Below are 50,587 nucleotides of genomic sequence, written 5' to 3' on the forward strand. Positions count from 1 at the left end.
CCTACACGGGATCGCTGGTGTTCACCGATTTCTTGTTCACTGAAAATCCCCTGTAGGAGCTGGCTTGCCAGCGAAAGCGGCCCCTGTCAGCCACCACCTCTATTGAATGTGCCGCCGTCTTCGCCAGCAAGCCGGCTCCTACACGGGATCCCTGTCGTCTACCAATCTGGTGTTCGCTGAAGACCCCCTGTAGGAGCGAGCTTGCTCGCGAAAGCGGCGTATCAGTCAGCATCGATGTTGAAGGATCCATTGCCTTCGCGGGCAACCCGCTCCTATGGGTCGCCCACTTTCATGACTGCCATTGAACCTGTGGCCAGTTTATTTGCTCAGTGCGCCCAACACCGTATGCGCCACTTTCACCCGCTCAGCATTCGGGTAGTTCTTGTTGGCGAGGATCACGATGCCGATATCTTTCGAGGGCACATACGCGACATAGGCGCCGAAGCCACCCGTCGAGCCGGTTTTATTGACCAACACAGCGTCCGATTGTGGTTGCGGCGGATTCAGCCACTGGACTTTGTGAGCTTCCATCGCCATCTGCGTCGAGTTACCGGCGAGCAACTGATCAAGCGTGACCGGGTAGTGGTAGAGCTCCCAGCCCAATCCCTGGGTCATGCCACCGACCTTGTAATAACCCGTGTGCGTGGTGGCGATTGCCCGCTGCAGCGGCGCTTCAAGCCCTGCCGGTTTCATGTTCACCTGAACATAACGAAGCAGATCCGCCGCGCTGGTTTTCACCCCATACGCCTCCGAATCCAGCGCCCCCGGCCCGACCCGCACCGGCTTGTCTTCCTTGTTGTACCCCTGGGCATAAAGCCCCATCTGATCCTGCGGCACCTTGAGGAAGGTGTGCTTCAACCCGAGTGTCGGCAGCAGGGTCTTTTCCATCACCTCATCGAACGGCGCGCCCATGCTCTTGGCCGCCAGATAGCCAAACAGCCCCAGGCTCGGGTTCGAATACTGCCGGTGGCTGCCAGCGGCGTAGGTCGGTTGCCACTGCTTGAAATAGCCGAGCATCTTGTCCGGCGCGTCGGCCTCCTCAGGAAATTGCAGCGGCAGGCCGCCAGCGCTGTAGGTGCCCAGTTGCAATACGCTGATGTTGTCGAACGCACTGCCGCGCAGCTCTGGCAGGACGTTGCTGGCCTTGTCTGACAGGGAAAGTTTGCCCGTCGCCTGGGCGTAGGCGGCGAGGGTGGCCGTGAAGGTCTTGCTCACCGAACCGATCTCGAACAGGGTGTCTTCGGTGACCGCCGTGCCGTTTTCCTTCGAGGCCACGCCGTAGTTGAAGTAATGCGCCTCGCCGTTGACGGTGATCGCGACCGCGACACCGGCGATCTGCTGTTGCTGCATCACCGGTTTGATGGCGGCGTTGACGATGGATTCGATACGCTCGTCCGCTACGCAGTGACCGGCACCGAGGAAAAGTACGAAAGCGCTGTAGGACGCGAATTTGTTGAGGTTGTATCTAGGCATGACTGGGCCACTTTCCATGAGTTTCAATGATATTAACCGCTACATACCGAGCGGATTTTGAATCCGGGCCACCGACGTCCGATGATCGCGATCAAGCGATCGACCTCTCGCGCCGAGAGGCTATCGGTGGGTTCATCGAACGCGGGCTCGCGTTGAATGAAAATGCCAAGCATCAGGTCACCCGAACATTCTGCGCATGACCCGCCACCCCATGGCAACCACAGGCAAGGCGATGACCTTGCAGGACCACAGGGATGCCATTCATGCGCCTGCGCGGATGCCCCTCGACGAAAGCGAACTCGCCCAAGTGCAATGGGCAGGTGGCCTTGTCACCCAATACCGCAGGGGTTTTTCCGTTTATACGGTGCGTACCCGACAGTTGGCAGGACACGACCGTGCCACCGCTGCTGGTGGAGTCGCCCAGGCAGATGGGATGGGTCATGGTTATTGCCCCGGCATGCGAAATCGGAAGGGATCGACGCCATGGGTCTGCTGGTTTTTCGCTTTGCGGGCTTCGTCAGGCGGACGGACCATTTGCACCGTGCTGCTGCCATCCTTGCCGGAGTAGACCACTGCGCTGACTCCACCCTCCTGGTAGCTGGCAATCGTGGCGAGGTTGATTTCGACCAGGGCGCCACTGACGCCGGTATTGCCCAGGCGCCGCCCGATGTCGTAGCCCTCGTCGACATTGCCCAACTCGATGCCGATGCCGTCAACGTTGAGGCCGTGCAGCGCATGGGTCAGGGCGATTTCGCCGTTGACGTTGTCAGTGCTGTCGTAGAACACGCGCACTGGTTTGTCGCCATCGGGCAGGGTTTCCAAGGCTTGTCGCCAGCCTGCTTGAAGGGCCTTGGCCTGTAGCGCGGGCTTGAGCAATTTTCCGTTTTCGTCCTGCATCGGGACTTTGATCGGGCGGTGCAGGTAACCCAGGATTGGAGCCCTGTCGAACTCCTGTACTTGATGACTGGCCCAACGTACCGGGAGCCATGGGGACGGTTCGAAGTGACCGGGGCCTCGGTTGCTCAGGGTTTGCCAGAGGGTGGGGAGTTGGGATTGCCAGTAGGTAGAGGACATCGTTGATGGCGGATGTATGTACCCGGTTTTTCCTTTGGCGCGTTCAATTGCTTTATACCAATCGTGGAATGCACGGTCGCGATCCCAATAAAACGCCCACAACTTGCCCATGTCAGTATTTTTGTTCTGGTTGTCCTCCGTGCCCTGCGTTGCATAGGGGCGGAGGTAACGGTCTACACGATCCGAACGCGTGACCAGCAGACCTGCCATGCTTTCGAACACCGTCGGAACGACGCGGGTATTTTGAAGACCCGGCGTGCCGCGCTTTCTATAAACGTCGCGAGACACATCACCATCCTTGCTTGCTATCAACGCCTGTGGCACCTGCGGGTTCTCGTCAAAAAAATCGAAAAGGCGTTCAATCATGGCTTGTGCGTGAGTGGTGTTTTCGTCGTCCTGCCATAGAAACTGAGTAACACCCAAGGTCGCAGCATTTCGACCCGAATTGATCAAACCAGCGGCTTTGTAGCCTTTTTCATAAATATCCGGCGGCCCCAACGCGAACACGGGAATCGGCCAGTAGGCCACCGAGTCGCTGGCCGAATGTGTGAAAGCAACTCGAACATTAATATCGTAGGTAATGTCTCGCGAGGAGACTGAGGCGTCGTAATCCTTGGGATCTTGCGAATAGATCGAGGTGAAATTGCTATTCGTCTTTTTGATTTCTCGCCATATTGAAGATTGATGCCAATCATCCACTGCGAGCCCTACTCCCCGTATTTCCAGCGAGTAAGTGCGCTCACGCGTGGCAGTTTGCTCGGTTGCATCAGCGATGACTTTTGTTCGGTAGGCTGAGAGTTGTTCCTTTTCATATACTACCTGCTTGGCAAACCAATGCCCGCTATAGGCCAACGCCAACGCCCCCAAGATACTCGCGATTCCCCAACGCATAACAATCCCCATCTCCTTTGGTTTCAAATCTGCAACTGGTGTTATGTAAATAACGATCAGTAAAACTCCCAACCAAATGGCTAGCACTAGCATGGCCATCCATAGATAGAGCTTCAACTTCGGTCGCTGGGATTTGTGGTGCTGGCGATCCCTCACTGGGCCATTCCTTTTTTCGAGGGGGCTTCTATCAGCATTGGTGGCGTTAGCGAGACTAATTCAGCCGACGGAAACGTGCCTTGGTCGTAATACACATAACTAGCTTCGACCAACGCCTGAGCCTCTGAACTAAGACGTGACCATCCCTGGAGTTCTATCATTTTTAAAAAACGCTTCTCATCCGTCTTCCAATCCGCAATCGCCACCAACACCTCACGCATCACCGGATCATCCAGACACTTCGCCTGCCCAATCGCAATATCCATCGCTGTCACCCAGCGATGGTTTTCCGGACTGCGCAATACCGCCGAGTGATAGCTGTTTTCACTCAACTCTTTTGGGTCGATGTCCATGCGGGCCCGGATTTCGTTCGGCGTTTCCTCACGTTCGTAGCGGTAGTGATCTTTGGTCTGGAGCAACGCAAAACCGGACACCGCTGTGCGGCGGAAAGCGTGGGTCTGGTCGTCCGGCTCTTTGCCCTGGTTCCAGCGGGCGCGTACGACTTCCACATCGATTCGATCGGTGATGTTCTGCACAAAAATCCATTTGAAGGTCGCGCTGGGGTTGCCCAAAGCAGCGTTTTTCGAGACCGCGTCCGAGCGGTCCTTTCCCGATTCGTGAGTTGAGCCGGTTACGGCTTCGCCGCCGAACATCTGTGGCGCATGAGGCGGGTGCAGTTGCTCGGCATTGATGTTGCGCTCCTGGCCTTTCTGGATCGGTGCTCGCGAGGCCACCGCTGCGGCTGACCAACCACCAGGGTAACGCGGCTCGCCCTTGGCTCGGATAAGATCCTGTTGTGGAACTTTGCCAACGAGCACGGGTTTGCCTTCGCGCAGACGCTTGGTCCACAAGCGCTGGTAGAAACGCAAGGATTGCAAAGCGTTCATGGCTGGCTGCCCATCAGGGAGTACGTCCGGTACGCCATAAGTACCAATGCCATGCACGTCATCCAGCGCCACCGTGGTGTCGTCCGGGCTGAAGTACAGATAAACCTTGCCGCGATTGTCGCGCTCGGGAAACACCACGGTTTTCCCGTCTGTACCCAAACGTTGCCCCTGTTCAGGTGACCATCGCGGACCGGTCGACCGCCATACCCCGGTACGCCACAACGCGCGGCGCTCAAGGGGGGTTGCGCATGGGGCGATTGGGTGATCCGTTGCACAAGGTTTATCAGCACTTGCAGCGTCTTTGAATTTTTCGGCGTCGTACCTGGCAACACTGAATAAGGCGAGTCCACCATGATTGCGCAGTCGGCGCAGCGTTCGCCCCGATCCACCAGCATCGCTTGAGCAAGCAAAGTGATCAGCGTGCCCTGGCTGTGCCCCATGATGGTGATGGTTTCATCGGGTGAGACGCGGCGAGTCTCGCTGACCAGCATCGCCAGCCGGGTCGCCGCCAGCACAAAGTAACGCCTGTTTGGCGCCTTACCCATGAACAGAGAATTATGCATCGTGGGTTGGGCCAAATGGCGCACCCATTTAGCAAAGCCCTCTTCGTACATCTCCAGCAGGTTGTTGGTGGCGTTGGCAAAAAAACCGCCACCTTTGGCGAAGTGACGATCAAGGCGATTGCCAAATCTGTCTTGAAATTGATCACGCAGCCTGGCCGGATCGCCATTTTCATCGCGCTTTATTTCGCCGGGTTCGGCTCTGTAACCCCAGTAAAAAGGGATGAACAGACTGCGGACGTCAGAGGCATTTGAATCGCGTTGATAAAGGTAGGTGTCGGGATCGTCGAGTATTTGCCTTTCCTTGTCTCTCCAGGCTTCTTTAGGTGTGCCCAAAGCCTTGTCGTACTGGACTCCATACCGCCCAGCCCGAAGATCCGGCCGATCCAACCGCTCGTTCACCCCCTGACACAACCCCGTCTCCACCGACTCATACGATCCCCCCGGATCATTGACCCCGTGCAGGAAAATCACCACCCCAGGCAAGTCCCCAGGGACCTCCATCTTGCGCTCGGTGGTGCAGTTCGCAATCAAGCGGGTGGTGCTCTGCGCCACTGTGTGAAAGCTCGACTCGCTCATTGACGCTCTCCCGTCGGGCCGGTTTTTCGCTGGGCCTTCACCCGGGCCTGATGCATCACCTCGCGCTCCACTCTCTGCGTCAAACCGCTTGCATCCGTTGAACCTTGCACCACGCTGCCATCGCCCAGCTCGATCTGGTACGCGTGGTCCGCTGCCACTCGGGGGCTTTCATCCGCGTGGCCCGGATAGTGAAAGGCCAGGCGTTGCGCCGCTGGATCACGGCTGAAGGACGGGATGGAAACGCTGTCGGTTTTCGGTCCGACCCAGTCATGGTCGCTGGCGTGCACCGTGACCTTGTCCTGGGTGCCAATCTCGATGCCGCCACCAATCTTGATGTAGCTGCCGTCGTCCGCCACCAAGCGAATGATGGGCGCAGTCACGACCACTTCACCTTCGGTGACCGACAGGTGCAGGTTCTTTTGCGCATTGAGCGCAATGTCATCTTCCTGGGCTTGCACGAGCACCTTGCCGCGATTGGCGATGGCGCTGATGCCTGCATCTTGCGCAAAGGCCGAAATCCCTTGGCCCGCGTTCAATCGCATGGCCGCACCGCTGGTCAATTGCAGGTGGTCCTGAGCCGTTGTGTCGTGGTTCTCACCGGCGTAGTGCACTTGTGAGCGCGGTGTGGCGCTGGCGATGCCCGCCTCGGCCGCCACGGCGAGCAGTGGGTCGCCCGAACTGTTGCTCTCCGGTGCAGGCCATTGAGTCAACGACTGGCGCAGCAGGTCGATGCCTTGGCTATCGACCTGTTGGCTGCCACGGGCGGCGGCGGTCTGGCCGAGCGACTGGAACAGTTCGCCACACTCGCTCAGCAGCTTGAGCAATTCTTCGCGGTCCAACTGCGAACCCTGCGCGCCGTGACGGGCATAGGTGGTCAATAACACGCCTTGGGCCGCTCGCAGAGCGATGGCCGCGTCGGTGCGCAGTTCGGCGCCATTGCCACGGGGCTGGGCTTGGCCGTCAGTTCTGGGCGTGGTGAGTTTGCCGAGGTTCAGCGCGGTGGCGTGATGGGTCGTGCCCATGCGGGCGCGCAACGCACCGGGTGTATCGTCGAATAGCAGTTCGTTGAAGCCGTTGCCTTTGTGTTCCCTGGTCTGGATGCCCGAGAGCGTTCGATTACCCGGTAAACCCGTGGCGTTACTGAAGCGCGGCGGTAAATGGTCAGCGTTGTAGAGTACCGAAGTGACAAGGGGGCGGTCGATGTCGCCGCCGAGGAAAGTCACCAGGACCTCCTGGCCGATGCGCGGCAAAAACTGATGACCAAAACCGGCGCCCGCACTGGGCATGGCGACCCTGAGCCAAGTGGTGCCGGGTGCAGGATCCTGTCCGCGCTGCCAATGAAAGCGTACTTGTACCCGCGCCAGCGCATCGGTGAAGACTTCCTCTCCTTCAGGACCCACCACGATGGCGGTGAGCGGCCCCGAAATCGTCGGGCGAGGCGTGATGATTGCGGGGCGATACGGGATTTTATGGCGCACACACACGAAGCTGTTGTCGTAGCCTGCCGGCTGATCCGATAGATAGTTGTTACTGCCACGGTGTTCGACGCTCAGCAACAGGAAGTGGCGATCCGCAATGGGGTCACGGTCGTGATCGAAGTGCTGGGTCAACTCGAAGGTGTAACCGGGCAGCATGGCGCGACAGTTGCTGCTGCCCTGAAACGTCTTGCCCTGTACTTCCATGGCTTCCAGTCGATGACGCACCAGCGTCTCGCCATTCGCGGGCATCGCGTGGCTGTAATGGCCGGGAAAGTCGTAGATTTCGTAAGACGGGACCTCACCCTGGACGTTGAGGCTGAGCATGCTGACCGGCAGTGGATTTCGCGGTTGCCTGTAGTCGAATGTCTGAATGGCCATACGACCGGACTGCAAAACCCGGTTGCTGCTCCATTGAGTGATGGAATCGGCTGTCTCGGTGACCGAAGCACTGTGGTAGCGGATCTGCGGTTGCTGCGGTAGCGGCTCAAGGTTGCGGGAATGGTCGGTGATGATCAGTTGATGTCCTTCCTTCGAGTGATCGAAGTAGAAGAACAGTCCTTCGCCTTCCAGCAGGCGCAAGACGAAATCCAGATCGTTCTCGCGGTACTGCGTGATGTAGCTGTGGGACTTGAGCGGCTGGTCCAGCCGGAATTCGAAACTGGGCAGCGCCTCATAGTGGGCAAACACCGTGCGAACGATGTCTTCGATCGTTTGCTCTTGAAATATCCGCGAGTCAGAACGGCGCGACAGCATCCACAGCCAGGGACTCAACGTTGCCGAGTAGCGCGCCAGCCCACCGTCACTGCCTTGCAGGCTGAAACGGTTGATATAACCATGAATAAAACGGGCCCCACCGGTTGCCAGTTCAATCTCCAGCAACGCGGGTTGCCCTATCAGGGACTTGAGTTCCAGTCGCGCATCCTGACTGATCAGCGACAACTCGAAACTGAACAGCGTCGACAATCCTTCAGTACCGCAAAATCGCTCCAGCAGCAGCGCCTGCTGACCGATGGCCGGGGTGGTCAGCTTGATCAAGCGTCTATTCTGTGGCGCAAATAGTGGTGTCAGTTCCATTAACAAGTGTCCTACGGCATAAGCAACCGGTGTTCGACCCATGAGCGGTGCACCTCAGTGCTCATGGCGAAATACAAACACGGGAATTAAGACGCTTATGAAATAGCTTGTATGTAGGACGCTTCCTTTTTTAACAAACTGAGCAGCAATGCTGCCACGCGCAGTTGCACACACGGATATGCAGCGAACTCAGCCTTATGTGTGACGCCAATCAACTGTGGGAGCGAGGTGGTTGCGAAGTGTCTAGCGCACCAGGCTCGGCCGCTTGTTATCGAACGTCCAGCCCGGAATCAAGAACTGCATCGCCACGCTGTCATCCCGCGCGCCCAGCCCCATGCCTTTATAGAGCTCATGGGCCTTGGCCAGTTGATCCAGGTCCAGCTCGACCCCCAGGCCCGGTTTCTTCGGCACCTGCACGCAACCCCCAACGATTTGCAACGGGGCCTTGGTCAGGCGCTGGCCGTCCTGCCAGATCCAGTGGGTGTCGATGGCGGTGATCTCACCCGGTGCGGCGGCCGCAACATGGGTGAACATCGCCAGGGAAATATCGAAGTGGTTGTTGGAATGCGAGCCCCAGGTCAGGCCCCATTCATGGCACATCTGCGCCACGCGGACCGAGCCCTGCATCGTCCAGAAGTGCGGGTCGGCCAAGGGGATGTCCACCGATTGCAGCTGGATCGCGTGGCCCATTTCCCGCCAATCGGTGGCGATCATGTTGGTGGCGGTTTTCAGGCCCGTGGCGCGGCGGAACTCGGCCATGACTTCACGGCCCGAATACCCGTTTTCTGCCCCGCAAGGGTCTTCGGCATACGCAAGGACGCGATGCTGGTCGCGGCACAAGCGGACCGCTTCTTTCAGCGACCAGGCGCCATTCGGATCGAGGGTGATGCGCGCATCGGGAAAGCGTTCGGCCAGGGCGGTCACCGCTTCGATTTCGTCATCGCCACTGAGCACGCCGCCCTTGAGCTTGAAGTCCTTGAAGCCGTAGCGAGCGTGGGCAGCCTCGGCCAGGCGCACCACTGCATCGGCGGTCATCGCGGGTTCGTGGCGCAGGCGAAACCAGTCGTTGTCGGCATCCGGTTCGCTGCGGTAGGCGAGGTCGGTCTGGCCGCGATCGCCAACATAAAACAGATAACCGAGCATCTTCACTTCGTCGCGTTGCTGGCCTTCGCCGAGCAGGGCCGCGACCGGCACGTCCAAGTGCTGCCCCAACAGATCCAGGAGCGCCGCTTCCAGGCCGGTGACCGCGTGAATGGTGATGCGCAGGTCGAACGTCTGCAGGCCACGGCCGCCGGCATCACGGTCGGCGAAGGCCTGGCGCACTTGATTGAGGATCTTCTGATAGGTCCCGATCGGGCTGCCGACCACCAGGCTGCGCGCGTCTTCGAGGGTCTGGCGAATGCGCTCGCCCCCTGGCACTTCACCGACGCCGGTGTGGCCGGCGTTGTCCTTGAGGATGACGATGTTGCGGGTGAAAAATGGCCCGTGGGCGCCGCTCAGGTTGAGCAACATGCCATCGTGCCCGGCCACCGGAACAACCTGCATGCTGGTGATGATCGGGGCTTTTGCGGTGTCTTGTGCGTTCATTGTCTTGTCCTTAAAGCATGCTGACAGGAGCGTTCAGGCGTGGTCGGGCGCGGATTCGCCCAGTACGACGGCGGGTGCGGATTTGGCTGTGCTACGCGCGGCGAAAACGATGATCGCGGCGATGATCGATGTGGCGGCCAGGCCATACAGCCCGCCCTGGATCGACCCGGTGTGTTCTTCCAGCAGGCCGAACGTGGTCGGCGCGACGAAGCCACCGAGGTTGCCCACCGAGTTGATCAGCGCGATGACACCCGCGGCGATGCGTGCATCCAGGTAAGCCTGGGGGATCGGCCAGAACAGCGACGAGGCCGATTTGAAACCCAGCGCCGCAAAGCAGATCGCAACGAAGGCGAAGATCGGCCCGCCGGTGGTGGACATGAACATCCCGGCCGCCGCGATCAGCAGGGCGGCAGCCACCCAGGCTTGCTGATGTTTCCATCTGGCCGACAGCGAAGCGAAGGCGTACATGCCGACGATCGACAGCAACCAGGGGATCGAGTTGAACAGCCCGACCTGAATGTCGCTGAGGTCGCCCATTTTCTTGATGATGCTCGGCAGCCAGAAGGTCGCGGCGTAGATGGTCAGTTGGATGAAGAAATAGATCAGGCAGAACAGGATGATCTGGCGATCCTTGAGCAGCTTGCCCAGTGACGGCTTGATCGGCGTCGCCGCTTCGCGGGCCAGTTGTTCGTCATCGATGGCCTTGACCAGCGCGTCTTGCTCGGGGCGAGTCAGCCATTTGGCGTCGTGGGGCCTGGAGTCGAGCCAGAACCACACGAACACGCACAGGCAGACCGAGAACATGCCTTCAATGAAGTACATCCATTGCCAGCCGTGCAGGCCCAAACCGTTGATCTGCAGGAGCAACCCGGACAGCGGGCCGGAGATCAGCGAAGCGATCGCCGAACCGCTGAGGAAGATCGCAATGGCCTTGCCGCGCTCGACACCCGGCAACCAGCGAGTGAAGTAGTAGATCACCCCGGGAAAGAACCCGGCTTCCGCCACGCCCAACAGGAATCGCAGGATATAGAAGTGGGTTTCGTTCTGGATGAAGGCCATGCAGGCCGCCACGATGCCCCAGGTCAGCATGATTCGGGTCAGCCAGATTCGTGCGCCGACTTTCTGCAGGAGGATGTTGGAGGGCACTTCGAACAGCGCGTAACCGATGAAGAACAGCCCGGCACCGAGGCCATAGGCGGCAGCGCCGATGCCCAGGTCATGTTCCATGTGGGTGCGGACGAAGCCGATGTTCACACGGTCGATGTAGTTGACGATGAACATGATCACGAACAGCGGCAGGACGTGCCGTTTCACTTTTGAGATGGCGGACTTCAGGACCGGATCGGCGCCGTCGTGCATCCCGGATATGGATGTACTCACTTGTTTTTCTCCCACTGATTATTTTTATGCGGGGTGTGACTGGGTGTCGCTGTGTTGATAGACATCATACAACTACATTTTTTTGTCCTGCAAGCGTAAAAACCGATTAAGCGCAGGTTTTTCTAGGATATTCAAAATTAGTGTTGTCCATGGCAAGGGCTGGAATCCTTGGTGTTCAGGCTTTTGTTGAGTGTTGTCATACAAGTTAAGCGCTTTTTCTGAGGCTTCCACTCGATCTGGGTGCTACGATCCCGTGAGCCCCGCTTTTGGATGATTGCCATGCACCAAGACCTCGACGCGCCTGCCCGCAAGCGCACCCATAACCTGGCCCATGACCTGGTCGCCAAGCTGACCCAAAGCATCCTCCTCGGTCAGGTGCTGCCGGGGGACAAGCTGCCGTCGGAGAACACCATCGTTCAGGAGCACGGGGTCAGTCGCACGGTGGTGCGCGAGGCACTGTCGAAGTTGCAGGCGTCCGGGCTGGTGGAAACCCGCCACGGCATCGGCACCTTCGTGCTCGAGCGGGCCCCGGAGCAGGGGCTGCGCCTGAATGTCGACACCGCGCTGGGGGTGCGCAGCATTCTGGAATTGCGCCTGGGCCTGGAAACCCAGGCGGCGGCGCTGGCCGCTGTCCGTCGCACGGATCGGCAAGTGGCGCAGATGCGTGAAGCGCTGGACGATTATCAAGGCCTGCTCGCCAACAACGACAGCTGCGTCGAAGCCGACAAGCGCTTTCATCTGCTGATCGCCGAAGCCACCGGCAATCTGTGCTTCAGCGAAATCATGCAGCACCTGGGCCGCTCAATGATTCCCCGGACCCGGGTCAACGCCGCCGAACGCGGTGCAGCGGACCTGAGCAAGCTCGGGCAGCTCGCCAACCTCGAGCACGAGGCGATACTCAATGCCATCAAGCGCCAGGACCCGGATGCGGCGCGGGCGGCCATGTGGCTGCACCTGACCAACAGTCGCGACCGGTTTCTGGCGGATCGCGGGTAACCGCTGGTCTACTCGATAGCACCTCCTCCCTGGCCTTGCTTCCAAACAGTACGGCCCAGATTTGCTGGACCTCACCTGTGAGGTGCGTCATGGCTAACGAATCAACGTTCCAGGGTGGAACACCCACTACCGACCCGACCCGACCCATGCCCGGCACCGATGAGCCAAGCATGGATCAGGATGCGCCACCCGGCATGGACCCGGCCCGGGACCCGGCCGGCGCAGAGGCTGATCGACCAGAAGACTGGATGGACCCGACGGCGGATGAGGACGTGCCTCCGGCAGATGAGCCAACACCGCTGTCCGATGACAGGCGGTAACCGGAACCCGGCCAGTGTGCCGGGTTTTTTGAGAGTGGCAGGGCGGGTTCACCGAGTCATCGTTCTTCGCGGGCAAGCCACGCACCCACAGGTTCCGGGTTGATCCAAATGGTGTGCTTGACACAAACCCTGTGGAAGCTGGCTTGCCTGCGAAGGCGTCAGGCGTATCAGCGCCAATAAACGATCAGACACTGGCCCCTTGAATCACTACCACCCGCCGCTCCAGATTCAACGCCAGCACACTGATCAGCACAATCGCCGAACCCACGAACACCATCAATGTGGGCTGCTCCGCCAACGCAAAAGACGCAATGCCCATGGCAGTGGGTGGAATCAGGTACAGCGTCATCGTCGCCCGGCTCAGGTCTACATGCGCCAGCACATAGGCCCAGGCCAGATAGGCGAGGGCGCTGGGAAAAACACCAAGCGCAATCACCGCCAGTTGCACCTGCAGCGGAGCACTGACGACCTCGGCGGCCAACCCCGGCAAATAAACCAACAACAGCAACGTCCCGAACCAAACCGTGTAACACACCAGCGTCAAGCCGTCATAGCGCCGGGCATGCTGCTTCTGCAACGCAAAGTAAAAGCTCCAGGACAGCGCCGCCAGCAGAATCAGCAAGCCGCCGCCATTGATGCTGCCCAGTCCGTGATCGCCAGCCACCACAATCACCACGCCGAGCAAACCCAGGATCACACAGCCCCAGCGCCAGGCACTCACCCGGTCCTTGAACACGAAGCGCGCCAGTAGCGTGCTGAACAAGGGGGTCGATTGCGCCAACACACTGGACGCTCCGGCGCTGACGCCCTGCTGGCCGAAATTCAACGCGACGTGATGCAGGCTGACCGCAAAGAAACCCAGGGCCGCCAGCAGCGGCAGATCGCCAAGGCTCGGCAGGCGGATGCCGCGGATCAGCGCGACGACGCCCATGAATGCCGAGGCCAGCAGAAACCGCAGCAACGCCAGATGGCCGGGATCATAAGCTTGCAAACCGATATGAATACCGGTCGGGGAATACCCCCAGCAGGCGACGACAAACGCCATCGCCAGCACGATCTTGAGGGGGGAGGGGGAGACGGCGGTGAGCGCTTGCATGGTCGGATACCTGTGGGCCTGTGCACCGAGTATCAGAATTCGAACCATTCGCCACAACTGACTTATACTGCGTTAACTGTTCACTTTTGGTGATGTATGGAGCTGGCGCAGATTCGCATGTTCAAGACCGTCGCCGACGTCGGCAGCATTGCCCGCGCCGCCGAGTTGCTGCATTGCGTGCCGTCGAATATCACGGCACGGATCAAGGCGCTGGAAGCGGAGCTGGGGGTCGCGCTGTTCCTGCGCGAGGGTCGAGGGTTGCGAATCAGCCCGTCGGGGCAGACCTTCCTCGTCTATGCCGCGAAGATGCTCGCGCTCGCGGCTGAAGCCAAGCGCGCGCTCGATCCCGCGGCGGAGCCGTCCGGACCGTTGCGCATCGGTGCCATCGAGTCCTCGGCCACCGGTCGCTTGCCGCGCTTGCTGGCCAAGTTCCACAAGCGTTTCCCGAAGGTGGCGCTGGAACTGACCACCGGCCCCTGGGGCCAGCTGCTCGACGACACCTTCAACCATCGGCTCGACGGCGCGATAGTCGCCGTGGATGTCGAGCGCTCGCAACTCAAGCGCACGCTGATGTACCGCGAGGAGCTGCTGTTGATTGCCTCGACGTCCCTGGGGCCGGTACGCGATATCGCCGATTTGCAGGACAAGACCGTGTTCATGTGGCCACAGGGTTGCCCTTACCGGGCGGCACTGGAGCACTGGTTATTGCGGCAGGGGCAGGCGTTGCCGATTGTCAGCCTGGCCAGTTACGGCGCGATCGTCGGCTGCGTCAGCGCCGGGGCCGGTGTGGCGCTGGTGCCTAAAGGGGTTTTCGACCAGTTCGCCAAAGGCGCCGGTTGCGCGGGCTATGAATTCCCCGACCTGACGGCCATCGACAATCTGTTCTACTGGCATGAAAACGCCGGGGTTCACCCGGCGCGAGAGGCGTTTGTGGCGATGTTGCGCGAGGAGTTCGCCTAGGCGCGCTCTATAACCCCACATCCCGCATCAACAACCCAAACCGCAACTCCACCGCATCCGGAATCGGCACATACACCGTATGCCCATCCCCCGGCGCCACTTCGATTGGCTCGCCTCTGATGTTCTGCAACTGATGCAGATCGAAGTGGAAGTTGCCCGCGGGCGTCATCAGTTCCATGTGGTCACCCAGGCCGAAACGGTTCTTCACCTTGACTTCGGCCAGTCGGTCGCGCCGCTCGCCGGTCAACTCGCCGACAAACTGTTGCCGCTCCGACACCGAACTGCCGTGCTGGTAGTTCTGATACTCATCATGCACATGCCGCCGCAGGAAGCCTTCGGTGTAGCCGCGTTGCGCGAGGGACTCCAGATCCGTCATCAGGCTGCGGTCAAACGCGCGACCGGCCACCGCATCGTCGATGGCCCGGCGGTACACCTGAGTGGTCCGTGCGCAATAGAAGTGGGATTTGGTCCGGCCTTCGATTTTCAGCGAATGCACGCCCATCCGGGTCAGGCGCTCGACATGCTGCACGGCGCGCAAGTCCTTGGCGTTCATGATGTAGGTGCCGTGCTCGTCCTCGAAGGCCGGCATCAGTTCGTCCGGTCGATTGGCTTCCTGCAACAGGAACACCTGATCGGTCGGGGCGCCGATCCCCAGGGTCGGTTCAGGCTGGAAGCTCTGGACGATTTCGCCGAGTTGATTTTCCGAGGCCTGTTGCGCCGAGTACTTCCAGCGACAGGCATTGGTGCAGCTGCCTTGATTGGCGTCGCGCCTGTTCATGTATCCGGACAGCAGACAGCGGCCGGAGTAGGCCATGCACAGCGCCCCATGGACAAACACCTCCAGCTCCATGGCCGGGACCTGCTCACGAATTTCGGCGATTTCTTCCAGGGACAGTTCCCGCGACAGGATGATCCGGCTCACGCCTTGTTGCTGCCAGAACTCGACACTCGCCCAGTTCACCGTGTTGGCCTGCACCGACAGGTGAATCGGCATCTGCGGGAAATGTCGGCGCACCAGCATGATCAGGCCCGGGTCGGACATGATCAGCGCGTCCGGCGCCATGGCAATCACCGGCTGCAGATCCTTGAGAAAGGTTTTCAGCTTGGCGTTGTGCGGGGCGATGTTCACCACCACATAAAAGCGCTTCCCCTGGGCCTGGGCCTCGCGAATGCCGAGGGCCAGGTTGGCGTGATCGAATTCGTTGTTGCGCACCCGCAGGCTGTAGCGCGGCTGGCCGGCGTACACCGCGTCGGCGCCGTAGGCGAAGGCATAGCGCATGTTTTTCAGGGTGCCGGCGGGGGCGAGCAGTTCCGGTGGGACAAGGTTCATGGATGAGTCGATCGCAAAAGTCGACGAGGGTAATCGGCTTGCCCGCGGGCTTCATTGATCTGGATCTATGCTTGATGAACAAACGGATGGCACTCGCGCGAACCGTGGCGGACTAAGCATCAGGACGCGACATTGCTTCCCTGCTGACTGACATGGATCGGACATGAACGAACAGACACTGCAAAACAAATCACTGGTGATCCTGTTGGGACTGGTCACCGCCGCGTTCATCTGGATTTTGCTGCCGTTCTACGCAGCGGTGTTCTGGGCTGTCATCCTCGGCATCCTCTTCGCCCCCCTGCAGCGCCGCCTGCAAGCGAAATTCGGCTGGCAACGCAACCTGACGTCGCTGCTCACCCTGGGCATCTGCCTGGTGATCGCGATTCTGCCGGTGATCATCCTCGGTTTCCTGCTGGTGCAAGAAGGGGCCTCGGTCTACCAGAGAATCGAAAGCGGCGAACTGGATATCGCCGGCTACGTGACGCATTTCAAACACAGCCTGCCGCCGTACTTCCAGCACCTGCTCGATCGGTTCGGGGTCGGCGAGTTGGACGGTCTGCGAGAGAAAATCATCAAGAGTGCGGTAACAGGCAATGAATTTATCGCCACCCAGGCCTTCAGTTTCGGTCAGGGCACGTTCGATTTTCTGGTGAGCTTTTTCATCATGCTCTACCTGCTGTTCTTTTTTTTGCGCGACGGCGCCGAACTGGCACGTAAAGTTCGTTCTGCCGTACCGCTGAAAGAGCACCAGAAACGGCGTTTGCAACTCAAGTTCAACCGCGTGGTGCGGGCGACAGTCAAAGGCAACCTGCTGGTGGCGATTACGCAGGGTGCATTGGGCGGTTTGATTTTCTGGTTCCTGGGTATTCCGAGCGCGTTGCTGTGGGCAGTGCTGATGGCGTTTCTATCGCTGTTGCCGGCAGTGGGGGCGGGGATCGTCTGGGCGCCGGTGGCGGCGTTTTTCCTGTTCACCGGAGCGATCTGGCAGGGCGTGGTGCTGGGGTTGTTCGGGGTTTTTGTGATCGGGCTGGTGGATAACGTGCTGCGCCCCATTCTGGTGGGCAAGGACACGAAGATGCCGGATTACCTGATTCTGATCTCGACCCTTGGCGGCCTGGCGATCTTCGGCTTGAATGGCTTTGTCATCGGGCCGCTGATCGCCGCGCTGTTCATGTCGAGCTGGGCGATCTTCATCGAAACCAAACCGCGGGTGCAGCTGCCTTAAGCGCTGAGCTGACCTTGGCCGATTCGTTGCGACAGTGCCTGGGCGTCCGGCAACGAGGTCAGCGGACCACTGATCGCTTCGCCGTCCTGCACCAGGTACCAGCAGGCAAGCAAGCCAAGCGCTCTGAGTGGTGCGGGAACGGCGCTGCCGATAACGGACATGATCTGAACCTGGGACATAAGTACCTCCATCAATCTATGGAGCTACCTTACGGACCCAACGCCGGAACGGACAATCAACGCTTTCGATAGTCGTAATTGACGCTAGTGAGTCTTGGGCTCAGTCGACCACCAGGTCAAGCATGTGGACCACTTCCTGCTCATTGAGCAGGCCTTTGCGCACCAGGTTTTCCGCCAGCAGCGAGAGAAACTTGGCGCTGCGATGGCCTTCCAGGTGCTTGAGTTCGGTCAGTGCGTTGTACACCTTGCTGGAAGTGCACAAGCCGACGATGCGGTGCGGGTTTTGCGTGGGCATGAGGTCGTCCTTGTTATTATCAACCTGCTGTTTGCGGACAGATCCAGGTTGCGGACCTGACATGACATGAATATGACCGTTTTCCCCAAGTGGGGGGAAGAGCGGCGAGTCAATCTTGCCAACTTGAACCGCAAAGACTGTCCCGACAGCGACCTTGAGGCGATTTATCCAGACCTGTACCGACAAACGGCGACAAAAAAGCCCCGCCGTCTGTCTGTAGGAGCGAGCTTGCTCGCGATGGTCGTTAACGATAACGCGTGCTTACCGGCTAACCGCGGCGCTCTTACGCCCATCGCGAGCAAGCTCGCTCCTACAGTTACCAGCGGCGATAACCGTGGGGAGGGCCGTAGTAGCCGCGCGGTGGGTAGTAACCACGGGGCGGTCCGTAGTAAACCGGTGGCGGGGCGTAATAGACCGGTTGCTGCACGTAGACCGGTGCCGGCTGGTAATAAACCGGAGGCGGTTGTTGCACGTACACCGGTTGTGGCTGAACGTAGACCGGTTGCTGCACATAGACCGGCCGGTTGCTGTTGATGATCGCCGAACCGACGATGGCCGAGCCGACGATCGCACCGAATACCGCCGGTCCTTCCCAACCGTGACCGCCGTGACCGCCGCCAGCTTCAGCCTGCCCTGCGATGGCCAGCGTACCGATCAGCAAGGCAACTATGGGGATTTTACGGATCATGATAATTCCTCGGTTCTTCGACCCGGCGCCTGGCTCTGCAATAGACCCAGGGATTGTCGCGGGGATACTTCTAAGACAGCGTTTTTCTGCAAATCAGCACAGCCATTGGGTAAATTTTGTGTAAGGTCTGTACCGGCTTTCTTAGCGTCGTACGCTGTCACCGGCAGGTACGCGAATATGATCGATCAGACCGGCTGGACTGGCTAATCCCGTCCATCCGAAAGTGCTATTGAAGGAGATTCACATGCAGATGAACCCCAACAAAGACACCCAGCTGTGCATGTCCCTCTCCGGGCGCCCTGGAAACTTTGGCCTGCGATTCCACAATCATCTGTACGAACAACTGGGCCTGAATTTCTACTACAAGGCCTTCAGCAGCCAGAACCTGCCAGGCGCCATCGCGGGCATTCGCGCCCTGGGGATTCGAGGCTGTGGCGTGTCCATGCCATTCAAGGAGGCCTGCATTGCGCTGGTCGATGAGCTGGACGCGTCGGCCGCGGCCATTCAATCGATCAACACCATCGTCAACACCAATGGCCGTCTCAAGGCCTACAACACCGACTACATCGCCATCGCTCAGTTGCTGGCAACCCACCAGGTGCCCACGGCGTCGACCTTCGCCCTGCGCGGCAGCGGCGGCATGGCCAAGGCCGTGGCCAGCGCCTTGCGTGATGGCGGTTACAAGAACGGCCTGATCGTCGCCCGTAACGAACCCGCCGGGCGTGCCCTGGCCGAGTCGCTGGGCTATGAATGGCAAGCTGAACTGGGTGCGCGGCGCCCGCACATGCTGATCAATGTTACGCCGATCGGCATGACCGGCGGGCCGGAAGCCGATCAACTGGCGTTCGACGCCGACGCCATTGCCGCTGCCGAGACCGTCTTCGATGTGGTGGCGATCCCCTCGGAAACCCCGCTGATCGTGCGCGGTCGTGCCGAAGGCAAGCGAGTGATAACCGGGCTGGAGGTGATTGCGATCCAGGCGCTGGAGCAGTTTGTGCTTTATACCGGCGTGCGGCCGACGGTTGAGCAGTTCCAGAAAGCGGTGGAGTTTGCCCGCAGCTGATCCCCTGTAGGAGCTGGCTGGCCAGCGAAGAGGCCATCACTTGCAACATTAATGGCGCCTGGCACGCCGCCTTCGCCAGCAAGCCGGCTCCTACAATCCGATCGTTGTTGTCGGACTACTCGAGGCGCGCCAGGCGCTCTTCCAACGCCGCAATCCGCGCTTCCAGCTCTTCGATCCGCTCCAGCGACACACCGCCGCCGGCACCGCGCTCCACCGGATTACTCCGTGCCGCCAGAATCACCTCGATATCCGCCGGGTCCCCCAGCGCATGCATGTAGCGGTCTTCACGCTGCCCGGCCTGGCGCGGAATCAGCAGCGCCAGACCACGGGCAATCAAGCGTTCAAGCTGATGCACCACCTGCTCGGTGTCTTCGAATTCATGCATGCGGGTGCTGCGGGTCAGCAGTTCATTGACCGTTTGCGGGCCGCGCAGGAACAGCAAGCCGGTCAGGAGGACCTGGGCCGGCACCAGCTCCAGCGCCTTGTCGACCCGGTGCTCCCAGCGATCGGCCCGGCTGCCCATCACCAGCCTGGTAAAACCGCGGCCTTCAAGGGCGCGCAGGCTCTGGCCGACCTGGCCCTGAGTGAGGTTCATCACCGGCTCGCGGCTGGTTTTCTGGTTGCAGGCGGTCACCAGGGCATTGAGGGTCAGCGGATAGGTTTCCGGGCTGGTGGCCTGTTTCTCGATCAGCGAACCCAGAATGCGGATTTCCGTGCTGTTGAGGCGTGGCTCGTCGATAACGGTTTCTTGCTCAGTGCTCATCGCGCTTTTCCCTAGGCAGTCGAAGCATGCAGTCGAAGCGGCCTAGCGTAATCCTTGCTGAATAAAAGACAAGTCGCAGGAGCGTTGCGCATGGCTATAATCGGCCCACATTTACCTCCTGTCACAACATGAGACTGCCATGACCATTTCCCTGTACGACGCTTCCGTTCCGGTATTCAAACAAATGCTCAACGCCCTGAGCGATGTGCTGAACAAGGCCGAAGCCCACGCCACGGCAAAAAACATCGATCCGAACGCGTTGCTGCAAGCCCGTCTGTACCCGGACATGTTCCCGCTGGTACGCCAGGTGCAGATCGCCGTCGATTTCGCCAAGGGCGTTTCCTCGCGCCTGGCCGAGATCGAAGTGCCGAAGTACGAAGACACCGAAACCACCTTCGCCGAACTGCAAGCGCTGATCGCCAAGGTCCTGGCCTACATCGGCGAGATCAAGCCGGAGCAGATCGTCGGCAAGGAAGGCATCGAGATCGTCACCCGTCCGGGCACGCCTAAAGAGAAGCGCTTCAGTGGCCAGGCTTACCTGCTGAGCTACGGCCTGCCGCAATTCTTCTTCCACGTCACCACCACCTACGCCTTGTTGCGTCACAACGGTGTGGAAGTGGGCAAGCGTGATTACATGGGCGCGTTCTAAACCCCCCACCTACAAAAAAGCCCCCGCAGCCTGAGCTGCGGGGGCTTTTTCATGGGTGCACATTGTTCAGCTCCACCACCGAACCTGTGGGAGCGGGCTTGCCCGCAAAGGGGCCATCAGCTCCAACATAAACGTTGACTGACACACCGCTTTCGCGAGCAAGCCCGCTCCCACAGGGTAAGGTGTCAGGCCAGGCGCTGGGCCTTCTCTTCTTCACCCAGACACGCCGCTGCGGTAAACAGCACATCGGTAGACGAGTTCAGCGCGGTCTCCGCCGAATCCTGCAACACCCCGATGATGAAACCGACCGCCACCACCTGCATCGCGACTTCACTCGGGATGCCGAACAAGCTGCACGCCAGTGGAATCAGCAGCAACGACCCTCCGGCCACGCCCGAAGCGCCACAGGCACAGATCGCCGCGACCACGCTCAGCAGGATGGCCGTCGGAACATCGACCGCGATGCCCAGGGTATGCACGGCCGCCAGGGTCAGCACGGTAATGGTGATCGCGGCACCCGCCATGTTGATGGTGGCGCCCAGCGGGATCGAGACCGAGTACGTGTCTTCATGCAGGCCCAGGCGCTTGCTCAATTCCAGGTTGACCGGAATGTTCGCCGCCGAACTGCGGGTGAAAAACGCGGTGATGCCGCTTTCGCGCAGGCACATCAGCACCAGCGGATAGGGGTTGCGACGCAGTTTCCAGAACACGATCAGCGGGTTCATCACCAGCGCCACAAACAGCATGCAACCCAGCAGCACGGCCAGCAGGTGCAGGTAGCCGAGCAGGGCGCCGAAACCGGACGTGGCGAGGGTCGAGGCCACCAGGCCAAAAATCCCCAGCGGCGCGAAGCGAATCACCAGGCGCACGATCAGGGTCACGCCGTTGGACAGGTCACCGAGTACCTCGCGAGTGGTGTCACCGGCATGGCGAATGGCAACGCCCATGCCGATCGCCCAGGCCAGGATGCCGATGAAGTTGGCGTTCATCAGGGCGCTGACCGGGTTATCGACCACGCTCAGCAACAGGCTTTGCAGTACTTCGCTGATGCCGCCCGGGGCGCTCACCGCGACGTCATGGGTGGCGAGCACCAGGCTCGACGGGAACATCATGCTGGCAACGACCGCGACCACCGCCGCGGCAAAGGTGCCCAGCAGGTACAGGAACAGAATCGGCCGGATGTGGGTTTCCTGGCCGTGCTTGTGGTTGGCGATCGACGCCATGACCAGCACGAACACGAGGATCGGTGCGACGGCTTTCAGGGCCGAAACGAAGACTTTGCCGATGAACGCGGTGGACTTCGCCACGTCGGGCGCGACCAGCGCCAGGACAATCCCGGCGATCAGGCCGATGATGATTTGCGTGACCAGGCTCAAGCGTTTCAAACGATGCAATAGCGAAGGGGATGAAGCGGTCATAAAGCGGCATCTCTGATTTTATTGGGTACGGGGAGTCGCGACATCAATGCCAATCGCTGGCAGATGAGCAAGGTGTACGTATCGCAGGGCGCGGACTTTATCACAGCGTCGTCCCGATCCTTCAGGCCTGTGACGATCTGCCGTCCGCGTGTCGGACGAGAAAGGCAGGTTCGTGCAACCGCTCTGGAAAACACTCTGTTAAGATGGCCCATCCTCATTTTCATGTTCTGCCAGCGGGCCTTCGGGCTGTCGCTGGTGTCGTCGTTTTCTGGAGTTGTGCATGCTGTTGCCCATCCTTCTGTTGTCCGCCGCCGGTTTCACGGTGCTGACCACGGAATTCGTCATCGTCGGCCTGTTGCCGGCGATCGCCCGCGACCTTGACGTCAGCATCCCGCAAGCGGGTTTGCTGGTGACCTTGTTCGCCTTTACCGTCGCCGCTTTCGGACCGTTCCTGACCGCGTACTTCGCCAGGTTCGAGCGCCGCAAGCTGTTCATCTCGGTGCTGATCATGTTCGGCCTGGCCAACACCCTGGCGGCGTTTGCCCCGAACATCTGGGTGATGGCCATCGCCCGCCTGATTCCCGCGCTCGGGTTGCCGGTGTACTGGGCCCTGGCCAGCGAAACGGCGGTGGACATCGTCGGGCCGGACTTCGCCGGTCGCGCCATCGCCAAGATCGGGTTCGGGATTGTCTGCGCCACGGTGTTCGGCATTCCGGTGGGCACGCTGATCTCTGACGCGTTCGGTTGGCGCAGTGCTTTCGGCATTCTGGCGGTGATCGCCTTTGCCAAGGCGCTGCTGCTGTTCATCTACCTGCCGTCGACCAACCTGCATCAGCATCAAGTGAGCTTTCGCTCGCAGTTCAAGATCCTGCGCAGCCCGCTGATGATCGGGCATGTGCTGCTGTCGATCCTGGTGTTCAGCGGCATGTTCACCGTCTACACCTACCTGGCGGACATCCTCGAGCGCCTGGCCGGCTTCAACGGCACGGTGGTCGGCTGGTGCCTGATGGGCTTCGGCGCGGTGGGGCTGATCGGCAACTCGCTGGGTGGTCGCGCAGTGGATCGTCACCCGCTGATCGCTTCGGTAACGTTCTGCGCGTTCATGATTGCCGGCATGGTGGCGTTGGTGCCGAACATTCACTCGCCACTGGGCCTGGCGGCGGCGATGGGGATCTGGGGCGTGACCCAGGCGGCCTTGTTCCTGGTCAGCCACGTGCGCCTGATGAAGGCGGCACCCGAGGCGCCGGCTTTTGCCGCGTCGCTGAACATTGCCGGGGCCAACCTCGGGATCGGCCTGGGCGCCATGGTCGGTGGCCGGGTGATCGACAGCGTGGGCTTGCAAGGCCTGGGATTTGCGGCGGCCGCTTTCATCCTGGTCTCGATCCTGTTGGCCATGGCACTGATGACCTTCAAACCCCGCGAAGTCTGCGCCTGACGCGTCACAACTCGGTGAACAGTTCGCGTCGGGCACCTTCGGTAATGGCGACAATGCCGGGGTGCTTGACCTTGCGCTCCACGGAAATGGCGTAGAACGACTCGGTGACCGCGTTGGTCTGGCCAATCGACTCCACCCCATACTGGCGTTGCACCTCGTCGGCAATCACGCTCGGACCGATGAAAATCCCGCTGCCGGATTGACCGAACGCCTGCATCAAGGCGCTGTCGTCGAATTCACCGACAATCCGTGGCTGGATCTGTTGCTCGGCAAACCAGCGTTGCAAACGACTGCGGACCACGGTTTCCGGCCCGGGAATCAGCAGGGGAGCGCCGTGCAGGCTGCGCGGAAAATCCTGGCCGTACTGCGCCGCCAGTGCAGGGGTGGCAAAGAAGCTGATCCCGCACTCGCCGAGCTTCTGGCTGTAGCCCTTGATGTCCAGGTGCGAGGGCATCGGGCTGTCGGAGATCACCAGGTCCAGGCGCTGGATCGCCAGGTCGGCGAGCAAGCGTTCGAGCTTGTCTTCGCGGCAGGTGATGCGCAGCGGCTCGCTCAACTCCATGGTCGGCGCGATCAGCCGATAGACGATGGACTTGGGCACCACGTCCGCCACGCCGACCCGAAACAGAATCTGCTGCTCGTTGGGCTGCGCCCGCAGCATCAATTCCAGCTCACCGCCCAGCTGGAACATCTGCTCGGCGTAGGGCAGGGCCTGACGCCCGGCCTCCGTCAGCTCAAGCTGGCGGCCAACCCGGCGAAACAATTCGATGCCATAGGTTTGCTCGAGCAGGGAGATCTGCCCACTGATGGTCTGGGGTGTCAGGTTCAACTGCTCGCAAGCGCGCACGATGCTGCCGGTCTTGGCGACCACCCAGAAGTAATGCAGCTGTCGGTAATTCAACATTCTGTTTATTTCCCCTGATCACACAACCCCCTGTAGGAGCGAGCTTGCTCGCGATGGAATCAAGAGCGCCGCGTTTAACCAGTAAACACGCGTTATCGTTGACGACCGTCGCGAGCAAGCTTGCTCCTACAAGTGCGCACACACACATTTATGCGCAATTTTTATTCTGGATTCGTAAAAACCGAAGTATAGCAGCCGAAAATACGAATTTTCCTGAAGTGTTTGTCTCCTTAGAATGCCTAGCTATCGACGGGAGGCTTTGTCGGCTCTGTCTGTTCTATCGAGGAAACATCATGAAGCTTAAAACCACGGCGTTGCTGATCACGTCTTTACTGGTACTGGCCGGTTGCGACCAGGCCGAAAAAAGCGCTCAGCAACTGATGGGCAAGGCGGCCGAAAGCGCGAAACAAGCGATCGACGATACGCACAAAGCCGCTGAACAAGCGATAAGCGACGCCACCGGCGGGCTGATCAGCAAAAAAGAACCATCGGCCGAAGACAAACGGAACACCGAGTCTTCGTCCCAGGAAATCTAAACCGTCTTAAACGAGTCAGGACTGACCCATGGAATACCTTTTAGAACTTGCTGTAAGCCCCACTGCCTGGGTCGCCCTGGCCACGTTGATCGTGATGGAAATCGTGCTCGGCATCGATAACCTGATCTTCATCTCGATCCTGACCAACAAACTGCCCGAGCAGCATCGGCAGAAGGCGCGGCGCATCGGTATCGGCATGGCGCTGATCCTGCGACTGGCGCTGTTGAGCACCATCGCGTTCATCGTCCAGTTGACCGCGCCGGTGATCGACCTCCTCGGCCACGCGTTCTCCTGGAAAGACATGATCCTGATCGCCGGTGGCCTGTTCCTGTTGTGGAAGGCGACCACCGAGATCCATCACAGCATGGACCCGGCGCCGGACGATCCGAAGTCGGCGACCTCGACCGTGACCCTGGGCTTCGCTGCCGCAATCGGGCAGATCCTGATGCTGGACATGGTGTTCTCCATCGACAGCATCATCACCGCAGTCGGCATGACCGAGCATTTGCCGATCATGATCATTGCAGTGGTGGTGTCGGTACTGGTGATGTTGCTGGCGGCTGACCCCTTGGCCAAGTTCATCAACGACAACCCGACCGTGGTGATGCTGGCCCTGGGCTTCTTGATCATGATCGGCATGACCCTGATCGCCGAAGGCTTTGGCGCCCACGTACCGAAAGGCTACGTCTACGCGGCAATGGCGTTCTCGGCAACGATCGAGGGGCTGAACATGATGTCCCGACGGGCGAAGCAGAAGCGGATCGCCACTGAAGCGTAACCTGCACTAAATGGAACGGCCGCCCGGACTCGCAAGAATCCGGGCGGCCGTTTTTGGTTTCAGCGACCGAAAAGCGCCAGTCAGTGCGCGGAAGCGTGGCGGCTGGCCGGTTTATCGGTATCGGTATCACTGGCGGCGGGCGACGTCGGTTGCACTGGAGGGTGATGGTGCCGGCGAGTAATGCGCAGGACTCCCCACAACATGGCGGACGCCACCGCCAGCCAGCCGGAAATCAGCATCACTATGGTCATTGTCAGGCTCATCAGTGCCTCCTCTTCGCTCCTGCTGTGGGTGCACACTCTTTAGCAAATGACAGTTTAGCCGCTGCCGTGTTTCAGACTATTGACCAAAGGTCGGCTGTGATCAACGAGTTCGTACTATCGAATGCGATCAACTGCCGTTCAAGGCTATACCGCTGCCGCCTGGCATCCTATGATCGATGGCCAAGCCGGGAGCGCGTACGCCTGGCGCCTGAACAAGTGAGTGATGATGGTGCGGGTATTTTCTCGAATTCTTTCTGTGGCGGTGCTGGTTGGCAGTGTCGCGGGTCTGGCGGGGTGTGCGGGAAGCGTTGCGCCGGAAATCCAGCGGCTGCCGGAGCGGGTCGAGCTCAGCGGTACCTTCTACCGCGGGCAGGACAATCAAAGCGGCCCCCAGGTCCTGGCCAGCCTGTTGTCCCAGCAGGGCATCGTGATTACCCCGGGTTTGCTCGACAAGCCCCTGCATTTGCCGGGTGCCGAAACCCAATTGCAGCAGAACATGCTGAATCTTGCCCGCGAGTACGGCCTGGTGGTCTATCCCCTGGACGCCAACCTGCCTGCGCTGCTGGCCCAGGTCGCGGCCGGAAATCCGGTGATGGTGCGGTTCACTGAAGGCTCGGCGTTCTGGGCTGGACCGCGTTATGCGATTCTCGCCGGGTACAACCGGGAGAAACAGACCGTGCTCCTGCGTGCCGGGATGAATCGCCGGACGCTGATGAGCTTCGGTTCATTTGAATCTGCGTTCAAGGACGCCGGGGGGTGGGCGGTGCTGATCCAGAAACCGGACCAGCTTCCGGCCAACGTCGATCAACAGCGCTGGCTGAAGGCGGCCAGCGATCTGGCCCAGGCAGGCCAGGAGCAGGCGGCTACCCGGGCGAAGAAGGCCTTGTCCGCGCAGTAGCGTTCCGTTCGTCATCTGCAGGGCACTGTCACCCGCGATTGGCCTCTAGATAACAGGGTCCGGACTTTTCCGGGCCGGTCCTTTTCCGCAGGACCTATCCTAGGAGGCGCCAATGGCACATTCCACTACCCCCGATGGCCCGCACTCGTCCGAGCATTCGTCCGGCGATGAGCTGGACTTCGACCCCGATTCCCCGGACCTCGCCGATCCACAGGTCGATCCCATCGGACCGGCCAAGGCGCCCAGGGACGTGAAGCCGGGCGATAACCCCAAGGCGCCGGCGAAGCCTTACGATCCGCTCGCCGATCTGAAACCCTGACCCCCAAGTGAGGTGCGTATGTCTACCGATTCGAGTTTCAACGACAAACGTCCGGACAGCGTTCCAACCACCCCCGAAGCGGACACCGATCCAGTGATGGATCCGAACAGCCCGCTGCGGGATCCGTTGGCCAGGCCCGTGGTGACCCCAACCGAGCATCAGGGCCACAGAGACCCGAGCGCAGGAGACGGCATCCCGGACGACGACCAGATGCCGCTGCCCAATGATTAACCGTCTGACGATAACGCGCTAATCCAGAATAAACGCATACCCTGTAGGAGCTGGCTTGCCAGCGAAGAACGTCAACGATAACGCGCTAATCCAGAATAAACGCATACCCTGTAGGAGCTGGCTTGCCAGCGAAGGACGTCAACGATAACGCGCTAATCCAGAATAAACGCATGACCTGTAGGAGCGAGCTTGCTCGCGATGGACGTCAACGATGACGCGTTTATCCTGAATAAACGCGTCGCCCTTCAAACCATCGCGAGCAAGCTTGCTCCTACAGAAGCGGGCAAGCGGGAAAGCGGCAATTGCCGGTTTCGTCCTACTTCGACGCCTCCACCACACCACTTTGCCGATTCTTCAGATTTTTGTCTGACTTGTACTGCAACGCCACCGACGGCACATCAGCACCCCTGCCGGTCTCGACCCAGCTGCGAATACGGCTGGCATCGGCAAAGTGGGTGTATTTGCCAAAGGCATCGAGAATAACCAGCGCCACCTGGCGATTACCCATGCTGGTCACCAGCACCAGGCAGTGACCGGCCTCGTTGGTGAACCCGGTTTTCGTCAGTCGGATGTCCCAGTTCGGCTTCCTGACCAAGTGGTCGGTGTTACGAAAACCCAGGCTGTAATTGGGTTTACGGAACGAAACAGTCTTTTCCTTGGTAGTGCTCAATTCAGTCAGCAACGGGTACTTGTGCGCGGCCACCAGCAACTTGCTCAGGTCGCGGGCGGTGGACACGTTGCGCGGGGACAGGCCGGTCGGCTCGACAAAATGGGTGCTGGTCATACCCAGCGCCCGGGCCTTGGCATTCATGGCGGCAATGAACGCGACATAGCCGCCCGGATAATGATGGGCGAGGCTCGCGGCGGCGCGGTTTTCCGAAGACATCAGGGCGATCAGCAGCATTTCCCGACGCGGCAATTCGCTCTTGAGCTTGACCCGGGAAAACACGCCTTTCATTTCCGGCGTATCGCTGATGTTGACGGCAAGGTATTCATCCATGTTCTGCCGGGCTTCGACCACGACCAGGCCGGTCATCAGTTTGCTGACGGAAGCGATGGGGACGACCACGTCAGGATTGCTGGCATAGATGATCTTGTTGGTCTGCATATCCATCAGCAAGGCGCTGCCGGAAGCGATCTTGAGTTGTTTCGTATCGCGGGGTGCCGAGGTGGTTTCGGCAGCGTTGGTTATTGGCGTGATGAAAGCCCCTGTAACAGCAAAAAACAGGCTCAGGATGGAAAGACGGATTTTCACGCTGGCAGACTCATAAGGAGTTGATAAGCCGTTATGTAACGGGCTGTTTCATAAAAAAGCGCGGTATTCTGGAGTATGGCTGAATAACTGTCGATGGTTGTTCAAGGATGGACGCAAAGTCCTTGGGAACATGAAAAAAAAGCTAATTTCCGGCGGATGGTCGAGGGATTCTCTGCTGGAGAAAAGAACCCTGCCATGGGGCGTAAATACCGTTTGCTTGAGAAGGGGGTTGGCGGGCGGATGGATTGCTTTTGGAGGGGGGGGGGGCGTATTCGTTTGTGAGGAAGCGGCTCTTCCGGTTCGGGTACATATCCGTTTTCGCGGTAACGGCCACTTAGGGTTCCGCTCTTACGGCGGGTTACTTTGCGCTTTTCAAAGTGACCCGCTGTAAGAGCGGAACCGTCAGCGGCCATGCCCGCAGCAACGGATATGTACACGTTCAACAAAAGGCGGCAACGCCCCTAACCGCAATCAACCGTGCAGCGTTTCCGCCGCATACAGCGTATTTTCCAGCAGGCACGCGCGCGTCATCGGGCCAACGCCACCCGGCACCGGCGTAATCCAGCCAGCGCGGGGCAGGGCGGTGTCGTAGATCACGTCACCCACCAGCTTGCCGTCTGCCTGGCGATTGATGCCGACGTCGATCACGATCGCGCCTTCCTTGATCCACTCGCCCTTCACCAGCCCCGGCTTGCCGGCAGCCACCACGACCAGGTCGGCGCGGCCGACGTGGCCCGCCAGGTCCTTGGTAAAGCGGTGGGTGACGGTCACGGTGCAGCCAGCCAGCAACAGCTCCATCGCCATCGGGCGGCCAACGATGTTGGAGGCGCCGACAATCACCGCGTCCATCCCGTAAAGATCGGCACCGGTGCTTTCCAGCAGCGCCATGATCCCTTTAGGGGTGCACGGACGCAGCAACGGAATACGCTGGGCCAGGCGACCGACGTTATAAGGGTGGAAACCGTCGACGTCCTTGTCCGGACGAATGCGCTCCAGCAACCGGGAGGCGTCCAGGTGTTCAGGTAAAGGCAGCTGAAGCAGAACGCCGTCGATTGCCGGGTCGTCGTTCAGGCGATCGATCAGATCGGTCAGTGCTTCTTGAGTGGTTTCGGAAGGCAGGTCATAAGCTTGGGACAGAAAGCCGACCTCTTCACAGTCTTTACGCTTGTGCGAGACATAAACCTGAGAGGCAGGATCGCTGCCGACCAGGATCACCGCGAGGCCGGGCGTGCGCAGGCCTTGCTGGCGACGCTCGGTGACGCGTTTGGCGATCTGCTGGCGCAGGCTGGCGGCGATCGATTTGCCGTCGATTAGTTGTGCAGTCATTGCGCGTGATTAACCATCGAGAGGTGAAAAAAAGAGAGCGCATTCTCGCATGTCAGGAGGTGAGGGCAAAGGCGCTTGGTCTGCAAATTCCCCTAACCCCTTTAATTAAATGAATTTTTTTTAAAAAAGAGTTGACGACCTTCAGGGTCACCTATAACATTCGTCGCACTTGTCGGGCACAGCCTAGCACTGGTTAAGAAGGTTGAGCGGAGTTGATGTTTGATTCGGCGAGACTGAAAGCACTTAGTTTGTAATCGTCCAAGAATACAGATTAACAAGGCGCCCGTAGCTCAGCTGGATAGAGCATCCGCCTTCTAAGCGGATGGTCGCAGGTTCGAGTCCTGCCGGGTGCGCCATTAGGCAGCTTTGGCACAAGTAACGCAACATGGCAATATGGTGGGCGTAGCTCAGTTGGTAGAGCACGGGATTGTGACTCCCGTTGTCGAGGGTTCGATCCCCTTCGTCCACCCCATATTTAGAAAGGCGCCAGATTAACAGTCTGGCGCCTTTGCTTTAAAAGCTTGATACGCGGATGTGGTGGAATTGGTAGACACACTGGATTTAGGTTCCAGCGCCGCAAGGTGTGAGAGTTCGAGTCTCTCCGTCCGCACCATACAAGTCGCTATTTAATAGCAGAAAACGGCGCAGCACCTGAAAAGGGCTGCGCCGTTTTTGTTTTAGAAGTCGACATTTTCAAGGCAACCGCGGGTTCCGGGTTGAGAGGGCAGGTCGGCTCGTCGCATTTTTGTTTCTCGATGATGCCGATTCGCCCGCTGTCAGGGGTGCATGACCGCTTCCTCCTATATATAGAAGGACTGCGGCAGAGCCTTGGCCTGATTGACTGTATTTGCTAACAGGGCGAGGCATAACCGTTTGTCCCCGCCTATAAATTGCCTGCTGCTTTTTTACCCGTTTTCAGTAGGGTGACTTCTTGAGTTTGACCCACTAGAATGCATGCCCTTGATTCTGGGGTCGGAAACGGCCGGCTAACGTCTGTGCAACGAGGAATATCCATGCAAGTTTCTGTTGAAAATACTTCTGCTCTTGAGCGCCGCATGAGCATCACCGTGCCGGCTGAGCGCATCGAGACTCAGGTCAACAAGCGTCTGCAGCAGACTGCCCAAAAGGCCAAGATCGCTGGTTTCCGTCCAGGCAAAGTGCCGATGAGCGAAATCAAGCGTCGTTTCGGTGCCGATGCGCGCCAGGAAGCGGTAGGCGACGTGATCCAGTCTTCGTTCTACGAAGCGGTTGTCGAGCAAAAGCTGAACCCGGCCGGCGCGCCGTCGATCGAGCCTAAATCGATCGAAGCGGGCAAGGACCTGGAATACGTCGCGGTTTTCGAAGTGTTCCCTGAGTTCACCGTTGCCGGCTTCGAAGGTATCGCAGTCGAGCGCCTGAGCGCCGACGTGGCCGATGCCGACCTGGACAAGATGCTGGACGTGCTGCGCAAGCAGAACACCCGTTTTGAAGTGGCCGATCGCGCTGCCCAGAACGAAGACCAGCTGAACATCGATTTCGTCGGCAAGGTCGACGGAGAAGTGTTCGCCGGCGGTTCCGCCAAAGGCACTCAGCTGGTGCTGGGTTCCGGCCGCATGATCCCTGGCTTCGAAGACGGCCTGGTTGGCGCCAAGGCCGGCGAAGAGCGCGTGCTGAACCTGACCTTCCCCGAGGACTATCAGAACCTCGACCTGGCAGGCAAAGCCGTTGAGTTCACCGTGACCGTGAACACTGTTTCCGAGCCAAAACTGCCAGAGCTGAACGAAGAATTCTTCGCTCAATTCGGCATCAAGGAAACCGGTCTGGAAGGCTTCCGCACCGAAGTTCGCAAGAACATGGAGCGCGAACTGCGTCAGGCGATCAAATCCAAGGTCAAGAACCAGGTCATGGACGGTCTGCTCGAGACCAACCCGATCGAAGTGCCAAAGGCGCTGCTGTCCAACGAAGTCGACCGTCTGCGCGTGCAGGCTGTTCAACAGTTCGGCGGCAACATCAAGCCTGACCAACTGCCGGCCGAGCTGTTCGAAGAACAAGCCAAGCGCCGCGTAGTCCTGGGCCTGATCGTGGCTGAAGTGGTCAAGCAATTCGACCTCAAGCCTGACGAAGCCCGCGTTCGCGAAATGATCCAGGAAATGGCTTCGGCCTACCAGGAGCCAGAGCAGGTTGTGTCCTGGTACTACAAGAACGACCAGCAGCTGAACGAAGTCCGCTCGGTTGTGCTTGAAGAACAAGTTGTGGATACTGTTCTGCAGAAAGCTAGCGTGACCGATAAATCGGTCTCTTACGAAGAAGCGGTCAAGCCGGTAGAAGCTCCACAAGCCGACTGATTGATTTTGCGTTAGAAGTACACACCATAAGCCAGCTCTCGAGCTGCTTATGCGTATTCAAGACAAAACTATTTGGGAGCGACTGCAGAGCATGTTCCGTAATTCTTATATTCAGCAGAACTCTGATATCCAGGCCGCAGGCGGCCTGGTCCCGATGGTTGTCGAGCAATCCGCTCGCGGCGAGCGCGCCTATGACATCTACTCGCGTCTTCTCAAGGAGCGAGTGATCTTCCTGGTTGGGCCGGTAGAGGACTACATGGCCAACCTGATTTGCGCGCAGCTGCTGTTCCTTGAAGCGGAAAACCCGGACAAGGACATCCATCTCTACATCAACTCCCCGGGCGGTTCGGTGACGGCGGGCATGTCGATCTACGACACCATGCAGTTCATCAAGCCCAACGTGTCGACCACCTGTATCGGTCAGGCGTGCAGCATGGGCGCGTTCCTGCTGACGGCCGGTGCCGCCGGCAAGCGTTACTGCCTGCCGAACTCGCGTGTGATGATTCACCAGCCACTGGGCGGTTTCCAGGGCCAGGCGTCGGATATCGAAATCCATGCCAAGGAAATCCTCTTCATTCGCGAGCGTCTCAACACGTTGATGGCCAAGCACAGTGGACACACGCTCGAAGAGATCGAGCGCGACACCAACCGCGACAACTTCATGAGTGCAGAAGCCGCCCGTGAATACGGGTTGATCGATCAAGTGATCGACCAGCGCCCCGCTTAAAAGCAGCTCAAAATAGGGTCGGTCGGCTTGTCTGGCCACCTGCGGGCTTGAAAAAGCCCGCAATAGCCTTCATCTTGTGTTGCAAGCCTATCGGATTTGGATCGAACGAATGACTGACACCCGCAACGGCGAGGACAACGGCAAATTGCTCTATTGCTCCTTCTGCGGCAAAAGCCAGCATGAAGTACGCAAATTGATTGCCGGCCCCTCGGTCTTCATTTGCGACGAGTGCGTCGACCTGTGCAATGACATCATCCGTGAGGAGGTGCAGGAAGCCCAGGCCGAGAGCAGCGCGCATAAATTGCCTTCGCCTAAAGAAATCAGCGGCATCCTTGATCAGTACGTGATTGGTCAGGAACGTGCGAAAAAGGTTCTGGCCGTAGCGGTGTACAACCACTACAAGCGCTTGAACCAGCGTGACAAGAAGAATGACGACGTCGAACTCGGCAAGAGCAACATCTTGCTGATCGGCCCGACAGGCTCGGGTAAAACCCTGCTTGCCGAAACCCTGGCCCGCTTGCTGAACGTTCCGTTCACCATCGCCGACGCAACCACCCTCACCGAGGCGGGTTACGTGGGTGAAGATGTCGAGAACATCATTCAGAAGCTGCTGCAGAAGTGCGATTACGACGTGGAAAAGGCCCAGATGGGCATTGTCTACATCGATGAGATCGACAAGATCTCGCGCAAGTCTGACAACCCGTCGATCACCCGGGACGTTTCCGGTGAAGGCGTGCAGCAGGCCCTGCTGAAGTTGATCGAAGGCACGGTCGCTTCCGTTCCGCCCCAGGGCGGTCGCAAGCATCCGCAGCAGGAATTCCTTCAGGTCGACACCCGTAACATCCTGTTCATCTGCGGTGGTGCGTTCTCCGGTCTGGAAAAGGTTATCCAAAACCGTTCCACCAAGGGCGGCATCGGTTTCAACGCAGAAGTGCGCAGCAAGGAAGAAGGCAAGAAAGTCGGTGAATCCCTGCGTGAAGTCGAACCTGACGATCTGGTCAAGTTCGGTCTGATCCCGGAATTCGTCGGTCGTCTGCCGGTCCTGGCCACGTTGGACGAGCTTGACGAAGCTGCGTTGATGCAGATTCTCACCGAGCCGAAAAATGCGCTGACCAAGCAGTATGCCAAGCTGTTCGAGATGGAAGGCGTAGACCTGGAATTCCGCGCCGACGCGCTGAAATCGGTCGCCAAACGTGCCCTGGAACGCAAGACCGGTGCCCGTGGACTGCGTTCGATCCTCGAAGGCGTCCTGCTCGACACCATGTACGAAATTCCCTCGCAGTCCGAGGTGAGTAAAGTCGTGATCGACGAAAGCGTCATAGAAGGCAAGTCCAAGCCACTGTATATCTACGAAAACAGTGAGCCGGCTGCCAAGGCAGCGCCAGACGCCTAAGCGTCACGCTGCTGGAACACAGAAGGGGCCTTCGGGCCCCTTTGCTATTGTGGTGTAGGAGCTGGCTTGCCAGCGAAGGCGCCCAGCCGACACGATTTTAATGTCTAACCTGAACACGTCAGGCCCACGACAGACCGCAATCTTTTAAGCCATTCTTTTATCCGCTTGTTTTTTTCCAAACCAGCCCCCATCTTGGTTTCAAGCTGACATCCATCTGTTTACGGCCTTACGGCCGCCGTAGAGGCGAAATCATGAAGACGACCATCGAATTGCCTCTCCTGCCATTGCGTGATGTTGTGGTTTATCCGCACATGGTTATCCCGCTGTTCGTGGGGCGCGAGAAATCCATCGAAGCCCTCGAGGCAGCGATGACCGGCGACAAGCAGATCCTTCTGCTGGCTCAGAGAAACCCTGCTGACGACGATCCCGGTGAAGATGCACTCTATCGCGTAGGTACCATTGCGACCGTTCTGCAGCTGCTCAAGCTGCCTGACGGCACGGTCAAGGTTTTGGTCGAAGGTGAGCAGCGGGGCGCCGTGGAGCGCTTCAGCGTAGTCGACGGCCATTGCCGCGCCGAAGTCTCGCTGATCGACGAAACCGACGCGCCCGAGCGCGAGTCGGAAGTGTTTGTGCGCAGCTTGCTGGCTCAGTTCGAACAATATGTGCAGCTGGGCAAGAAAGTCCCGGCTGAAGTCCTGTCGTCGCTCAACAGCATCGACGAGCCAGGCCGCCTGGTCGACACCATGGCCGCGCACATGGCCCTGAAGATCGAGCAGAAGCAGGAGATCCTCGAAATCATCGATTTGTCGGCCCGGGTCGAACACGTCCTGGCGTTGCTGGATGCCGAGATCGACCTGCTGCAAGTTGAAAAACGCATTCGCGGTCGCGTCAAGAAACAAATGGAGCGCAGCCAGCGCGAGTACTACCTGAATGAGCAGATGAAGGCCATTCAGAAAGAACTCGGCGACAGCGACGAAGGCCACAACGAAATCGAAGAGCTGAAAAAGCGCATCGATGCCGCCGGTCTGCCGAAGGATGCCCTGGCCAAGGCCCAGGGCGAGCTGAACAAGCTGAAACAAATGTCGCCCATGTCCGCGGAAGCGACCGTGGTGCGTTCCTACATCGACTGGCTGGTCCAGGTGCCGTGGAAGGCGCAAAGCAAGGTGCGTCTGGACCTGGCTCGTGCCGAAGACATCCTCGACGCCGACCACTACGGCCTGGAAGAAGTCAAAGAGCGGATCCTCGAATACCTCGCCGTGCAAAAGCGCGTGAAGAAGATTCGCGGTCCGGTGTTGTGCCTGGTCGGTCCTCCGGGGGTGGGTAAAACCTCGCTGGCGGAGTCGATTGCCCACGCCACCAACCGCAAATTCGTGCGCATGGCCCTCGGCGGTGTGCGCGATGAAGCGGAAATCCGCGGTCATCGCCGGACTTACATCGGTTCGATGCCGGGAAGATTGATTCAAAAGATGACTAAAGTGGGGGTGCGCAACCCGCTGTTCCTGCTCGATGAAATCGACAAGATGGGCAGCGACATGCGCGGCGATCCGGCCTCGGCGTTGCTGGAAGTGCTCGATCCCGAGCAGAACCACAACTTCAACGATCACTATCTGGAAGTCGACTACGACCTGTCCGACGTGATGTTCCTGTGCACCTCGAACTCCATGAACATTCCGCCGGCGCTGCTGGACCGGATGGAAGTGATTCGTCTGCCGGGCTACACCGAAGACGAGAAGATCAACATCGCCGTCAAATACCTTTCGCCGAAGCAGATCACGGCCAACGGTTTGAAGAAAGGCGAGCTCGAATTCGACGCCGAAGCGATCCGCGACATCATCCGCTACTACACCCGCGAAGCCGGTGTACGGGGGCTGGAGCGCCAGATTGCCAAGGTTTGCCGCAAGGCGGTCAAAGAGCATGCGATGGAAAAACGCTTCTCGGTGAAGGTCACGGCCGACATGCTGGAGCATTTCCTCGGCGTGCGTAAATTCCGCTACGGCCTGGCCGAATCCCAGGATCAGGTCGGCCAGGTCACCGGCCTGGCGTGGACGCAGGTGGGCGGCGAGTTGCTGACCATCGAAGCCGCGGTCGTTCCCGGCAAGGGGCAACTGATCAAGACCGGTTCCCTGGGTGACGTGATGGTCGAGTCGATCACGGCGGCCTTGACCGTGGTGCGCAGCCGCGCGAAGAGCCTGGGGATCCCCCTGGACTTCCACGAGAAGCGCGACACGCACATCCACATGCCGGAAGGGGCGACCCCGAAGGATGGCCCTAGCGCCGGTGTAGGCATGTGCACGGCCCTGGTCTCGGCATTGACCGGGATTCCGGTACGCGCAGACGTCGCCATGACCGGTGAAATCACCCTGCGTGGCCAGGTGCTGGCGATTGGCGGTCTGAAAGAGAAACTGCTCGCGGCTCACCGTGGTGGAATCAAGACGGTGATCATTCCTGAAGAGAACGTACGCGATTTGAAGGAAATTCCTGACAATATCAAAGCCGATCTTCAGATTAAACCGGTTAAATGGATTGACGAGGTCCTGCAAATTGCGCTGCAATACGCGCCGGAGCCCTTGCCTGATGTGGCTCCAGAGATTGTTGCAAAGGATGAAAAACGCGAGTCTGACTCTAAGGAAAGAATTAGCACGCATTAGTACGTATTTGCCTGGGGGGCTTGTTGACGCTTTTTAGAGCCCTTGTTATAAAGCGGCTCTTCAGTGTCTGTAGGCCATTCAGCACTCGTTTTTTTGCTTTTACCAAAAAACTTAGAATCATACTCAAATAGATATAAGGGGACTTAGAGTGAACAAGTCGGAACTGATTGATGCTATCGCTGCATCCGCTGATATCCCGAAAGCTGCTGCTGGCCGTGCGCTGGACGCTGTAATCGAATCCGTCACTGGCGCTCTCAAGGCTGGCGACTCTGTTGTTCTGGTGGGTTTCGGTACGTTCTCCGTCACCGATCGTCCAGCTCGCATTGGTCGTAACCCGCAGACCGGTAAGACGCTGGAAATCGCAGCCGCCAAAAAACCAGGTTTCAAAGCCGGTAAAGCACTGAAAGAAGCTGTCAACTAAGTTCGATTCAGGTTTTTGCCTATCCGGGTCGGGGTCAAGCCTGACCTGGCAGCGGAGCGGTAGTCCAGTCGGCGAGTCGCCGTGCCGAGACACCGAGGGTCGCACGTTCGAGCCCTCGATCCGCTCCGCCAGTTACGAGAAGGCGCATCCTCGGATGCGCCTTTCTTCTATCCGGATTCTACCCACGCTCCACGGTTGCCTAATTTTGAAGTTCAACCGTTTCTGGGGGACGCATGCTGCAGAATATCAGGGACAATTCACAAGGCTGGATTGCCAAGACCATCATCGGGATCATCGTTGTACTGATGGCGTTCACCGGTGTCGAAGCCATTTTCCAGGCCACGACCAACAGTCAGAACGCGGCCAAGGTCAATGGTGAAGAAATCAGTCAGAGCGAGCTGAGCCAGGCGGTCGATATGCAACGCCGTCAACTCATGCAACAGCTGGGCAAGGATTTCGATGCTTCGTTGCTCGACGAAAAAATGTTGCGCGAATCGGCCCTCAAAGGCTTGATCGATCGCAAGCTGCTGCTGCAAGGCGCAGAAAAATCCGACTTCGCTTTTTCCGAAGCGGCGTTGGACCAGGTGATCCTGCAAACGCCTGAATTCCAGGTGGACGGTGCGTTCAGCGCCGAGCGTTTCGACCAGGTCATCCGTCAACTCGGCTACAGCCGCCTGCAATTCCGCCAGATGCTGGCTCAGGAAATGCTGATCGGTCAGCTGCGCGCCGGTCTGGCAGGCAGCGGTTTCGTCACCGACGCACAGGTGCTGGCCTTCGCCCGTCTGGAAAAACAGACCCGCGATTTCGCTTCCCTGAACGTCAAGGTCGACCCGTCAGCTGTGAAGCTGAACGACGACGAAGTCAAAGCCTACTACGACGAACACGCCAAGGAATTCATGACGCCGGACCAGGTGGTCATCGATTACCTCGAATTGAAGAAGTCGTCCTTCTTCGATCAGGTCAGCGTCAAGGACGAAGACCTGCAAGAGGCGTATCAGAAAGAAACCGCGAACCTGTCCGAACAGCGTCGGGCCGCGCACATTCTGATCGAAGTGAACGACAAGGTGACCGAGGCGCAAGCCAAGGCGAAGATCGAAGAGGTCCAGGCACGCCTGGCCAAGGGCGAGAACTTCGAAGCCCTGGCCAAGGAATTCTCCCAGGACCCGGGTTCGGCCAACAATGGCGGTGACCTCGGTTTCGCAGGCCCGGGTGTCTACGATCCAGCCTTTGAAACAGCGCTGTACGCGTTGGCCAAGGATCAGGTCTCGGAGCCGGTTCGCACCGACTTCGGTTTCCACCTGATCAAGCTGCTGGGTGTCGAAGCGCCGCAGGTTCCAACCTTCGCCAGCCTGAAAGACAAGCTGACCCGCGAGCTGAAAACCCAGCAGGTCGAACAGCGTTTCGTCGAGGCGACCAAGCAACTGGAAGACTCGGCGTTCGAGGCCTCCGACCTGGCCCAGCCGGCGCAAGACTTGAAGCTGACCGTGCACACCTCCAAGCCGTTCGGCCGTGAAGGCGGCGAAGGTGTGGCGGCCAACCGTGCCGTGATCACTGCTGCATTCAGTCCTGAAGTGCTGGATGAGGGTGCCAACAGCACCGCCATCGAGCTCGACCCGGAAACCGTGATCGTGCTGCGCGCCAAGGAACACCTCAAGCCGGCGCAACTGCCGCTCGAAGCCGTGTCTGCCGCGATCCGTGGGCAATTGGCCAAGGAGCACGCCAGTGCTGCCGCCAAGACCAGGGCCGATGAGTTGATCGCCAGCCTGCGCGACGGCAAGACCCCTCTGGACCAGGCCATCGATGGTCAGAACTGGAAAGTCACCGCCGCCGCCACTCGCGCTCAGGAAGGGATCGACCCGACTGTGCTGCAGGCGCTGTTCCGCATGCCAAAACCCGCCGCGAAGGACAAACCGACCTTCAGCAGCGTGACCCTGGCCGATGGCAGCCTGGTGATCGTGCGTCTCAATGGCGTGAACGAAGCAGCGGCACCGACCGATGAAGAGAAGGCCGAGTACCGTCGCTACCTCGCCTCGCGCATTGGCCAGCAAGACTTTGCGGCTTACCGCAAGCAGCTGGAAGCCGAAGCGGACATCGAGCGGTTCTGATGTTTGATTGAGTGTTGCGCAACACAAAAACCCCCGGCCGATAGGCCGGGGGTTTTTTTATCAACAAAATCAAATTTTTCACCTGCCATCAGGAATCCGCAATCCTGTGCGACTTTCCCGGCCATAAACGGTCACTAGTCGTGTAACCGTTTTAAGACACCAATCGGTGCGACGCTAAGCATTGATCTGTTGCACAATACGCCCCGGACCGTTTCTTCAGGATGTTCAATGTCTAAATCAATTCCCATGCATGTCGTCGGGCTGGCTCTGGTAATGGCCGCCGCTGCCGGCTGCTCGTCGGAAAAGGCCGCCATCTATGAGCATGAGAACTTCGATGACTCCGGTACCTTTTCCCGCAACTACCCGGTAACCGATGCCCAGACTTGCGAGGCCGCCCGGCGGGCGTTGCTCAGCCAGGGCTATATCATCACCAGCAGCGACCCGAAACTGGTCAGCGGCCACAAGAGTTTCCAGCAGACCGGCGATACCCACATGGAGATCAGCTTCAGTGTGGTCTGCGCCGATGACGGCACCGAGGGGCATCATGCGACCATGTTCGCCAACGCCCTGCAGGATCGCTATGCGCTGAAAAAGACCAACAACTCCGCGAGCCTCGGCGTGGGTGTGCTGGGTTCGGTATCGATGCCGATCGGCTCGTCCGACGACTCGATGGTCAAGGTCGCCAGCGAAACCGTCTCCTCGGCCAAGTTCTACGAGCGTTTCTTCGCCCTGGTCGAGATGTTCCTGCCGCCGGAAGCGAAAAAGGCTGCGCACATCAAGGAAAAGCCGAAAACCGACCTGGGCATGCCTGAAGCCAAGGCCGCACCGGCTCAATTGGCGCCGACCCCGGCACCGGCAGCAGAGCCTGCTCCCGCGCCGGCCCAAGAACCTGTACAGCCAGCGGAACCGGCACCTGCGGCCTCGGAGCCGGTGGCACCGCCGCCTGAAACCGCACCGATCACCCCGGCGGATAACAGCGAACCGGCAACCTCCACCGAAACGGGGAGCGCATCGGCGGACTCCAGCCTGCCGCCACCGACCGAGCCGATTCCGGCCATGCCGGTCACTGCCCAGTAATCATGTGACGGGATCGGGCTGCACGGCGCCGATCCCCGACCACTTTCAGCATTGACCCGCGTCAATCCTGGTCACAGTTCTGCGGCCAGAATCGAAAAAATCCTGTGATAAATTCCCGATCCCCTGCTACGTTTTATCAAGTAGCCGCGTAGCGTCTTGCCTGCGTCATTTTTCTTTCACGTGGGCACTTTATGCTCAGTGCGCAGGTCACTTATTCAGGCATTTTTTTCAAACAAACGTGGGGGATTGAAAATGGACGAATATCAAGAAGAACTGCTCGAATATCAGGCGTTCGAACTCGACCCGCTGGAACCCGCCGAAGACGCGACCGAGCTGTAAACGAGCGCTTCCAGGCTTCAAGCTCGTCGCTGATCGCTTGCAGCTTCAGGCTGTTTTCCTATGACTTCGGCGAAACTCGCCGGGGGTCTGGCCATTCCAGCGTTTGAAGGCCCGTTGAAAGGCTTCGGCTGAGGCAAAACCCAGCAGGTAGGCGATTTCTCCGAACGCCAGTTCGGTGTCGCGGATGTAGGTCATGGCCAGGTCGCGGCGCGTGTCATTGAGGATCGCGCGAAATTGCGTGCCTTCCTCTGCCAGTTTGCGGCGCAAGGTCCAGGTCGGCAGCTTCAGGCGTGCCGCCACTTCTTCCAGGTCGGGCTCCCGGCCACCATTGAGCAACGGCCCCAGCAACTGAGTGATGCGTTCACGCAGGCTGCGGGTGCGTGTCAATTGCTCCAGTTCCCGTTCGCACAGTTGCAGCAAGTGCCGCCAGGTGCTCGGGCAGTGCAGCGGATTGCGCTGAGCCAGGCTGGCCAGGCTCAGGCGCAGTTGATTGTGTTCGGCACCGAACTGGATCGGACAGTCGCCCAGCACGGCATACGTCTCTCGGTAATCCGGCGCTTGAAACTCGATCTCGATGCGTTCGGCGCGCAGCGGGTCAGGGCTGACGCTGGACAGTTGCTGCAACCAGCCGGCGATGATCGAATCCACCACGAAGCGGTTGTAGGCGTTGTAAGGACTGATGGAATAGAAGCGCAGCCAGGCGCCCTGGGCGTCCTCATGAAAGCTCGATTGGCCGCGATAGTTGGAGCCGTACAAGGCTTCGAAACGAATCAGGCAGCGCGCCGCTTCTCGCACCGTCGGCGCCTGGGCAGCGGTGACGCCGGCCAGGCCGGCCTGGCTCAGGCGACTGAGCTGGCCCATGCGCAAACCCAATGCCGGGTCACCGGTCAGTTGAATGGCGCTGTGACCCAGGCGCATGTAGCGCGGGATCGAGAGCCGGGCGCCGGCTTCGCTCAGGCGCGCCGCGTCAAGGCCATACTGCTCGAGCAAGGGCTGTGGGTCTGCACCGTGACTGCGCACGGCGTCGGCCAGGCTGTGCACAAAGCCCACCGACAGATCGCCCAGTCGCATCGGCAAGGGTTTCATGGTTTATAACCACAGGTTCAGTAAACGCGCGCCACGGGCATTGCCATCGGCGAAATGCTGGCCGTTGCTGCTGATGAAAGCTCTGCCCGGCACTGCCCTGGTCCCAGAACTGGCCGCGCAGGAACACGCTCATGCCGGCGATCGCCTGGCTGCTGGGCGGTTGAGCGGTCAGGGTCAAGTGATGCCAGGCCTGGCCTTCGCTCAGCTCCCCGGCCTTGAGGCTGACGGAGCCGGGCGTCGACAAGCCCTTATAGCCGCGCCACGGTTTATCCCAAGTGCCGCGCCCGGTCACGAAGGCCGGCACCGCGACGAACTTCGCGCCCTGAGCGTCAAGCTTGCGGTAGGCGTCCGGGTACCAGCTGTCGCTGGCCGATCAGGCACCCCCAGGCGTCCCGCCGGGGTATCGACGACGCCGGGCGTGCGCTCGCCATTGGCCGCGATGACGTCATGTTCATCGAACACCGGGTGCATCTGGCGCTGGGGTTGGCCGATCGGCAGGCCGTCACGGCCGAATACCACGCTGCTGTTATACAGCGCGCCGCCGCCGATTTTCAGCCTGCCATCGATGATCACGGGCTCGGGCAACACGATGGAGCCCGCCACCAGGGTTACCTGGAATTCTTTGGCCAGGCCGCCGAACAAGGCCTGGTAGTCCTTGGCCATGCCTTTGGCTTTCATCCGCAGGTGAGCGTCGTCCAGGCGGCTGTCGCCCCTGGCACCGATCAGGGCGCGGACGAACTTCAAGGGATTGCTCGCCGCCAGCCAGTTCATGGCTTCCTTGAGGGTCGTGGCCTGGTACAGCTCATCTTTCTCGCCGCTGACCATCAGCCAGGTGCCGATGTGTTCCGGCAGCACGACGATGGTTTTTTCATTCAGCAGGCCCTGGTCCCGGGCCTTCTGCAAATAGGCCGCGAGCTTGCGGTGCAAGCGCTCGGAGCTTTGGTAGTCGGTGGGAAACAGCTCGGGCTGGATGCCCAGCAGGTTGCCGCGATCGGCGGGTGTGCCTTGATCGACGGCGACGTCGATACGCAGGTCCGACAGGTAGTGACCCACCGGACGGTCCGCGGCCCACATCGCGTAGGTCGTGAGGGCGGCAATCAATGCCATGGAGAAGGTCAGGTACAGAAGTTTGCGCATGGGAAAACAGTCAACGGCCGTGTGCGGGTTCGCTGACTAGGGTAGGGCCCATGCCGGCGCTTGCCAAGGGGCACTGCGCATTTGGATCAATAAGTTGTCAGTTACGGTCATTGAGCGAGCGGTGGAGTGCTCATAGTCTGTGGCACATGACAGAGGGCTGCCAAAGAGCACCCAGACTTTTTCCGTGATCGTTCGTTGTGGAGTTACCGATGGCCGCCGCTCATTACCCAAACCTGTTGGCCCCGCTGGACCTGGGTTTCACCACGTTGCGCAACCGCACCCTGATGGGCTCGATGCACACCGGCCTTGAGGAGAAACCCGGCGGTTTCGAGCGCATGGCCGCGTACTTCGCCGAGCGTGCCCGGGGCGGCGTGGGCCTGATGGTCACCGGCGGTATCGGCCCGAACGATGAGGGCGGGGTGTATTCCGGAGCGGCCAAGCTGACCACCGAGGAAGAAGCGCTCAAGCACCGGATCGTGACCCGCGCGGTGCACGAGGCGGGCGGCAAGATCTGCATGCAGATCCTCCATGCCGGCCGTTATGCCTACAGCCCGAAACAGGTCGCGCCGAGTGCGATCCAGGCGCCGATCAACCCGTTCAAGCCCAGGGAACTGGACGAGGAGGGCATCGAGAAGCAGATCAGCGATTTCGTCACCTGCTCGACCCTGGCGCAAACAGCCGAGTACGACGGCGTCGAGATCATGGGCTCGGAAGGTTATTTCATTAACCAGTTCCTCGCCGCGCACACCAACCACCGCACCGACCGTTGGGGCGGCAGCTACGAAAACCGCATGCGCCTGCCGGTCGAGATCGTGCGTCGGGTGCGCGAAGCGGTCGGCCCGAATTTCATCATCATCTTCCGCCTGTCGATGCTCGACCTGGTGGAAGGCGGCAGCACCTGGGAAGAAATCGTGCAGTTGGCCCAGGCCATCGAGCAGGCTGGCGCGACGATCATCAACACCGGCATCGGCTGGCACGAAGCACGTATCCCGACCATCGCCACCAAGGTGCCGCGCGGTGCGTTCAGCAAAGTCACGGCCAAGCTGCGCGGCTCGGTGAACATTCCGCTGATCACCACCAACCGCATCAACACCCCGGACGTCGCCGAGCAGATCCTGGCCGAAGGCGATGCCGACATGGTGTCCATGGCGCGCCCCTTCCTCGCCGACCCGGACTTCGTCAACAAGGCCGCCGCCGGCCGTGCCGATGAAATCAACACCTGCATCGGCTGCAACCAGGCCTGCCTCGATCACACCTTCGGCGGTAAGTTGACCAGCTGCCTGGTGAACCCGCGGGCCTGCCATGAGACCGAACTCAATTACCTGCCGGTACAGCAGATCAAGAAAATCGCCGTGGTCGGTGCCGGCCCTGCCGGTCTGTCCGCAGCGACCGTGGCCGCCGAGCGTGGCCATCAGGTGACGCTGTTCGATTCGGCCAGTGAAATCGGTGGCCAGTTCAACATCGCCAAGCGTGTACCGGGCAAGGAAGAGTTCTTCGAAACCCTGCGCTACTTCAACCGCAAGCTGCAGACCACCCATGTCGAGGTGTGCCTGAACACCCGGGTCGATGTGGCGCAACTGGTCGCAGGCGGTTACGACGAGGTCATCCTCGCCACCGGCATCGCCCCGCGGACCCCGGCGATTCCAGGCGTGGAGAACGCCAAGGTGCTGAGCTACCTGGACGTGATCCTCGAGCGCAAACCGGTGGGCAAGCGTGTCGCGGTGATCGGCGCCGGCGGGATCGGCTTCGATGTGTCGGAGTTCCTGGTGCACCAGGGGGTGGCCACCAGCCAGGACCGTGAAGCGTTCTGGAAGGAATGGGGCATCGATACCCACCTTGAAGCCCGTGGCGGGGTGGCCGGCATCAAGGCCCAGCCCCATGCACCGGCCCGTGAGGTGTACCTGCTGCAACGCAAGGCCTCCAAGGTCGGCGACGGCCTGGGCAAGACCACCGGCTGGATTCACCGCACCGGTCTGAAAAACAAGCAGGTGCAGATGCTCAACAGCGTCGAATACCTGAAGATCGACGACCAGGGCTTGCACATCCGCATCGGCGAAACCGGCGAACCGCAGGTGTTGCCGGTGGACAACATCGTGATCTGCGCCGGGCAGGATCCGCTGCGTGAACTGCATGACGGCCTGGTGGCAGCGGGGCAGAACGTGCATCTGATCGGCGGCGCGGATGTGGCTGCGGAGCTGGATGCGAAGCGGGCGATCAACCAGGGTTCGCGGTTGGCTGCGCAGTTGTAACAGGCAGGCCGAGCGTGCCAATGGCTTTCGCGGGCAAGCCCGCGACGACGTCCTCAAGGCTGCTAATATGCCGGCTCTTCACCCAGAGCCGGCATCAATGCTTCTCCCCAGCAATACTTGGCTCCGCCGAGCCCCCCTCGACCACCTTGATCTCGACTGGCTAACCCAGGCCAATATCGAAGTCGCCATCCTGCGCCTCGACCAGATCGACCCGCTGATCAGCGGCAACAAGTGGTTCAAACTCAGCGAACACCTCAAAGCCGCAGACCGGGCCGGTGCCAAGGGCATCATCAGCCTCGGTGGCGCCCACTCCAATCACCTGCATGCCTTGGCCGCTGCCGGCAAACGCTTCGGTTTCCCCACGGTCGGCCTGCTGCGCGGTCACCCGCAAGACACCCCCACGGTGAAGGACTTGCAAGCATTCGGCATGCAGTTGCACTGGTTGGGGTATGGCGGTTATCGCGCGCGGCACGAGCCCGGTTTCTGGCAGCCATGGCAGGCACAGTATCCCGAGCTGCAGCCGGTGCCGGAAGGCGGCGGCGGTTTGCCGGGCGCCAAGGGCTGCATGCCGCTCAAAGCGATGGTCAGCGCGCAGTTGAGCGGTCTGGGCTGGAACGACTCGACGGCTGGTGGCTGGCCTGCGGCACCGGCACCACCCTGGCCGGCCTGGTGTTGGCCGAAGCGGGCGAGCATCGGGTTTACGGCGCGTTGGCGGTACCCGACGAGCATGGCGGTGGCGCAGCAGGTGCAGGGGATTGTGCAGGAAGCGGGGTCGGTCGATGCCGGCTATGAACTGCTGGATGCCAGCCGGGGTGGCTTTGCCAAGGTCGATCCACCGCTACTGGAATTCATCGAACAGACCGAAAGGGACAGTGGCATCCCCCTCGAGCCGCTGTACACCGGCAAAGCGCTGCTGGCACTTAAACAGCAAGTCGACGCCGGAAAATTTACCCAGGGCACGCGTCTGATTTTCATCCATACCGGCGGCTTGCAGGGCCGGCGGGGGTTCAGCCCAGCTACCTGAAATACGCCGCCCCCACAGGTTCCCGTTGGCCTCAGGTATTACGGTTCACTCGCTTGGGTATCATCCGCAGCAACGTGTTATCTCGCACCACATAATGGTGATAAATCCCCGCCAGGGCATGCAGGCCGATCAGCCAGTAACCCAGGGTGCCGCCGAGTTCATGCCAGCCCTGGATCTGCTTGGCCAGCGCCTTGTCCTCCGCGATCAGCAGCGGCAAATCGAAGCCATAGAACATCACTTGATGGCCTTTGGCACTGGTGACCAGCCAGCCCAGCATCGGCATGGCGATCATGAACAGGTACAACGCCCAGTGCATCAATTTCGCCAGCACGGTTTGCCAGCGGGGGGAGGCCGGGAAGATCTGCGGTGCCGGACCGAGGCTGCGGGCGAATAGTCTCAGCCAGACCAGCACGAACACGGTCAACCCCAGCATGAAGTGCGATTCGGTGATCAGCGTGCGACCGCCGCTGCCTTTGGGAAAGATCCCGCGAAATTCGATACAGGCATAGACCAGCGCCAGCAGGACCAGCATCAACCAGTGCAGCGTGATCGACACGGTGCTGTAGCGTGAGTCGGAATTTTTCCAGGGCATGCGGCGTTCCTCACAGGACGGGTCAGGCCACCGTTCTGGGTCGACGATGTGCCTTTAACTGTAATCCTGTTTCGCCGGGTTTGCCTCAGAGGAGAGGGGATTCAATGCTCTGAGCACTGTAGGAGCTGGCTTGCCAGCGAAGGGGCCATCACATTCAACGTAAATGTTGACTGGTCTGACGCCTTCGCTGGCAAGCCAGCTCCTACAGGGGGAGGCGGTGGATCAGCTGCTTTGCGGCATTTCGCCCTTGGCCAGGCGCTGGTTGATGTCGGCGATCACTTGCGGCAAGTCGGTGATGGTGTCGATCATGTAGTGCGGGCGCGAGCCTTCGAACATCCCGTGGATGCGCTTGCGCTCGCTGGCCAGTTGGTCGCTGCCGAGGGCACGATAACCTTCGTAGTCCAGGCCCAGCGCGTTGCCCGAGCAGATCAGCGCCACAGTCCACATGCCGGCGCGACGGCCTTCGAGAATGCCCGGCACGGTATCGTCGATCTTCACGCACGCCGCGACATCATCGATCCCCAGGGCGATCACATTGGCCAGGGCCTGGGCCGGCCATGGGCGGCCGTTGGGCACTTCGTCGGTGGCGACCACGTGATCGGCCACGTAACCATTGGTGGCGGCCAGCTCGACCACCTTGTCCATGACCTGTTTCGGGTAGCCGGAGCAGGAGCCGATCTTGATGCCTTGCTGGCGCAGGTTGGCGATTGTGTCCAGGGCGCCGGGAATCAGCGCCGAGTGCTCGGCGATTTTCTCGATCTGCAAGGGCATGAAGCGTTTGTAGATGGCGGTGACGTCATCGTCGGTCGGCGTGCGGCCGAACACGGCGCGATAACGTTCGGCCACTTGCGGCTGATCGCACAGGGTCCGGATGTGGTCCCATTTGCCCATGCCCATCGGCCCGCGGGCTTCTTCGATGGAGACCTGGACGTCGAACTCGGCGAAAGCCTCGACGAAAATCTGGGTGGGGGCAAAGGAGCCGAAGTCGACCACGGTGCCGGCCCAGTCGAGGATGGCGGCCTGGAGTTTGGTTGGGTTCGTGTAGTTCATGTGACGTATCCCTTGTAGGAGCGAGCGGTTCGGCGATCCGACTTGCCCGCGAACGAACGATGATGAGGTTTGACGACTGACCGCGTCGCCTGTGTTCGCGGGCAAGCCTCGCTCCTACAGGGGACGGCGGTGTCTGTTGGTTCAGATTTCCAGCACTTCCATCTCGCGCAGCACTTCAGCCACCGCCGCCACGGCCGCGTGCATCTCGGCCTGGTTGACGTGGCCGATGCAGCCGACGCGGAACGTTTCGACCTGGGTCAATTTGCCGGGGTAGAGGATGAAACCCTTGGCCTTGACCCGTTCGTAAAATTCCTTGAACTGATAACGCGGGTCTTTCGGCGCGTGGAAGGTGACGATGATCGGCGCCTGGATGTCGGCCGGCAGGAAGCTGCGCAGCCCCAGTTTGGCCATGTCATCGAGCAGCACCTGGCAATTGTTGGCGTAGCGCTGATGCCGGGCGGGCAAGCCCCCTTCTTCGTTGTATTGCAACAGGGCTTCGTGCAGCGCGGCGACCACGTGGGTCGGCGGGGTGAAGCGCCACTGGCCGGTCTTGGCCATGTAGCTGTGCTGGTCGAACAAGTCCATCGCCAGCGAATGCGAGTTGCCGGCGGCATCGGCCAGGGCTTCCTTGCGAGCGAAGACGAAGCCCATGCCCGGTACGCCTTCCAGGCATTTGCCCGAGGCGGCGATCAGTGCGTCGAACGGCACCTGTTGCGCGTCGATCGGCAGCGCGCCAAAGGAGCTCATGGCGTCGATGATCAGGCGTTTGCCGTGTTGCGCGATGACCTGGGCGATCTCCGGCAGCGGGTTGAGGATGCCGGTGCTGGTTTCGCAGTGAATCAGTGCCACGTGGGTGATGTCGGGGTCGGCGCCCAGCAGGCGGTCGACGTCGGCGGCGGTGGTCGGTTCGTCTTCGGCGGTTTCGAAGGTGCTGAAGGAGCGGCCGAGCACTTCGCAGATTTTCGCCAGGCGTTTGCCGTAGGCGCCGTTGATCAGCACCAGGACTTTGCCGTTGCGGGGCACCAGGGTGCCGATCGCCGCTTCGACCGCGAAGGTGCCGCTGCCTTGCAGGGGCACGCAGTGGTGGCTGGCGCCGCCGTTGATGATCGCCAGCAGTTGCTCGCAGAGGCTGGCGGTCAGTTGATTGAAGCGGTCATCCCATGAACCCCAGTCGACCATCATCGCCTGGCGGGTGCGGGCCGAAGTCGTCAACGGGCCGGGGGTGAGCAGGATGGGTTCGGCGGTACTCATTCTCGTGTCCTCGCAATCGATGGGGTGAAGCTACGGGGCCTAAGTTGCAATTTGCCGAGCTATCAATCAAATTGTTTATTGTTATGCCAGCCATCAGTGAGAGTTATTCATGAACCTGTTCCAGCTCCGTGCGTTCGATGCGGTCGCCCGCGAGGGCAGCTTCACCCGGGCCGCCGCGCGGCTGTTCATCAGCCAGCCGGCGGTCACCGGCCACATCAAGGCGTTGGAGGAGCATTACCAGATCACCTTGTTGCGCCGCACCGCGCGACGAGTGGAGTTGACGGAAGAGGGCACCAAACTGGCGGCGATCACCCGGGCCATGTTCGGCCTGGCGGAAGAGGCGCAGGTGATGCTCGAAGCCAACCGACAGTTGCTCACCGGGCGCCTGGAAGTGGCGGCGGACGGGCCGCACATGGTCATGCCGATGCTGGCCAGCCTGCGCGCGCGTTATCCGGGGATCACCGTGAACCTGCGGCTGGGCAATGCCCAGGAAACCCTGGCGGCGTTGCTCTCGGAACATGCCGATGTGGCGGTGCTGACCGAGGTCGAGCCGCGCAAGGGCTTGCATCTGCAGGCCCTGAGCGAATCACGGATCTGCGCGCTGGTGCCGGCAGCTCATCCCTGGGCGCAGCAGCACAAAGGCTTGCCGATCAAGGCGCTGGACCAGGTGATCATGGTGCTGCGCGAGCCGGGTTCGATCACCCGGCGTACGTTCGACGAGGCGTGCGCCCGGGCCACAGTCAACCCGCGGGTGTTGCTGGAGCTGGACAGTCGTGAAGCGGTGACCGAAGCCGTGGCGGCGGAACTGGGGGTGGGCGTGGTGTCGTCGGTGGAAGTCAGCCATGACCCGCGGGTGGTGGCGGTGCCGATCATTGGTGAGGGGTTGGTGAACCGGCACATGATGGGCTGCCTGGAACGGCGGCGGGAATTGCGCCTGATCCAGGCGTTTTTCGGCTTGGCGCCAGCCAGATAATTCGCGGCGCACCCTTCGCGAGCAGGATCCGGGGTCGCCGCAGATCTTGTGAACGACGCAAACCTCGTAGGAGCCGGCTTGCCGGCGAAGGCGTCTTCATGGGCGCGGCAAGACTCAAGGCCGCC

General features: G+C 60.1%; 42 protein-coding genes, 3 tRNA genes and 3 pseudogenes. 25 read left to right on the forward strand and 23 right to left on the reverse strand.

Annotation, left to right across the window (positions count from 1 at the left end):
- Positions 1–318: 318 nt before the first annotated feature.
- The 7 genes and pseudogenes from ampC to BZ163_RS11400 form a co-directional block, all read right to left on the reverse strand.
- On the reverse strand, positions 319–1,473 hold the full coding sequence (gene ampC, locus BZ163_RS11370; RefSeq protein WP_305881749.1) for a class C beta-lactamase: 1,155 nt from the start codon (positions 1,471–1,473) through the stop codon (positions 319–321).
- A 172-nt stretch (positions 1,474–1,645) separates the two neighbouring features.
- A complete protein-coding gene (locus BZ163_RS11375) occupies positions 1,646–1,915 on the reverse strand; it encodes a PAAR domain-containing protein (protein WP_128870998.1) in 270 nt (89 codons plus the stop codon).
- Between the two features lie 2 nt (positions 1,916–1,917).
- Complete coding sequence (locus BZ163_RS11380) at positions 1,918–3,594, reverse strand: DUF2875 family protein (RefSeq protein ID WP_128870999.1); 1,677 nt, start codon at positions 3,592–3,594, stop codon at positions 1,918–1,920.
- Positions 3,591–5,620 (reverse strand): annotated as a pseudogene (locus BZ163_RS11385) (DUF3274 domain-containing protein). The gene BZ163_RS11380 and the pseudogene BZ163_RS11385 overlap by 4 nt, the downstream one beginning before the upstream one ends.
- On the reverse strand, positions 5,617–8,178 hold the full coding sequence (locus BZ163_RS11390) for a type VI secretion system Vgr family protein (protein ID WP_128871033.1): 2,562 nt from the start codon (positions 8,176–8,178) through the stop codon (positions 5,617–5,619). Before BZ163_RS11390 ends, BZ163_RS11385 begins: the two are co-directional and overlap by 4 nt.
- Before the next feature lie 237 nt (positions 8,179–8,415).
- Positions 8,416–9,759 carry a glucarate dehydratase gene (gene gudD, locus BZ163_RS11395; protein ID WP_128871000.1) on the reverse strand — a complete coding sequence of 448 codons (1,344 nt, stop codon included), beginning with the start codon at positions 9,757–9,759 and terminating at the stop codon, positions 8,416–8,418.
- 33 nt (positions 9,760–9,792) lie between these two features.
- Complete coding sequence (locus tag BZ163_RS11400) at positions 9,793–11,139, reverse strand: MFS transporter (protein ID WP_128871001.1); 1,347 nt, start codon at positions 11,137–11,139, stop codon at positions 9,793–9,795.
- A gap of 279 nt (positions 11,140–11,418) precedes the next feature.
- Between BZ163_RS11400 and BZ163_RS11405 the strand changes: the two genes are divergently transcribed.
- Together BZ163_RS11405 and BZ163_RS11410 are read left to right on the forward strand one after the other, a co-directional pair.
- A complete protein-coding gene (locus BZ163_RS11405) occupies positions 11,419–12,135 on the forward strand; it encodes a FadR/GntR family transcriptional regulator (protein WP_128871002.1) in 717 nt (238 codons plus the stop codon).
- An 89-nt stretch (positions 12,136–12,224) separates the two neighbouring features.
- Positions 12,225–12,455, forward strand: a complete 231-nt coding sequence (locus BZ163_RS11410) for a hypothetical protein (RefSeq protein ID WP_128871003.1) — start codon at positions 12,225–12,227, stop codon at positions 12,453–12,455.
- A 184-nt stretch (positions 12,456–12,639) separates the two neighbouring features.
- On the opposite strand, the gene BZ163_RS11415 is transcribed toward BZ163_RS11410, so the two are convergent.
- Positions 12,640–13,551: a DMT family transporter gene (locus tag BZ163_RS11415; RefSeq protein ID WP_128871004.1), complete on the reverse strand. Its 912-nt coding sequence runs from the start codon at positions 13,549–13,551 to the stop codon at positions 12,640–12,642.
- Between the two features lie 96 nt (positions 13,552–13,647).
- Between BZ163_RS11415 and BZ163_RS11420 the strand changes: the two genes are divergently transcribed.
- Positions 13,648–14,511, forward strand: coding sequence for a LysR substrate-binding domain-containing protein (locus BZ163_RS11420; protein ID WP_128871005.1), 864 nt, complete (start codon positions 13,648–13,650; stop codon positions 14,509–14,511).
- Between the two features lie 7 nt (positions 14,512–14,518).
- On the opposite strand, the gene yegQ is transcribed toward BZ163_RS11420, so the two are convergent.
- On the reverse strand, positions 14,519–15,841 hold the full coding sequence (gene yegQ / locus BZ163_RS11425) for a tRNA 5-hydroxyuridine modification protein YegQ (RefSeq protein ID WP_128871006.1): 1,323 nt from the start codon (positions 15,839–15,841) through the stop codon (positions 14,519–14,521).
- A 163-nt stretch (positions 15,842–16,004) separates the two neighbouring features.
- On the opposite strand from yegQ, the gene BZ163_RS11430 reads away from it, so the two are divergent.
- A complete protein-coding gene (locus BZ163_RS11430; protein ID WP_128871007.1) occupies positions 16,005–17,066 on the forward strand; it encodes an AI-2E family transporter in 1,062 nt (353 codons plus the stop codon).
- Here the strand turns inward: BZ163_RS11430 and BZ163_RS11435 are convergent.
- The 3 genes from BZ163_RS11435 to BZ163_RS11445 form a co-directional block, all read right to left on the reverse strand.
- Complete coding sequence (locus BZ163_RS11435; RefSeq protein ID WP_128871008.1) at positions 17,063–17,245, reverse strand: hypothetical protein; 183 nt, start codon at positions 17,243–17,245, stop codon at positions 17,063–17,065. The genes BZ163_RS11430 and BZ163_RS11435 overlap by 4 nt on opposite strands.
- Positions 17,246–17,345: 100 nt before the next feature.
- Positions 17,346–17,540 carry a hypothetical protein gene (locus BZ163_RS11440; protein ID WP_003179723.1) on the reverse strand — a complete coding sequence of 65 codons (195 nt, stop codon included), beginning with the start codon at positions 17,538–17,540 and terminating at the stop codon, positions 17,346–17,348.
- A 316-nt stretch (positions 17,541–17,856) separates the two neighbouring features.
- On the reverse strand, positions 17,857–18,228 hold the full coding sequence (locus BZ163_RS11445; protein ID WP_128871009.1) for a hypothetical protein: 372 nt from the start codon (positions 18,226–18,228) through the stop codon (positions 17,857–17,859).
- Positions 18,229–18,472: 244 nt separating this feature from the next.
- Between BZ163_RS11445 and BZ163_RS11450 the strand changes: the two genes are divergently transcribed.
- The gene (locus BZ163_RS11450) at positions 18,473–19,291 is read left to right on the forward strand and encodes a shikimate 5-dehydrogenase (protein WP_128871010.1); all 819 of its coding nucleotides are present in this window, start codon (positions 18,473–18,475) and stop codon (positions 19,289–19,291) included.
- 115 nt (positions 19,292–19,406) lie between these two features.
- Here the strand turns inward: BZ163_RS11450 and BZ163_RS11455 are convergent, their stop codons facing one another.
- The gene (locus BZ163_RS11455) at positions 19,407–20,054 is read right to left on the reverse strand and encodes a YceH family protein (protein ID WP_128871011.1); all 648 of its coding nucleotides are present in this window, start codon (positions 20,052–20,054) and stop codon (positions 19,407–19,409) included.
- Between the two features lie 139 nt (positions 20,055–20,193).
- Here BZ163_RS11455 and BZ163_RS11460 point away from each other — a divergent pair, with 139 nt between their 5' ends.
- Positions 20,194–20,703 (forward strand): DUF1993 family protein, encoded by a 510-nt coding sequence (locus BZ163_RS11460; RefSeq protein ID WP_128871012.1) that lies wholly within the window; start codon positions 20,194–20,196, stop codon positions 20,701–20,703.
- A 185-nt stretch (positions 20,704–20,888) separates the two neighbouring features.
- Here the strand turns inward: BZ163_RS11460 and sstT are convergent, their stop codons facing one another.
- Positions 20,889–22,121 (reverse strand): serine/threonine transporter SstT, encoded by a 1,233-nt coding sequence (gene sstT, locus BZ163_RS11465; RefSeq protein WP_128871013.1) that lies wholly within the window; start codon positions 22,119–22,121, stop codon positions 20,889–20,891.
- Positions 22,122–22,401: 280 nt separating this feature from the next.
- On the opposite strand from sstT, the gene BZ163_RS11470 reads away from it, so the two are divergent.
- Positions 22,402–23,556: an MFS transporter gene (locus tag BZ163_RS11470; RefSeq protein WP_128871014.1), complete on the forward strand. Its 1,155-nt coding sequence runs from the start codon at positions 22,402–22,404 to the stop codon at positions 23,554–23,556.
- 4 nt (positions 23,557–23,560) lie between these two features.
- On the opposite strand, the gene nhaR is transcribed toward BZ163_RS11470, so the two are convergent.
- The gene (gene nhaR / locus BZ163_RS11475) at positions 23,561–24,460 is read right to left on the reverse strand and encodes a transcriptional activator NhaR (RefSeq protein WP_128871015.1); all 900 of its coding nucleotides are present in this window, start codon (positions 24,458–24,460) and stop codon (positions 23,561–23,563) included.
- A 293-nt stretch (positions 24,461–24,753) separates the two neighbouring features.
- Here nhaR and BZ163_RS11480 point away from each other — a divergent pair, with 293 nt between their 5' ends.
- Both BZ163_RS11480 and BZ163_RS11485 read left to right on the forward strand, forming a co-directional pair.
- The gene (locus tag BZ163_RS11480) at positions 24,754–24,996 is read left to right on the forward strand and encodes a hypothetical protein (RefSeq protein WP_128871016.1); all 243 of its coding nucleotides are present in this window, start codon (positions 24,754–24,756) and stop codon (positions 24,994–24,996) included.
- Positions 24,997–25,024: 28 nt separating this feature from the next.
- Entirely contained in the window at positions 25,025–25,774 is a 750-nt protein-coding gene (locus BZ163_RS11485) for a TerC family protein (RefSeq protein WP_128871017.1), read from the forward strand.
- A gap of 80 nt (positions 25,775–25,854) precedes the next feature.
- Here the strand turns inward: BZ163_RS11485 and BZ163_RS11490 are convergent, their stop codons facing one another.
- Entirely contained in the window at positions 25,855–26,037 is a 183-nt protein-coding gene (locus tag BZ163_RS11490; protein ID WP_128871018.1) for a hypothetical protein, read from the reverse strand.
- 223 nt (positions 26,038–26,260) lie between these two features.
- On the opposite strand from BZ163_RS11490, the gene BZ163_RS11495 reads away from it, so the two are divergent.
- The 3 genes from BZ163_RS11495 to BZ163_RS11505 all read left to right on the forward strand — a co-directional run bounded on the left by BZ163_RS11495 (position 26,261) and on the right by BZ163_RS11505 (position 27,485).
- Complete coding sequence (locus BZ163_RS11495; RefSeq protein ID WP_256578986.1) at positions 26,261–26,935, forward strand: peptidase C39 family protein; 675 nt, start codon at positions 26,261–26,263, stop codon at positions 26,933–26,935.
- A gap of 112 nt (positions 26,936–27,047) precedes the next feature.
- On the forward strand, positions 27,048–27,254 hold the full coding sequence (locus BZ163_RS11500; protein ID WP_128871019.1) for a DUF6021 family protein: 207 nt from the start codon (positions 27,048–27,050) through the stop codon (positions 27,252–27,254).
- 18 nt (positions 27,255–27,272) lie between these two features.
- A complete protein-coding gene (locus tag BZ163_RS11505; RefSeq protein WP_128871020.1) occupies positions 27,273–27,485 on the forward strand; it encodes a hypothetical protein in 213 nt (70 codons plus the stop codon).
- 316 nt (positions 27,486–27,801) lie between these two features.
- Here the strand turns inward: BZ163_RS11505 and pbpG are convergent, their stop codons facing one another.
- Together pbpG and folD are read right to left on the reverse strand one after the other, a co-directional pair.
- Entirely contained in the window at positions 27,802–28,740 is a 939-nt protein-coding gene (pbpG, locus tag BZ163_RS11510) for a D-alanyl-D-alanine endopeptidase (protein ID WP_128871021.1), read from the reverse strand.
- Between the two features lie 471 nt (positions 28,741–29,211).
- Entirely contained in the window at positions 29,212–30,066 is an 855-nt protein-coding gene (gene folD / locus BZ163_RS11515) for a bifunctional methylenetetrahydrofolate dehydrogenase/methenyltetrahydrofolate cyclohydrolase FolD (RefSeq protein ID WP_128871022.1), read from the reverse strand.
- Between the two features lie 279 nt (positions 30,067–30,345).
- On the opposite strand from folD, the gene BZ163_RS11520 reads away from it, so the two are divergent.
- The 10 genes from BZ163_RS11520 to BZ163_RS11565 all read left to right on the forward strand — a co-directional run bounded on the left by BZ163_RS11520 (position 30,346) and on the right by BZ163_RS11565 (position 40,761).
- Positions 30,346–30,422: transfer RNA gene (locus BZ163_RS11520), tRNA-Arg, on the forward strand.
- 40 nt (positions 30,423–30,462) lie between these two features.
- Positions 30,463–30,538, forward strand: a tRNA-His gene (locus BZ163_RS11525).
- A 56-nt stretch (positions 30,539–30,594) separates the two neighbouring features.
- A tRNA-Leu gene (locus BZ163_RS11530) sits at positions 30,595–30,679 on the forward strand.
- A 400-nt stretch (positions 30,680–31,079) separates the two neighbouring features.
- The gene (tig, locus tag BZ163_RS11535; RefSeq protein ID WP_128871023.1) at positions 31,080–32,390 is read left to right on the forward strand and encodes a trigger factor; all 1,311 of its coding nucleotides are present in this window, start codon (positions 31,080–31,082) and stop codon (positions 32,388–32,390) included.
- A gap of 91 nt (positions 32,391–32,481) precedes the next feature.
- On the forward strand, positions 32,482–33,117 hold the full coding sequence (gene clpP, locus BZ163_RS11540) for an ATP-dependent Clp endopeptidase proteolytic subunit ClpP (RefSeq protein ID WP_064680636.1): 636 nt from the start codon (positions 32,482–32,484) through the stop codon (positions 33,115–33,117).
- A gap of 109 nt (positions 33,118–33,226) precedes the next feature.
- Positions 33,227–34,510: an ATP-dependent Clp protease ATP-binding subunit ClpX gene (gene clpX / locus BZ163_RS11545; protein ID WP_007946893.1), complete on the forward strand. Its 1,284-nt coding sequence runs from the start codon at positions 33,227–33,229 to the stop codon at positions 34,508–34,510.
- Positions 34,511–34,761: 251 nt separating this feature from the next.
- A complete protein-coding gene (gene lon / locus BZ163_RS11550; protein ID WP_128871024.1) occupies positions 34,762–37,158 on the forward strand; it encodes an endopeptidase La in 2,397 nt (798 codons plus the stop codon).
- A gap of 148 nt (positions 37,159–37,306) precedes the next feature.
- Positions 37,307–37,579 carry an HU family DNA-binding protein gene (locus BZ163_RS11555; protein ID WP_002552737.1) on the forward strand — a complete coding sequence of 91 codons (273 nt, stop codon included), beginning with the start codon at positions 37,307–37,309 and terminating at the stop codon, positions 37,577–37,579.
- A gap of 233 nt (positions 37,580–37,812) precedes the next feature.
- Positions 37,813–39,684, forward strand: a complete 1,872-nt coding sequence (locus tag BZ163_RS11560) for a SurA N-terminal domain-containing protein (RefSeq protein ID WP_128871025.1) — start codon at positions 37,813–37,815, stop codon at positions 39,682–39,684.
- Positions 39,685–39,912: 228 nt separating this feature from the next.
- Positions 39,913–40,761, forward strand: a complete 849-nt coding sequence (locus BZ163_RS11565) for a DUF2242 domain-containing protein (protein ID WP_128871026.1) — start codon at positions 39,913–39,915, stop codon at positions 40,759–40,761.
- Between the two features lie 384 nt (positions 40,762–41,145).
- Here BZ163_RS11565 and BZ163_RS11570 read toward each other — a convergent pair whose 3' ends face one another.
- Together BZ163_RS11570 and BZ163_RS11575 are read right to left on the reverse strand one after the other, a co-directional pair.
- Entirely contained in the window at positions 41,146–42,186 is a 1,041-nt protein-coding gene (locus BZ163_RS11570; protein ID WP_128871027.1) for an AraC family transcriptional regulator, read from the reverse strand.
- A 3-nt stretch (positions 42,187–42,189) separates the two neighbouring features.
- A pseudogene (locus BZ163_RS11575) lies at positions 42,190–43,323 on the reverse strand (nitrilase-related carbon-nitrogen hydrolase).
- A 209-nt stretch (positions 43,324–43,532) separates the two neighbouring features.
- On the opposite strand from BZ163_RS11575, the gene BZ163_RS11580 reads away from it, so the two are divergent.
- Together BZ163_RS11580 and BZ163_RS11585 are read left to right on the forward strand one after the other, a co-directional pair.
- A complete protein-coding gene (locus tag BZ163_RS11580; protein WP_128871028.1) occupies positions 43,533–45,572 on the forward strand; it encodes an NADPH-dependent 2,4-dienoyl-CoA reductase in 2,040 nt (679 codons plus the stop codon).
- A gap of 97 nt (positions 45,573–45,669) precedes the next feature.
- A pseudogene (locus BZ163_RS11585) lies at positions 45,670–46,596 on the forward strand (1-aminocyclopropane-1-carboxylate deaminase/D-cysteine desulfhydrase).
- Between the two features lie 31 nt (positions 46,597–46,627).
- Here the strand turns inward: BZ163_RS11585 and BZ163_RS11590 are convergent.
- The 3 genes from BZ163_RS11590 to BZ163_RS11600 all read right to left on the reverse strand — a co-directional run bounded on the left by BZ163_RS11590 (position 46,628) and on the right by BZ163_RS11600 (position 49,489).
- Entirely contained in the window at positions 46,628–47,188 is a 561-nt protein-coding gene (locus BZ163_RS11590) for a cytochrome b (protein WP_128871029.1), read from the reverse strand.
- Between the two features lie 222 nt (positions 47,189–47,410).
- Positions 47,411–48,238, reverse strand: a complete 828-nt coding sequence (gene phnX, locus BZ163_RS11595) for a phosphonoacetaldehyde hydrolase (protein WP_128871030.1) — start codon at positions 48,236–48,238, stop codon at positions 47,411–47,413.
- 141 nt (positions 48,239–48,379) lie between these two features.
- The gene (locus BZ163_RS11600; protein WP_128871031.1) at positions 48,380–49,489 is read right to left on the reverse strand and encodes a 2-aminoethylphosphonate--pyruvate transaminase; all 1,110 of its coding nucleotides are present in this window, start codon (positions 49,487–49,489) and stop codon (positions 48,380–48,382) included.
- A 109-nt stretch (positions 49,490–49,598) separates the two neighbouring features.
- Here BZ163_RS11600 and BZ163_RS11605 point away from each other — a divergent pair, with 109 nt between their 5' ends.
- Positions 49,599–50,462, forward strand: a complete 864-nt coding sequence (locus BZ163_RS11605; RefSeq protein WP_128871032.1) for a LysR substrate-binding domain-containing protein — start codon at positions 49,599–49,601, stop codon at positions 50,460–50,462.
- The last annotated feature ends 125 nt before the right edge of the window (positions 50,463–50,587 follow it).

This window comes from Pseudomonas sp. VI4.1, assembly GCF_002029345.1.
Classification (GTDB): domain Bacteria; phylum Pseudomonadota; class Gammaproteobacteria; order Pseudomonadales; family Pseudomonadaceae; genus Aquipseudomonas.

Bases quoted from the DNA above. Each gene is read 5' to 3' on its own strand.
- ampC (WP_305881749.1), bottom strand. From the start codon at position 1,473: ATGCCTAGATACAACCTCAACAAATTCGCGTCCTACAGCGCTTTCGTA.
- BZ163_RS11375 (WP_128870998.1), bottom strand. From the start codon at position 1,915: ATGACCCATCCCATCTGCCTGGGCGACTCCACCAGCAGCGGTGGCACG.
- gudD (WP_128871000.1), bottom strand. From the start codon at position 9,759: ATGAACGCACAAGACACCGCAAAAGCCCCGATCATCACCAGCATGCAG.
- BZ163_RS11405 (WP_128871002.1), top strand. From the start codon at position 11,419: ATGCACCAAGACCTCGACGCGCCTGCCCGCAAGCGCACCCATAACCTG.
- BZ163_RS11410 (WP_128871003.1), top strand. From the start codon at position 12,225: ATGGCTAACGAATCAACGTTCCAGGGTGGAACACCCACTACCGACCCG.
- BZ163_RS11415 (WP_128871004.1), bottom strand. From the start codon at position 13,551: ATGCAAGCGCTCACCGCCGTCTCCCCCTCCCCCCTCAAGATCGTGCTG.
- BZ163_RS11420 (WP_128871005.1), top strand. From the start codon at position 13,648: ATGGAGCTGGCGCAGATTCGCATGTTCAAGACCGTCGCCGACGTCGGC.
- yegQ (WP_128871006.1), bottom strand. From the start codon at position 15,841: ATGAACCTTGTCCCACCGGAACTGCTCGCCCCCGCCGGCACCCTGAAA.
- BZ163_RS11430 (WP_128871007.1), top strand. From the start codon at position 16,005: ATGAACGAACAGACACTGCAAAACAAATCACTGGTGATCCTGTTGGGA.
- BZ163_RS11435 (WP_128871008.1), bottom strand. From the start codon at position 17,245: ATGTCCCAGGTTCAGATCATGTCCGTTATCGGCAGCGCCGTTCCCGCA.
- BZ163_RS11440 (WP_003179723.1), bottom strand. From the start codon at position 17,540: ATGCCCACGCAAAACCCGCACCGCATCGTCGGCTTGTGCACTTCCAGC.
- BZ163_RS11445 (WP_128871009.1), bottom strand. From the start codon at position 18,228: ATGATCCGTAAAATCCCCATAGTTGCCTTGCTGATCGGTACGCTGGCC.
- BZ163_RS11450 (WP_128871010.1), top strand. From the start codon at position 18,473: ATGCAGATGAACCCCAACAAAGACACCCAGCTGTGCATGTCCCTCTCC.
- BZ163_RS11455 (WP_128871011.1), bottom strand. From the start codon at position 20,054: ATGAGCACTGAGCAAGAAACCGTTATCGACGAGCCACGCCTCAACAGC.
- BZ163_RS11460 (WP_128871012.1), top strand. From the start codon at position 20,194: ATGACCATTTCCCTGTACGACGCTTCCGTTCCGGTATTCAAACAAATG.
- sstT (WP_128871013.1), bottom strand. From the start codon at position 22,121: ATGACCGCTTCATCCCCTTCGCTATTGCATCGTTTGAAACGCTTGAGC.
- BZ163_RS11470 (WP_128871014.1), top strand. From the start codon at position 22,402: ATGCTGTTGCCCATCCTTCTGTTGTCCGCCGCCGGTTTCACGGTGCTG.
- nhaR (WP_128871015.1), bottom strand. From the start codon at position 24,460: ATGTTGAATTACCGACAGCTGCATTACTTCTGGGTGGTCGCCAAGACC.
- BZ163_RS11480 (WP_128871016.1), top strand. From the start codon at position 24,754: ATGAAGCTTAAAACCACGGCGTTGCTGATCACGTCTTTACTGGTACTG.
- BZ163_RS11485 (WP_128871017.1), top strand. From the start codon at position 25,025: ATGGAATACCTTTTAGAACTTGCTGTAAGCCCCACTGCCTGGGTCGCC.
- BZ163_RS11490 (WP_128871018.1), bottom strand. From the start codon at position 26,037: ATGAGCCTGACAATGACCATAGTGATGCTGATTTCCGGCTGGCTGGCG.
- BZ163_RS11495 (WP_256578986.1), top strand. From the start codon at position 26,261: ATGATGGTGCGGGTATTTTCTCGAATTCTTTCTGTGGCGGTGCTGGTT.
- BZ163_RS11500 (WP_128871019.1), top strand. From the start codon at position 27,048: ATGGCACATTCCACTACCCCCGATGGCCCGCACTCGTCCGAGCATTCG.
- BZ163_RS11505 (WP_128871020.1), top strand. From the start codon at position 27,273: ATGTCTACCGATTCGAGTTTCAACGACAAACGTCCGGACAGCGTTCCA.
- folD (WP_128871022.1), bottom strand. From the start codon at position 30,066: ATGACTGCACAACTAATCGACGGCAAATCGATCGCCGCCAGCCTGCGC.
- tig (WP_128871023.1), top strand. From the start codon at position 31,080: ATGCAAGTTTCTGTTGAAAATACTTCTGCTCTTGAGCGCCGCATGAGC.
- clpP (WP_064680636.1), top strand. From the start codon at position 32,482: ATGTTCCGTAATTCTTATATTCAGCAGAACTCTGATATCCAGGCCGCA.
- clpX (WP_007946893.1), top strand. From the start codon at position 33,227: ATGACTGACACCCGCAACGGCGAGGACAACGGCAAATTGCTCTATTGC.
- lon (WP_128871024.1), top strand. From the start codon at position 34,762: ATGAAGACGACCATCGAATTGCCTCTCCTGCCATTGCGTGATGTTGTG.
- BZ163_RS11560 (WP_128871025.1), top strand. From the start codon at position 37,813: ATGCTGCAGAATATCAGGGACAATTCACAAGGCTGGATTGCCAAGACC.
- BZ163_RS11565 (WP_128871026.1), top strand. From the start codon at position 39,913: ATGTCTAAATCAATTCCCATGCATGTCGTCGGGCTGGCTCTGGTAATG.
- BZ163_RS11570 (WP_128871027.1), bottom strand. From the start codon at position 42,186: ATGAAACCCTTGCCGATGCGACTGGGCGATCTGTCGGTGGGCTTTGTG.
- BZ163_RS11580 (WP_128871028.1), top strand. From the start codon at position 43,533: ATGGCCGCCGCTCATTACCCAAACCTGTTGGCCCCGCTGGACCTGGGT.
- BZ163_RS11590 (WP_128871029.1), bottom strand. From the start codon at position 47,188: ATGCCCTGGAAAAATTCCGACTCACGCTACAGCACCGTGTCGATCACG.
- phnX (WP_128871030.1), bottom strand. From the start codon at position 48,238: ATGAACTACACGAACCCAACCAAACTCCAGGCCGCCATCCTCGACTGG.
- BZ163_RS11600 (WP_128871031.1), bottom strand. From the start codon at position 49,489: ATGAGTACCGCCGAACCCATCCTGCTCACCCCCGGCCCGTTGACGACT.
- BZ163_RS11605 (WP_128871032.1), top strand. From the start codon at position 49,599: ATGAACCTGTTCCAGCTCCGTGCGTTCGATGCGGTCGCCCGCGAGGGC.